This window comes from Brachybacterium sp., from assembly GCF_036379615.1.
Classification (GTDB): domain Bacteria; phylum Actinomycetota; class Actinomycetes; order Actinomycetales; family Dermabacteraceae; genus Brachybacterium.
Genome location: NZ_DASVGJ010000074.1, coordinates 56,556 through 108,515, shown reverse-complemented (window position 1 = coordinate 108,515; position 51,960 = coordinate 56,556). Strand labels below are relative to the sequence as shown.

The window sequence follows — 51,960 nt, the reverse complement described above, 5'->3', positions numbered from 1 at the left end:
GGAGGGACGGTCACCTGGTGCACGGGGTTCTGCGCCAACTGCATGCGGGCCATGCTCCTGCGGATCAATGACGCCGCATTCTCAGTGAAGTGGTGGCCGTTCTACGATCAGGAGACGGCATGAGCACCATCCCCTCCAGCCCAGCCGACCGCGAGGTCGATCCGCGTCAAGGAGACCTCCTGGAGCTGCTGGACCTGGTGCCAGAGCAACTGGAGCGATCTCGCCATGCAAGACGGGTAGAGCAGGGTTCGGGAGGCGCTGAGGCGTCCAGCCGGCCCCGCGCTGGAGCGAATCGGATCGCGCCGGAGGAGATGGACGGCCGGGGTCAGCTGAGACGATAGGGACCACAACACCGCGGAGGGAGACGGTCATGGACAGTGAAGTCGAGGGGTTCAGTCAGACGGGCCTGATCGTGTTCGGATCAACGCTCGGAGGTCTCGCCCTGCTCCTCCTCGTCGCGGCCTTCCTGACGCTGATCTTGGCCCGCCGATACCGGCTGTTGAAGACCCTCGGAGTCGCGGTGGGGGGCTCGATACTCGGCAACCCGCTCGTCATCATCGCTGCCGTCGTGGCGACGATGGTCTAGCAGCTATACAGCAGTGACCCCCGTCCTCGAGCTCCGAGGGCGGGGGTCACTTCATGGGGCGTGGTGTGGTCATAAGGCGATGCGCCCTCGTGGTGCTGCCGGATCTAACCCGCTCTGTCCGCCGCGGCCGGAGCTGCGGCCGGGGGCCAGTGCCTTGATCTTGTCCGGCCGGAACCCGCTCCAGTGATCGTTACTCGTAACGACGACAGGAGCCTGCAAGTAGCCGAGAGCTTGGACGGCTGCTAGAGCTTTGGGATCCTCGGTGACGTCCACGGCCTCGTACTCCACGCGGCTGCTTTTCAACGCGCGCTTGGTGGCATCGCACTGGACGCACTGAGGCTTGGTGTACACGGTGACGTTCATAGGGTCCTCCTCGGTCGTGGTGGTGGTTGGTGTCGGCCGCGGGGCGGTGCGCGCTGTGCTGAGGGCATCGGAGATCACTCCGTGAACCCATCTGGCACGCGCGCGATACCTACGAACTGAGAACCGCTGAGGCGGGCGTCGCTGATCTTGGTCACGGCCGCGCTACGGCTCGCCTCGATCATCTTTCCGTCTCCGACATAGATCCCCACGTGGGACACCTCGGAGCCGAGTCGGCCCCATGCCTCGAAGATCAGATCGCCGGGCTGTGCCTCGCTGGGAGAGACCGCGTGGGAGCGCAGTGCAGCCCACTGGGCGCGGGCGGTCCTCGGGAGTCTGACTCCCGCGGCCGCGTATGAATAGGTCGTCAGGCCGGAGCAGTCCTGCCCGCCGCGGGTGGGGCCGTCCCAGCCTCCGCCGCCGAATACGTAGGTCTGCCCTAGCGTGGTCTGTGCCCGCTCCAGCACTGCGCCTATGTCGCCGGTCGCAGTGAAGCTGCTGCCGTCACCGCACACCGCGGAACCGGGCTCGCTCGGGTCGATCGACACGTCCACACCGGACAGCGCCGACATGATCTCCCTCGCCTCTGTTTCATGCTGGGCGTAGGCCTGAGGGTGGGCGCTGCGCTGGACGCGCTGCGCGGCCACGGTCGGGGCCAGTAACTCCCAACCATCCACATTCACTAGACCGGGAATGTGATACCCCTTCGGCCCTGCGCCGCCCTCGATCTCCTCGGTGAGAGTCTTTCCCTTGTAAAAGACTTTTGCGGCATAGGACGTATCACTGACTTCCTCCAGCGAGCCATACCAGCCCGGGAGCTGCCGCTGCTGGAATACTCCCGCGTCACCATTCGCATCCGGCGTAAAGGTGCTCGGGTGATCGCCTAGACGGGATTCCTGCATCGCGGTCATGAGCGCGACGAGCTGCCCGCTGGCGGGGATTCCTTCGGCCTCCCCCACCTTCATGATGACCGCGGCCTGCTCCATCGCCTGCGGGGTGAAGCTGCCGACCCCTGCGGGCAACTCCCCCTCGATGCTGACCGACAGCGAACTACCGGCGCAGATCGCCTCGTTGCTGCCGCCGCTGCCCGCGAACATGCCGATTCCTACGACACCGGCCCCGGCGACCAGGGCCACCGGCGCCGCGCAACCAAGGACCAGCGTCGCGGCGATCGCCTTCTTCTTCATCCTCAGGCCACCTCCTCTGGGGGCTCCAGGTACGAGACCTTCCAGTCGTCGGCCGGATCGGCGCGGACCATCACCAACTGGAAGTCACCGATCGTGGTCGGAACGGTGATCTCCGCATCGGTCGCACTGACCAAGCCGTACTCCGCGCTGCCCTCGGGAGCACCGGCCGGAACACGGCGCGGATCGGTGTACTGCCACACCTCCTGCGCCGCGGGCGTGAGGTGCTTCGAGAACTCCGACCACCACTGCTCGGGGTCATCGGTCGAGAAGTACGCCTCGACAGCCGCATGAGCGGCCGTCCCAGCCTCCTCGGCGTCGCCCTCCTCCGCCTCGGATGGTCCCTCATCGCCGGGCACCCCGGGGGCCTCCTCGCTCGGAGCCACGTCCCACTCCGTAGCAGACTCCTCCGGCTCCTCAGGTTCGCTCGTCGCGCTCACCGGGGCCTCGCTGGTAGTCGGCTGCGGCTCCTCGGGCGGGCCGCTGCATCCCACCATCAAGAGCGCTGCGGCTGCCATGGGAACTACTCGCATTGATCGCATGCCCCAGACAAGCGCGAGGATCACGACACCACCTGCTGGGACCACCACGGACTACTGATCTACTGACTTACTGCATTACGGCGATACGGAACCACTGCAAACATCCTGATTCTCGCAACGGGACCACTGCCCCGCGGTCGCTGGTTCGGGACAAGGGCCGGCTGCTGCTTGGCGTCCTCGGGTACGGCTGTGAGCGCACAACCGATCTTCGAAGGCAAAGGGCGCGAAGCGGCCTGCGGCAGCTCCTAGCCAACTCTTCAACCTAGGTTCGGAACGTCGGGCTGCCGAGGCACCATGACGCCATGACAGATGAATGGCTCCAGCGCGGGCCGAATGGATGGAGCGAGCCCATGCCGCCGCGGTGCGAGTGCGGCTCAGATAGACACATGATTGGGTGGGCCTCGTGCCTCTGCGGCGGCGGGCCGTCGTCTGGAGGGCACAGGACCTGGGAGTGCCGGGAGTGTGGTCGCCGGACCGCCGTGGGCTGCATAGACCCAAGTCGTCAAGTCCGGCCGCGATAGCCCTCTACTGATCTACTGATCTACTGATCTACTGAGGTGCAACATTGCGAACCGGCGTGAGGTGGCCCTGCTTAGCTCAGCACGGGCTGGATCTCTTGCTGCTGCCGGTAGGTGTCATGGCCGGGTGTTTCTCCCCGACAGATTCGAGCAACCGTGCTGGCAGACAGTCCGGTTGCGGAGGCGATCGCGCGATACGCGCGCCCCTGGCCGCGCAGCATTAGGACAGTCTCGTACTGCTCTGGTGTGACTGCGACGGGTCGGCCCGGCCGGTGGCCTCGGCCGCGGGCGGCTTCGAGTCCGGCCATGGTGCGCTCCCTGATACGGTCACGCTCTCGCTGTGCCAGGGCTCCCAGCAGCGTCACCGAGAACATGCCGTCAGCGGTGGAGGTGTCCACGCGCTCGTGCAGCGACTCCACGGTGATGCCACGGCTGGTCAGCTCGTCCAGGGCGAGGATGAGTCTGCTTGTGCGCCGGGAGAGGCGGTCGAGGTCGGTCACCACCAGAGTGTCGCCCTCGGTGAGTACATCCGATGTGAGCCGATCGAGCACGGGCCGGTGAGGGGCGGCTCCCGACGCCGTCTCCTGGTGGAGGTTCTCGGGAAGTACGCCGTGGGCCGCTAGTGCGTCCAGCTGTCGGCCGAGGTTCTGCTCATCAGTGGAGACCCGGGCGTAACCGTAGAGCGTCATCGGCGCTGGCTCCGCTCACGCGGTCCAGCGCACGACGCCGTTGGCGGCATGGGCACGCATGAGAGCCGCAGACGCAGTGTTCAGAGCGACGGCTGCGGCCTCCAGCTCGGCGGCTGCGGTCGTGGTGCCGGTGCCGTCGCCCCGCGGGTCTTCCGCCGTGAAGTGCTCGGGCTCCTGTGTAGCCGCGTGCCACCTGCTGAGCTGACGGCACACCTGCTCCAGATGGTCCACGGTCGCTCCCAGCTCTCCTAGCAGCACGTACGAATCGCTCGGGGTGGGCACATCGCGGGTGGAGTGAGCCAGGGTGCGGGCGCTCTGCGCGGCCTCCCTGGCGATCTCGGTCTGTCGATGGTCCTCGTTCACGGCCATGGTGCCGCCTCCTGTGTCATAATTGCCGGTCCTGACGGATATCTGACGCAGATTATTATGGTGCGCGGATATGACACGTAACGACCTGCGCGAACGGCTGCTGGCGCTCGGCCCCCCCGGGGTGACCCCTCAACGACCGTTAGAGGTCCACTCCGTCCCTTAGGGCTAGGGGGCCACGCCGCTTAGCCGAGGCCTAGCTCCGCTCGACTTTGCCGATCTGTGAGCGCATCGACCCGGACAGGATTCATGTCCGCCCCTTCAAACGATTGTCAGTGAAGCAAAGTACGGTGGGACACATGTGGTTCCAAGAGGTCGAGGTGCCTGATGAACTCATCAGTGCCGCTCACGACGGGCAACTGGTGATCTTCGTAGGCGCTGGTGCTTCGCGTGACGCGCCCGCCTCATTACCCGACTTCAAGCAGCTGGTCACGGAGATCGGCACCCGGGTGGACGTGGCCCCAACCGAACGTCAGCTGGAACAGCCGGACGTATTCCTCGGCGAACTGGCTGACATGAATATCAAAGTTCACTCACTGGTTGCCGAGGCCATTGCCCCACCAGGGAGCGCACCTAACCGACTTCACCACGCCATCATGTCGCTGGCCGCCGCCCATCCACCGCTACGCGTCGTCACCACCAACTACGATCAGCACCTCGAAGCCGCAGCGCAAACCAAGGGTCTGGAGGTGGAGGTTTTTCGTGCGCCAGCTCTGCCACTTGGCGATGACTTCACTGGCGTCATCCACCTGCACGGCGTCCTTGGGCAGGATCCTCGGAATTTAATCGTCACCGACGCCGACTTCGGCCACGCCTATCTACGCGAAGCCTGGGCCGCTCGCTTCCTTGAGCGAATGTTCTCCGTTTCCACGGTCCTTTTCATCGGTTACAGCCACGGTGATGTCGTCATGCAGTACTTGGCCCGTTCTCTCGGACGCGAGGGACGGCGCTATGTCATGACAGGCGACGCGGACAACGGCAACTGGGCCCGGCTGGGACTCACCGCTATCAGCTACCCTGTGGTTCAAAAGTCGCACGCCTCACTCGCCGCAGCGCTCGAACGTTGGGCAGAACTTACTGCCTGGGGCCGACTCGACCACCGCCGCCGCATCGTCGCCCTGGTCGAGCAGGGCCCGCCCAGCATCCCGGAAGAGGTGTCTTATCTCGAACAGGCGCTCGCTCATCCAGATCATGTTCGCTTCTTCACCGAATCGGCCACTTCCATTGACTGGCTGGAGTGGGCGACGACCCGTCCCGAGTTCAACTTACTCTTCACTGAGCCGCACTCTGACGACTCGGCTACTGAGATCCTGGCCAGGACTTTAACCAGGTGGTTTATTGACAAATTCGCTTGCGTCGAAGAACACGCGCCTTTCGCGCTTAGGCTCGCGCGCGACCGCCCATGGGCTCTCGAGATGTGGGAAACACTCATGCGCCGTCTCTTCACTCAGAAGAATCCAATCGCGGATTGGCAAGTGCCTTGGTTCGTGATCGCACTCCAGCGGGCGCCCTTAGGTCGACATCCTCTCCTCGACATGATGCTGACGGAGCCTAAGTGTGAAGAGCAGCCAACTCTCGCGTTTATGCTCTTGGAGCACCGCACGACTCCGATCCCCCGCTCCGGAATCACCTTCGACTCGACCGAGGTTGCGCCTCGGTTTGAGGTCACCCTCACAGGTGAGGAGTACTGGCTCACCGAGGCATGGACGGAGGTGTATCGGCCGATGTTGACCGACCACGCACCTGACCTGTTTGACCTCGCGGTACGTCAGATCCGCGCGGCCTATCGTCTTGCGCAGCTCCTGCAGCCGGGATTCGACGCGTTCGGGTTTGGGCGCTCCGCTATCGAACCGCACCCCCAAGACGAGTTCCGCGACCCTCACGACATGCTGATCGATGCAGCTCGCGATAGCCTCGAGCACCTACTGCGAGCCCAGCCTGAGAACGCGGCCCGTCAAATCGACCTCTTAATTTCCGCTTCTGAGACCGTGCTCCGACGACTCGCGGTGCACGCCTGCCGACTTCGGGCCGATATTAACGGAGACGACAAAGTCAGATGGGTCATCAAACAGAGGCTCATATACGACCTCGAACTCCAACACGAGGTGTACCTACTACTCCGAGACGCTCTGCCCTCGACCGAGCCCGACACTCGCGAAAGGTTGCTCGTAACCGCTGACCAGGGCCCCGCTCCTGTCGCGGGAGTCATCGGCTCTCCCTACGTGCGCTACAACCTTCTCGTATGGCTGCACCGCGCGTTACCTGCCGACCCCCACATCACCGCTAAGTTCAATGCGGTCCAAGAGGCCCACCCCGATTACCAGCCTCGCAAGCACCCCGACCTGAACATGTACATGACCTCCGGGTTCATTGAAGACGCCGAGCCGTTCTCTCCTGACGAACTTCACGCCACCATTTCGGATGATCCCACCGCAGCACTAGGGCGGCTCCGAGAATTCGCCACGAACGATGGCTTCCGACTGATCGGCCCCACATGGACCGGTGCACTCGCGGCACTGCAGCGTTGCGTGACGCGGTATCCGCTCGACGGCATCTGCCTCGCCGGGCACCTTCGCGAGGATGACGAGGACCTCCGAGGAGCCCTAATCAGTGGCTGGAGTGCAGCGGAGCTGGTCACAGACACCGACCACGGCCTAGCCGACCAGGTAATTTCCCGTATCGGAGCCTGGGACATCGGCGCCGTTAGGAACCAGGCGGCCTCCCTGCTTTCCAGTGGTGGACAGGCCGACCACCCGACCCGATGGCAGGACCTCGAGAGCGCCCGCGACCTTGCTAGCAGGCTGTGGCCTCAAGACGAGGTGGCCGGGAACGTTGTCAGCGAAACCGACCCGTATTCTGAGGCCATCAACCACCCGGCGGGCGACCTCGCGAACTTCTGGACCAAGGTCACTGCCTCAGAGTGGAGTCGCCAAGGAGCCATGTGGGCCGGACTGCCGCCGCGAATCGGCACCGAGCTCGACCGAATGATCGACCATTCCGGGCGAAACGGGCTCCTCGCACGCTGCGTTCTCATCACGAATCTTCGCTTTTTCTACCGCGCGGATCCTGAATGGGCAAGATCGCGACTCCTGCCGCTCCTGTCATGGACGTCCAATGGCAATGAACAGGTCGCGGCGATGTGGCGCGTGTTCCTCAGCCACGCTCAGTACGACGATGCCCTTCTCCGCGCCGGCCTTCTCGACTCCTTCCTTGCGACCCTCGAGCATGGACGGGACGTCAACGATGAACGCACCATGAAAGCACTGGGACGTCAATTGGCAACGATCGCTATGCGATCTGACGAGCCGCCTAACGCCTGGCTGTCGCAATTGGTCATTAAGGCAAGCCCGACAGTCCGAATCGCCTGGACACAGTCCGTGGGCCGTTTTCTACGGGACGCCACGTCGGGTGAAGCTCACACACAGTGGGAGCGATGGATAGAGCGCTACTGGCGCGAACGCGTCGCATCGACCCCGCGCCCTTTTGCGCGCGAGGAAGCCTCGGCCATCGCGGGCTGGGTCCTTGGTCTACCTACGGTCCGGGACGAAACCGTCGCCTTGGTCGAGAGCGCGCCGGCGGGCCTTGAACGCGACGACCGCATCCTCCATGCAATGACTGAACTGGATCTTCGTCCGGAAGCGGCGCTGTGGACGCGATACCTCACGCACTTGCTTCAGGAAACGCCGGCCGACGAACCATGGGAGTTTTGCCACTACCTGTCCGAGATTGTTCCCGCCTTGCGCGAGGCTCTCTCAGAGGAGGCAGTCTTGCCATTGGTTGAACAGGCGCTGCGCTTTGGATGCTCCGTCGGCCCCGACTGGTAAAAGACTCCACCCCTCCTCTTTTGGGTATACCCCAAGGCGCAGATCTGTTCGAGAACCGCTGTTCTGGACCCTGTGTGACGGGGGAGCTAACGATCGCGTAGCTGTCACGCAGGGTGGTGCTCAAGGTGGCAGATGGGTCCGGTTGAGGTGTCACCAACTTGTGCAGCGGTCCCTCGAGTCGGGACGCGGGAGGGGTGCTCATCTGTTCACTCCACTGCCCTACGAGACCATGGGTGTGCCGCAAACGGTCCTTTGCGGCACAGCGGCGTGAGTGCCGCGGGCGCACTATCGCCGCAGGCCTGGATGCGCCATATTCCTGCGCCATCACCAACCGGGTTGTTCGCCGCGCGTGACACCTCTTTGTGCGTCAGTGTCAGTCCCGGCAGTGCGTCAGCTTAGGTGAGTAGCAGTTACGGCTGAGAGTAGGGCGATGGCAGCCCCCGTAATTACGCAAGTCCAGCCCACAAGCGTGGACGCGAGTTCGAAGCCTGCGGCACGCGATCGCCAAGTATCGAGATCTGACTGGGCGGGGGGCGGGGGGGCAGAGGGGGGCTCTAGCTTGGTCGTCAGGCTTTCAACAGCGTCCGCGAGAGCCAGGTGCTGCCGACGCGCCTCGCTGTCCGCAACGTAGCCGAAGTAAGCGGCTAGGCACTGCGCGAGAGCGCCGAGCAGCAAGAATCCGCAGGCCGTGACGAGAAGTTCTTGAGAGAGCTGAATCATGAATGAAGGTTACTTGGAGTGGGTGGCGACCGTAGGGGATATGGCAGGTACGCCGGAGGACTTCCAGGACGTCATCGACGGCATGGTCGCCGGCAATGACACCACCGAGGGTGGCTGGATCGCCTAGATGGCGCTCGAGGACGCGGAGAGGTCGATCCATCGCCTGCGCCAGGGTGAAGGCATGAAAATCCTTATCGACGTCTCGGCGAGCTGACACTCGCGAGGCAGCCGTCGGAGGACCAAGGGAGCATGCATGAGTGCGCCAGAGGATTGCTGTCGCTTTGGGGTATACCCAAACGCGACACCGGCCATCGAACGATCACCCCTGTATCACAAGGTTCAATCCTGTGGATGCGATCGCTAACTGGCGGTGGTCCGAGACAGCTTGCTGGCGTCATTGAGGTAGTCAATGCTCCGGCGCGGCCGCACACTGGCTCACATGAAGCCGATCAGGGTACGACTGATGAACGACTACTCCGCCTGGTGGCCACTCTGGACCTATGAGGATGGGGGTACAGACGAGAACGATTGGGAGCTCTCACCGCCTTTGAAGGGCCGACTGAAGGCGTGGGCGGCCTACTTCGATGCGCACTTCCACTGGGAGCACGGGTGGGACTCGCCCGCGGCGCGTGCGGAGCACCGAACCGAAGGGATCGAGCTGCACCGTCTTCTAGCGGCCGAGCTTGGCCCGACCTACGACGTAAAGCTCTTGCTCGACTAGTTGTTGCGGGGCAGGACGTTGATGACGATGCCGCGGCGCGCGCAAAGGATGTGCAGTGTTGAGGGAGCGTCGGTAGGGTGAGGAGCATGGCGTGCCCTGAATCAGACACTCAGGGGGCTTTCGGTCACACCGTCAGCCCCCCAGACCTCCTGAGTCCTTAACCCGCCGCCTGCGCCTGTGCGCTGAGCGGGCTCTTGGGCAGCTCCCTGGGCGCTGGCCGTGGTGACGAGACGTTTCCCCCTTTTCGTTCTCGTTCCTCGGAGCCCTCCATGCCCTTCGCCCTCTACCTGCTTGCCCTGGCTGTCTTTGCCATGGGCACATCTGAGTTCATGCTTGCTGGCCTCGTGCCAGACATCGCCGCCAGTGTCGGTGTCTCTGTCGGCACAGCTGGGTTACTCACCTCTGCCTTTGCGGTCGGGATGATTCTCGCTGCGCCCGCCATGGCAGCTCTCACCCGTCGGTGGCCCGCCCGGACCACCTTGCTCGGGTGCGTGGTCATCTTCGCTGCCTGTCACGTCGTCGCCGCCACTGCCGAGACCTTCTCCGTGCTGTTCGCAACTCGTGTGGTTGCTGCGGTTGCTAACGCCGGGTTCCTGGCCGTTGCACTCAGCACCGCGACCCGCCTCGTGGCCCCCAGCCGGAAGGGCCGCGCTCTTGCCATCCTCCTCTCGGGCACCACGATCGCCATGGTGGCCGGTGTTCCCGCGGGGGCTCTACTTGGCACGGCGCTGGGATGGCGGGCCACGTTCTGGGCGGTAGCCTTCCTGTGCGTTCCTGCTGCAATCGGCATCCTCACCGGGATCCGTCCACAGCCGAGAGACACGCAGGACGAAGCCAACGATGGCCTGTCTCTCGCCTTCGAGTTGGCGCAGCTCCGCGTGCCCCGTCTTTTCACGGCGATGCTGCTCGCTGCGCTGGTCAATGGCGGGACTTTCGCCGCGTTTACGTTCCTCGCGCCGGTCGTGACCGGGACAGCGGGTCTGGGCCAGGTGTGGGTACCGGTGGCTCTGGTGTTGTTCGGCATCGGGTCCTTCATGGGAGTCAGCATTGCCGGGCGACTGTCTGACCAGCACCCGCGAACGCTCCTCGTTGTGGCCGCGCCGCTCCTGCTAGTGGGGTGGCTGTTGCTCGCGGTGCTTGCTGGGCACTCAGTGCCGCTGCTCGTCCTGGTGTTCCTGCTGGGCATGCTGGCATTCGCTGTGGGAAGCACCATGATCGCTCGAGTGCTCTACGCAGCATCGGAAGCGCCCACCATGGGTGGTTCCTACGCGACTGCCGCTCTCAACATCGGGGCCGCTGCTGGTCCGGCGCTCGGAGCGGTAGCGCTCGAGAGCTCGAGCAACCTTGGTCCCGTGTGGGCAGCGACCGCGATGACCGCTCTCGCACTCCTCGTGATGCTGCCCACGCTGCGCATCATCGCCCCGCGGGTACGGAATGTGGAGGCTGCCAAGTGACGCACGCTAATGCTCCGTTGAGCCTTGAAGGTCGACGCCGGCTCGTGAATCGGTGCCTGACCCGGCCGATCGCGCACGTAGCTGCCGAGATGGGCATCTCACGCGCGTGCGCTTCGAAGTGGGTCAACCGGTGGAGACGCCATGGCGAAGCCGGGCTCCAAGACCGTGCTTCGACGCCCCACCACAGCAGTACCGCGACAGCCGCCTGTGTCATCCAACAGATCGAGGTCTGGCGGCGAGAGCACAAGTGGTCCGCCCAGCGCATTGCCTACGAGCTCGCCGAGCTGGACGTCAGGATCAACCGGCGTACCGTCAGCCGACACCTGAGCCGGCTCGGCCTTGGTCGACGCCGGTTCATCGACCCTGGCGGCGACACCAATCGCAAGCCAGGGAAGATCACCGCCCGCTGGCCCGGCCATATGGTGCACCTCGACGTGAAGAAGGTCGGCCGAATCCCTGACGGTGGCGGCTGGCGCATTCATGGGCGCAACAGCGACCAGGCTAGGACTGCGGGTCGCGCGAAGTCAGCTGGGGCGAAGCGGGGGTACACCTACCTGCACTCCGCCGTCGACGGATTCTCCCGACTCTCGTACACCGAGCCGCTGACCGACGAGAAGGGACCCACGGCGGCAGCGTTCCTCGCCCGAGCTAAGGCCTGGTTCGCCGCTCACGGGATCTCGCACATCCACCGCGTCATCACCGATAACGGTGCGTGCTACCGCTCGGCCGACTTCGCTCGAATCGTCGGCAACCGCACGCGACACCAGAAGACCAGGCCCTACACGCCCCGACACAACGGGAAGGTGGAGCGCTACCAGCGAATCCTGGCCGAGGAACTGCTATACGCCCGAGAGTTCGAGAGCGAAGAAGCCCGCGACACCGCGATCGGAATCTGGAATATCCACTACAACTACCACCGCCCCCATAGTGGAGCGGGCGGACATCCCCCAGCATCTCGGCTCCGTGCTGGCGTCACCAACGTCTGGCCCTCATACAACTAGTGATCCTCGCGGGGGACTGGTGAGGTCGAACGGCTGCAGTGAGCGCGTGCCCGATAGGGGATCCTCCACCGTGCATCACCCGGGCTCTCTATTCGACACATGTTTGTACAGGACTGTCATGTACGTAAGACCTGTACGGTGAAATGCACGGTGACGGTGCCTTAAGTGCAACACTGGGGTGATGCATGTCGGCTACGCGCGCGTGTCCACCCTTGAGCAGGACCTCACCGCCCAGCGGGAGGCGCTCGAGCGACTGGGGGTCGCGTCCAAGCACATCTATCTCGACCACGGGTTGACTGGAACGAACCGGGGCCGGCCGGGACTGCAGCAGGCCCTGGCCGCTACCCCGGGAGGGCGACACCCTGGTGGTCACCAAGCTCGACCGCCTCGCCCGCTCGCTGCCCGATGCCCCGGGACATCGCCGACGAGCTCACCACCAAGGCGGTGGCGCTCAGCATCGGCGGCAGCGTCTACGACCCCCACGACGCGGTGGGCCGGCTGCTATTCAACGTGCTCGGAATGGTGGCAGAGTTCGAGGCCGACCTCATCAGGATGCGGACCCGCGAGGGCATGGCCATCGCCAGATCCAAGGGCAAGCTCAAGGGCAAGCAGCCCAAACTCTCACCCTCCCAGCGCCGGCACCTGCTCACACTCCACGCGGCCGGCGAGCTCACCCAGGCCGAGCTCGCCGAGCTGTTCAAGGTCTCCCGCACCACCATTTACCGCGAGCTGCGCCGCGCCACAACCGTTTCCTGATCGCCCGTGCATCACTTCAGACTGATCGCAGGGACCCACCATGGAGCCATCACATTCACATGTCTCGGCTCGAGCCTTCCCGTGTGTCGTAATGCCGCGAGTCAGGCTACTTCCGGCCCAGATCATTGTGACGCGGCGTTATAACACGAACTGACCTGCGGCGGTCGTCTCCAGCGGCCGGCCCCCTGCTACGTGCCACAACCGACCGTTTGTGGTGCAGCGCGTATCGCGGCTCTTTTGCCACCGCTCGACACCTGACCCGAGAGGACGCGACGCAGATAGGGTCGCCTCTATGGTTACCTTCCCTCCCCATTTGCACGCTGGCGATCAGGTGCGGGTCGTCGCACCGGCACAGTCCCGAGCAATGGTGATGGAGTACGACCACTCACGGATCATTGAAGAACGCTTCGCAGAGATGGGGCTTCGCCTGAGCTACGGGCAGCACGTCGATGAGCGCGATGCCTTCGACTCCTCGGCCATCGACTCCCGCGTGGCCGACCTTCATAGTGCTTTCTCTGACGCGGACGTCCGAGCCATCCTGACCGTCATTGGTGGCTTCAACAGCAATGAGCTGCTCCCACACCTCGACTTCGACCTCATCGCCGCGAACCCCAAGATTCTCTGCGGCTACTCCGACATCACCGCGCTCCAGTGCGCGATCCTGGCTCGGACCGGCCTGGTGACTTACAGCGGTCCTCACTGGTCAAGCTTCGGCATGCGAGATCACTTCGCGCAGACTCAGCAGTGGTTCCGGCAAGCCTTACTCGAGAGTCCCCCGTTCGAGCTAGAGCCCTCCGAGGCATGGACTGATGACCTCTGGTTCGTCAATCAGGACGACCGGCAGCCCGAGGCGAACCACGGTTGGCAGCAGCTCCAAGAGGGCGCAGCCGTGGGTCGAGTCATCGGCACGAACCTCTGCACGCTCAACCTGTTGCAGGGCACGCCATATATGCCGTCCCTGGATGGCGCGCTCCTGGTCCTCGAGGAGGCCGCAGCCATCGATGCCAAGGAGTTCGCTCGCAACCTCACCTCGCTGTTGCAAATGCCCGATGCTGCTAGCGTCCAAGGACTCGTCATCGGCCGGTTCCAACGTCAATCAGCGATGACTCGCGACCTGCTTGCGGAGATAGTCGCCCGGCAGCCAGCTCTGGACGGAAAGCCTGTGGTAGCAGGTGCCGACATAGGGCACACCATGCCGCTCGCCACTCTCCCGATCGGCGGACAGGCTGAACTCACCGTTGGAACCGAGGTGCACTTCAGAATCCTCTAGCCCAACAGCCGGCCCCAATCGACCGTTTGTGGCGCGGCGTCGACTGCTACGGTTCGCGGCATGGACGTGACGCTGCGCCGCGCGCTGCCCTCGGATGAAACGGCCATGACGAGGGCCGTGTACGCGGCGTGGCGGTGGCACCAACCATGGGACGAGGCTGCCTACCAAGAGCACCGTCTTACAGCCGGCGCGGACTCCTACGTCGACGGCTTCGGGACCCGCGCTGGAGACACGGGCGTGGTAGCAACGAAAACAGCGGGCGTCTGCGGCGCGGCCTGGTTCCGATACTTCATCGGCGAGTCCGCTCGCGCCGGGTACGTGGCGGACACCGTCCCGGAGCTCGTTCTTGCCGTGGATGAGCGTGCTCGCGGACAGGGGCTCGGCAGCCGTCTCCTGGATCAGCTCCTCGACATCGCAACCGAGCAATCTATCCCTCAGATCAGCCTCCACGTGGATGCGGCCAACGTTCGCGCCGCCACCCTGTACGAGGCCAGAGGGTTCATCCCCATTCGCGAGACTCCGCGGGGGCGCGTGATGCTGTGGGGTCGCACCCGCGAAGAGCGAACCGCGCCAACCTGAACCGACCGTTTATGGTTCGCGCATGGGGGCGAGATTCGGCAAGCTGGCACGCGATGACGCCGCTAGCCCTAGAGAGGTCAACCCTGTGGATGAGCTTCACTGTCGCGGAGGTGCACTGGTCTGCATCGCCGCTCCGCCCGGCACGGGAAAGTCCACGGTTCTCCCCCATCTAATCGCGCGCGCTCGAGGCCAGGCCGTGGTGGCCGACATTGACGAGGTGCTTGAAGACGGCTCGCTGCTGGGCGTCCGGATCGCCGACCCGTCAGCGGCACCGATCTGGCCTGCGTACGACCGGCTCTGGGAGCGCATCGCTGGATTCGTCAAGCGAGCTGGGTTCGACATGGTTCTGTTCACCCAGGTACCAGACGGCCTCCCCGCACCAGAGTTTGGGACGCTCATCGGCTGGGAAGTCGACGACGTGACTAGGGCTGATCGACTCCGGAATCGAGGAGAGTCCGAGACCACGATTGCTAGCGCGCGTTCGGACGCCATAGCCCTTCGTGGCCTGTTGCCATCAACGAGGTTCATCCGCACGAGAGCGGATGAACCGCCGGAGAACTGCGCCGATGCACTGTGGGCAACCGTGCGGACACACCTGCGGCAATCGTGACTCGCCGCCCCACTGACGACCGTTTATGATTCAGCTGTCGAAGAGATGGCAGTGGTCAGAGAGGGGGCGGCGTGCCGACCTATGCGAGTGCGGAGAGGTTCCGGGCATCCACTGCGGGTATGCCCGAGGAGTTCTGGGGCACTAAGTGTCCCGGATGCGGGTCGACCTCGATACTGACTGCGATGCAACGACTGGAGACCGCAGGCCTGCGCCGCATCCGCTGGGGACTGTGCTTCCAGTGCGATCAGGCCGTTGTGGAGCAGTGGTCACTAGCGCACGATGGTTGGGAGATCTTCCCGGCCGCGGCCGCTATCGAGGATGTGCCGGGTTTACCCGAAGGAGTTCAGCGGACCTGGGACGAAGCGCGGCGCTCTCTCGCGGCGTCCGCCCCGATGGCTGCTGCTCATATGTTTCGCAAGACCTTGATGGTCGTTGCAGTGGACAAGGGGCTTGCAGGCAAGGATGAGAAGAACTGGAGCCCGACATTTGCAGCGTGCGTGAAGTACTTGCAGGACAACGGCTTCGTTCCTCCGGCTTGGCAAACGCAGCTGGAGCACGTGCGCGCGATTGGAAACGAAGCGGCGCATGAGGTCAGGCCGGTCGAGGCGCGCTTGGTTGAGATGCAGGGCTTGTTCGTGCGAGACCTGCTTGCCACGGTCTATGAGTCGGCACAACGGGCGCAGGAATTCTCGAGAATGACCGGGGAGATAGAGGCGCGAGACGGCACTCCGTGAGGCCGCGGCGCGGGGTGCTCTGGGTGGCGATGGGCCCTCGGGGTGCGCGCGTAGGCTGGCGCGCCCACTCCGAGGGAAAAGGCGAGTTGGAAGTTCGCGGACGCGGCCAACGTACGCGCAGTCAGCCTGTACGAGTCCAGAGGGTTCACCTCCTTCAGAGCGACTTCGCGCGGGCACACCACGGGGGGTGTACATCGTCAAGGATGGGCAGGTGCGCGCCATGGACCGCCACGGGGTGCCCATCGAGTAGCTGAGGCGCCGCCCAGCGCGCTCTGAGCGAGCTTGAGGCCACATTGATAGGCTCCGAGGGTGGAGTCTCCGGCGTCAGGGAGTACCAAAACAATGCAGCAATCCCGGCTGCGAGTGCCACGCGATGGAGGGTGAAGCATTGAACATTATTGTCTCGGACTCAGTATCGGACGCTAGCCCCGACAGTTTCGTATTATCACATTCTGACTGGAATGACTGGTGGGAGTTCGAAACTCAGTACTTTGTTGAATACGTTCCATGGAATGGCGTTCCGATCGAACTGGGATCCATAAAGATCGGATGGGCAGGCGAGAATGACGGGAAAATTCCAGGCATCCCGGAAAGTTTCAACGGCCTTTCTGAAAGATTCTTTTCACTAGGACAGGACGAGTCCTACTATACAAGCGTAATGAACCTGCCGAACGCTGTCGGCATGGCGTTTCTACGTGCCATTAACGATGTTGTCGTACGCACAGATCTATATGCACGACACAAGGAAACGAAAGTCATGACCAAATCTCTCATGAGGTTCGTTTCCGAAGCATCGATAGTAGGGCAGTATCTTCGCATTGTTTCCGGAAAAAGCAAACTGGCAAAGTTCAACGCCCACTATGTTGAGCGAGTGACACAAACTCAGACGGAAGAGGTTTCGCTTCCTTTCCTAGTTTCTCCCAATGCCGTCCCACCGTCAAACATTCACGTCCTGATCGGGAGAAACGGCAGCGGAAAGACACGACTCTTAAGGCGCATGGCTCAAAGCCTCATTGAAGATGAACCATGGGCTGATCATGTCTTCGAGATCGAGGGAGGCACTTCGGCGAGATCTGCTTTCTCCGGCGTGGGCTTCGTGTCCTTTAGTGCATTCGATAGGTATACCCCGCTTCGAGCAACAAATCCCGGCTTCAACGTGTTCGAGGTCGGACTGAAGAAAAAGGTCAGGGTTCGCAGCCCTGAAGGCAAGATTAAATCGACGATTACGATCAAGAATTACAGAGATATCGAAAAGGATATGGGCCAAGCATTGAACGTATGCTTGTCCCGATCTGTGGATCGTTGGGAGCGGGCCGTCGAAACCCTCGAATCGGACCCCCAGTTTCGGGAACTCGACGTGACGCGTCTTCTCGACGATTTGACGAATGACGGACTGAGCGAGGAAGCGGGCCAACTATTCGGCCAGATGAGCTCTGGGCATCAGATCGTTCTGCTCACGATAACGCAGCTGGTTGCCCGACTCGAGGAGCGCACACTAGTCTTGATGGATGAGCCTGAGGGGCATCTACACCCGCCACTTCTAGCTTCACTGATTCGTGCAATGTCAACGGTTCTGGGCGAGGTTAACGCATTCGCTATTGTAGCTACGCATTCGCCAGTTCTTCTGCAAGAGGTGCCGTCTGCATGTGTGAACTACGTACGGCGAACGCAAGAGGGCCTCCGGGTATCGAAACCAACTATTGAGACGTTTGGTGAGAACGTAGGCGTGCTCACTCGCGAAGTATTCGGTCTTGAAGTCGCCGGATCAGGTTTCTATCGCCTCCTTTCTGAGCTACTGATGGAGGATGACTTTAGCGCCGAAGCCGTTCTGGAGAGATTTGGAAACTCGCTTGGCAGCGAAGCCCTGGCGATTGTTCTTGCGTCGATGCGGACTCCCCAAGCAGATTCTATGCCCACTTCGGGGAACTAGAATGCTCGCGCTTCCCACGCCTCCTTTTAGCGTATCCGATATCCTCAACAAAGTTCGCGATACGGGAACTCTTGACACGCGCGAGCGCATAACGTCCGCGACGGAAGGGCTGATTGGAGCAGAAGCGGAGTACCGAGAGCAAGCCAATAGAGGCTCTATCCATCTATTGCCTGCAAGCAATAGCGCCTCTCTTGGTGGGGCTACCGAGACGGATATTGTTTCTATGTACGAGAATAGACTCGTCAGGCCTCGCGGGAGGGCTCACTGCTTCTATGAGGAAATTCTTTATGTGGGCGACGGCACGTGCTCTTTATGTGGAGCATCCGGGGCCACGGAGGTAGACCACTATTTACCCAAGGAGCAACTTGGGTGGTTGGCGATCGTTCCGTTAAACATGATTCCTGCCTGCTCGGAATGCAATGGCTACAAGGGGACGCGTCTTCCCTCAAGCAGGAATGACTCGTTCATCCACCCCTATTTTGACGATTTTAGGACGACGCAATGGCTAGCCGCCGAAGTACGCGAGGACGATCCCTTGCCTCGATATTTTGTACAATCCTACAGCGGCGCAGGGGAGTCTGACATTCCGAGACTAAAGGCGCAGTTCGCCGCGCTGCGCCTCGGCTTTCTGTATGCGAGACTCGCGGGAGGAGCGCTCACAGAGTACCGCGGCAACCTAATCAGGAATCTTTCAGGTGGATCCCGGTTCAACGCGCGGCGACTTTGGCTCGAATTTGGGGCGAAGGGCCTGGAGCGCGACTACGGGATCAACCATTGGCGAGCAGTTGCGCTGCGTGCGTGGGCAGCAAGCGATTGGTTCATTGAAGAGGGTTACGCGACAGAAATGAACTCCAACTGGGTTTTACAGCTTGCTCGCCGAGGTAAAGTGTCCTAAAGCTGCGCTCTGGCGGGGCGCCCGACTTACGTCGCCCCCGGCGCGACTCATGCGAACATTAATGCGAACAATCGGAACCGCGTTTCTGCTCTAAACTGCGGGTGCGGTTTTTCCACCACCTACCCCTCGCTATTGCACCGAAGACTGTTCCGTTTTCGAGCCAGTTGTGCGTCTGCTCCGCGAATCAGTTCGAGATACGTGCCATCGCGACACGCCTAAGGTTTGCGATCGCGGCGAAGATCGAAGTATGAGCGTTGGATATACGCCTCAAGTTCTGAGTACTCGATGCGCCATTGTCCTCTTCCTCCTACGCGTATGGCACGTAGCTCCCCGGAGCGAACGAGTGAGTACGCCTGTGTACTGCTGATTGAGAGCACTTCCTTCACGTCGTTAAGGGTCATGAACCGACGATCGAGCACACTGGTCCGCTGAAACATCTGATGGACTCCTTCGGTGATGTTGGCCTATGCGACCAGGCTGATCCCGTCAACGACTGAACGCGCTTCGGTGGTGTCGAGGCCTACGTAGATCGCTGTGGTCTCCGGCTTCGAGTGGCCCATGAGCGTCTGGACCAGAAGAAGGTCCCGAGAGCTCCTGTACGCCTCCGTGGCGAATCGGTGGCGCAGAGTGTGAGCACTCCAGCTACCTGGGAGTGCCTCGTTGACGAGCTCACCGACTCGGACAGGCTGCAGGTGCGTGTCGGCGTACCGGCCCTTGGATGGAAAGAGCCAGGGGATCTCGGGCGAGACCTGGTCGAACTGGCGCGCCACGGCAGCTGCGGCAGCTGATGTGAGCGGGACCGTTCGTTCACGTCGACCTTTTCCATGCACGATGAGGGACGTGCCGGCCCGCTCGTCGATGACATCTGCGCGAGCGACAACCGCGATCTCCGCGCGTCTCAGGCCCGCTTCGGCGGCTAGGGTCATCATCGCTTGGACTCTGGTGTCGGAGGCGAACAGCGCCTTGCGGATGATCGGGTCCGGGCACGGCCGGGGAAGGGGCTTGGGCGACCGGGCCGGTGGGATCAGGGCGAGTGGGTCGGCGATGATCCGTCCGGTGCGGTGGAGCCAGGTCGTCCAGATGCGCAGGGAGGTGCGCGCACTTCGACGTGTCGCGGCCTTCCAACGCGGATTCGCTAGGTAGGCAACGAGCCATTCCAGGTCGAGCGGATCCGTCTCGGCAGGCACTCCGTTGAGGTAGCGCCGGACGTGATACTCGCGGAGTCGAACAGTCGTCTCGGACCGTTCTGAGGCGCGAAGCCAAGCTGTCCAGAGAGGCAGCTGTGCGATGACGTCCATGCTCCCCACGGTGCTCCACGGTCCAACCTCGTATCCAGGGGCGAGGCAGCATTGGGGATAACTGGGGTGTGTGGAGGGGAGGAGCTGCGGGGGCGGCGCTACGACGTCGGCTCCGCTGAGTAGCTCATCCAATAGTCACCCAACCATGGTGCGCCGACCTCGGGTTTCGCCGAAGTCGACCTCGATCACAGCGCCGGCTTCCCGTCCCTCGAGACTCTTAATCAGCGGGTCCGGGGTTCGAATCCCTGATGGCGCACCGACAGAAGCCCCACCGGTCACCCGGTGGGGCTTCTTCGTGTCCGCAGGGACCCCCGGCGACACGGGGACCAGCCGCGATCCTCTAGACTCGAACTCCCAGGAACAACTGTGTGCGAGGACCGTTCGCGTCGCTCGCCGGAGGAGGTCAGCGTGCGGATCGCGGTCACCGGTGCCACAGGAGTGCTCGGCCAGGAAGCCGTGGAGGCGCTGGTCGGTGCCGGGCACGAGGTCACCGGTATCACGCGACGTGATTCCGGGGTGCCGATCGTCGAGGGCCGCGGTGGCAGCGCCGTCGTCGCGGACGTGTTCGATCCCCGAGACCTCGCCCGCGCCTTCCGCGGCCATGAGATCGTCATCAACGCCCTCGCCCATGTGCCGGTGGGGATGTCGGGGCTGCGTCCGCTGGCCTGGCGCGAGGACGACCGGCTCCATCTCGAGGCCTCGGTCGCGATCGCGCAGGCTGCGGCGGACGCCGGTGCGCGCAAGCTGATCCAGGAATCCACGATCTTCCTCTACCCGGACAACGGGACCGAGTGGATCAGCGAGGACCTCCCCCTCAGCGTGCGCAATCAGGCGTTCCGCCCCCGCGTGCGGGAGATGCGGGCCGCCGTGGACTTCGCGACCTCGGGACGCAGCGCCGTGGTGCTGCGCCTGGGGCAGCTCTTCGGCCGTGACCAGCACACCACCCACGCGCTCAAGGCCACCCGCGACGGCGATCCGATCCTGCTGGGCAAGCCGGACCACTACGTCACCCTCCTGCACCACTCCGATGCCGGGCGCGCCTTCGTGGCCGCGCTGCGCGCGAGCAGCGGGTTCTACAACGTCGGCGGGGAGCCGATCACCAAGAAGCGCTGGGCGAAGGACCTGTCCACCGAGGCCGAGGCCCAGGCGCCCGCGAAGTTCTACCCGGAGATCACCCAGGCGATCGTCGGCACCCGGCTGGACGTGCAGCGCCGCTCCCTGCGGGTCTCCTCGGTGCGGTTCATGTCCGAGACCGGCTGGCGGCCGACGGTCGGACCGTCCACGCCGGGCTGGTCCCGACGCTGAGACGGAGCGAGCCGCGCACCCCCTCTCCGCCTCTCAGCGCGGCAGCCGCATCCCCAGGCTGGGCGCGGAGTCGACGAATCCCAGCGCACGGTAGAGGTTCTGCCCCGGAGGGTCCGCCATCAGCGTGATGTACGGATGCGGCGGCGCCGCCGCATCGATCCGGGCGATGAGGTCCTCCATCACCGCTCGCCCCAGACCGCGCCGCTGATGGGCGGGAGCCGTGGCGACGTCGGCGAGATGGAAGTACCAGGTGCCGTCCCCGAGAACGCGCCCCATCGCGGCCAGCGCGCCGCCCTCGGTGCGGAGGCATGTCCACGCCCAGCTCGCGGTGAGGGCGCCCACCGCCTGCTCCGGGGTGCGCGGACTGAGCCCGGACTCCCGCCGCAGTCGGAGGTACTCCTCGCTGGCAGGTGGCTCGTGGAGCATCCGGTACCCGGCCGGCAGGGGCGCGGAGGGACGAGGTGCGTGCGAAGACATGAGCCGATCCTGTCATCCTCGGAGTCCGCCGCGGCCGGGAGCCGCAGGTCCTCGGGTGCCGCGGGGGGTCTCGAGCCGCTGGACGCCTTGAGCCCGTGGGCCTCGGGTGCCGCGGGCTGTGACGGAGAGGAGATACTGCCAGCATGAGCACCGCGCCGACGCCCCCGCCCCGGACCGCCCGCTGCCCCTGCGGCAGTGGGGACACCTTCGGCGACTGCTGCGGACCGGTGCTGTCCCAGGAGCGCCGGGCCGGCACCGCGCAGGCGCTGATGCGCTCGCGCTATACAGCCTTCGCCACGGGTGATCTGGAGCATCTGCTGCGCTCCTGGCACCCGCGCACCCGGCCGGATCGTGCCGATCTCGCGGCGTCGCTCGACGAGAACGTGCGGTGGCTGCGTCTGGAGATCCACGAGGCCTCGACGGGCGGCCCCTTCGACGACGCCGGCACCGTGGAGTTCACCGCGATCTCCCGCGGCCCGCAGGGCCGGCAGGTGCAGCGCGAGCGCTCCCGTTTCCTGAGGGAGGCGGGAGCGTGGCTGTACGTGGACGGAGAGGTGGGCACGGGCGCGATCTGACCGGCACCGTGCCGCTCAGCACCGCCCGACCCGGCACCCTCCGACCCGGCACCTTCCGACCCGGCACCGGGCGGCCAGCTCGGAGCAACGGCCGCACCACGCAGGACGCCCCGGGCTCTCGAAGAGCCCGGGGCGTCAGCAGAGGTCGGGTCCGGACCGATCGGTCCGCGCGACAGGTCGGAGGGGTCAGCCGCCGAGGGAAGCGACCTTCTTCTCGGCCCGCTTCGCGGCCTCCTGGAGGACCGCGCCGAGCTCCGAGGCCTGCTTCTCAGCCTCCTTGGAGCGGGGCAGCGAGGACTTCTTCACGGACGTGGCGGCCCGCTTCGCGGAGCGCTCGGTGCTGCGCCGCGCGTCCTTCATGGCCGCGGCGACCTTCTCGCCGCGGGTGGGCTCGCGCCGGGAGAGGGCCACCGCCGCAGCGATGCCCGCTCCGATCACGACCACGCCGATGACGCCGCCTGCGATCGCCATGGGGAGCGTCGCAGGGGTCTTCCCGTCATCGGCTGCGGAAAAACCCTTCACCGAACCGACGAGCTCGTTCTTCCAGCGGGTCGCCGCGTTCTTCGGGTTCACGCGGTCGATGAGCTCATCGATGTCCGACGCGAGGTTGTCCTGTCGGCGATAGGCCTCATCGCGCATGTCGTCCAGGCTCTTCTTCTTGGCCACCATTGCCTCCGGGGGTCGTCAGGCTGTGCTGCTGCTGATCGTATCGTGGTCCGTCGCCGTGAGTGGCGTCACCGCTGGGTGCGGGAGAGGAAGTCGTCGGCTCCGCCGACCAGCTCGATGTGACCGGTCTCGACCTCGGCGCTCGCCATCTTCGCGATCTCGGCGGCGAACTCCTCGACGGAGTAGAGCTTCCCGGCGGCCTCGCGGCGCTCCTCGAGGGCGCCGGGACGTGCCCGGTTCAGCAGGGTCGCGGTGACGGTGCCCTCGATCATGTCGGCGGAGACCACCACGAAGGAGACACCGGCCTCGGACATCTCCGGCAGACGCTCGGTGAGCGCGGTCTCCCCCGCGCGCTTGGAACGGGCGACCTGCTCGTACTCGGGCATGGTCTCGACATCATCGATGAAGTGCGCCTGGTGACTGGTCACGAAGACCACCCGGCCACCCTCGGGGAGATGCTCGAGCCCGGCGGTCAGAGCCGCGGACTGGGCATCGCGGTTCAGCCGCATCGCGTAGTCCTCACCGAGATCCGTCTCCATCCCGCCGGAGGCGTTCAGGACCAGCAGGTCCAGGCCGCCGAAGGTGTCCACGGCCGTCTGCATCAGCGTGCGCAGGCCCTCGGCCTCGGTGAGATCCGCGCCGACGGCGACAGCCTTCCCGCCGGCGGCTTCGATCTCGGCGACCACCTTGTGGGCGCGCGGCGCCTTCTGTCGGTAGTTGATGACGACGTTCGCACCATCGGCGGCGAGCAGCTTCGCGGTGGCCGCACCGACTCCTCGGGACGAACCGGTGACGACGGCGGTCTTGCCTGCGAGGGCGCTCATGAAGGACTCCTGGGGGGTCGTGGAAGTGATGGTTCGATGTCGGGCGAGGGAGGTCGAGGACGCGCCGGCGGCGCCTCCGCGGGGATCCCGACCGATCGACCACCCGAGCCTACCGGAGCACAGCCGACGGGCCGTTAGGCTTGACGCGCGCGCGAGTGGCGGAATTGGCAGACGCGCTGGATTTAGGTTCCAGTGCCCCAGGGCGTGAGGGTTCGAGTCCCTTCTCGCGCACGCATCCCTCTGGTTGTGGCCTGCGGCGGCGCGGGCACCCAGACGTCCTGTGCCGGGTGAGGGAAGGGACGAGCATCGGGTCCCGCTGGGCACATATCAGGGGTTTCCCACGACGTGGGGCTACGGTCCGGAGGTGAACCCGAAAATGACCCATCGCGCATCGTTGCTCCTGCGGGAGCTTCGCGAGGACTTCCCGATCGACGCCGACCGCATCCACCGGGACCTGTGTCGCATGAGTCCGGACGATCCGTTCCTCGAGCGTCGCGTGCGTTCACGCCTGATGCTCGGCCGCGTCACCGCGAAGGTGCCCCACGATGGGCTCGTGCAGGAGATCCTGACGATGGTGGAGAAGGGCGATTTCGGTGCGACAGCTCCTCGACCCACCCCCGCTTTACCTGCACAGGCCGCGAGAGGGCTCTGGCGGCGGGCGATTCCGGCCAAGGAGTGATCCGGAGCGCTCCCGCCCATCTCTCCGTGCCATCCACGCCCACGGGCCACGGTCCCGTCGGCGGCACATGAGCCGTACCGACCTCCGCCGCCAGCTCGGCATCCCCGAACAGTCCGGCCCACGCGCCCGAGGTGCGGAAGCAGGTGACGCCGGCCGCCGGGCCTTCGCGCTGCTCCCACCCGGGTCCGCGGTGGAACGCGATGCTCCGTGCCAGGTCCGCGACGCCGAGGGTGACGATGCAGAAGTGCGGTGGGACGCCGGTGCCGTCCCTCCTGCCGCACCGTCTACGCTGGTGGTCGTCGCGTGAGCGGCCGCTCCGGCCCTCTTCACGCGCGCACCACAGCAGCCACGAGGTCCCAGACCACGTTCGGCCCGACGACGAGGAGCTCCACGATGACCCTGTTCGGCCTCGTCCGCCATGGACAGACGGACTACAACCTGCGCGACCTCTTCCAGGGGTCCTCGGACATCCCGCTGAACGAGACAGGGATAGCCCAGGCCCATGCCGCCTTCGACCAGCTGCCGGCGAGGGACTGGGACGTGGTGGTCTCCTCCCCGCTGCAGCGGGCGGAGCAGACGGCCCGGATCATCGGGGAGGATCACGGCATCCCCTTCGGCGGGACCGATCCGCGCCTGCAGGAGATCCACTGGGGCGACGCCGAGGGCCGTCCGGTCGCCGAGATGCAGCAGCGGTACCCGGGGCGCACCTTCCCCGGCATCGAGGACGCCCAGCAGGTCGCCGATCGCGGCTACGACGCCCTGGAGACGCTCGAGGAGCGCTACCGCGATCAGGCCGTGCTGGTGGTCGCCCACGGGACCCTGATCCGCTTCCTGCTGTCGGGGATCATGGAGCAGGGGCTGCCCTCGATCCCGAACGCCACCCTGTCCCTCATCGAGCTCGAAGGGACCACCTGGTCTGTCTCGATGATCGCCGGGCAGCCGGTGGACCACCAGGTCCGAGTCGTCTCCCGCGAGCAGAACCCCCGCTTCCACGTCCAGAAGGGCGATCTCACCCCGCTGAACCTGCGCGGCGCGCAGGGAACCACCGCCGATGCCGAGGAGGCCGCTCGATGACCAGCCGTACCGCCGTGGACTCCGAGGGCTCCTGGTTCGAGCCCGACCAGGTCGACGAGCTGCGCCGTCGACTGCCGATCCCCTACGTCGACATCGTGCCGGTGCGCACCGACGTCGACGGCTCCGTGGTGGAGGTCGGACTGCTGCTGCGCGCCTCCGGCGCCGGACGGATCGTGCGGGCCATCGTCTCCGGGCGGGTGCTGGTGCACGAGACCGTGCGCGAGGCGATCGCCCGTCACATCGAGAAGGACCTGGGTCCGATGGCGATGCCGCGCATCCCCGTCTCCCCCGTGCCCTTCACGGTCGCCGAGTACTTCCCCACCCCGGGCGTCTCCCCCTTCCACGATCCGCGGCAGCATGCGATCTCCCTCGCCTACGTGGTGCCGATCGACGGGGAGACCGCCCCGCAGGAGGACGCGCTGGAGCTGACCTGGTACGGGATCGACGAGCTGCTGGCGGAGTCCTCCCCGCTCGAGGAGATGGACGGGGGCCGCGACCTGCTGGTGCGTCGTGCCCTCGCCCACGTCGGCGCAGTCTGAGGCACGTCGACTGCGCTGACGACCCGTCCCGGCCGTGGGCTCTCAGCCCACGAACGGTGCCACGTGCGTCGCGAGCGCCCGGAACGCCTTCCCGCGATGCGAGATCGCGTCCTTCTCCGCCGGCGTGAGCTCCGCTGCGGAGCGGGTCTCCCCCTCGGGCAGGAACAGCGGGTCGTAGCCGAAGCCTCCCTCGCCATGGCGTTCCCGCAGGAGCGCACCGACCATCTCGCCGCGTTCGACGGTCTCGGTGCCGTCGGGCGCGACCAGCGCGGCGGCGCACACGAAGCGAGCGGTGCGGTGCGCGTCGGGGACGTCGCCGAGCTGGGCGAGCAGCAGGTCGTTGTTCGCCTCGTCGTCCCCGTGCCGACCGCTCCAACGCGCGGAGAAGATCCCCGGCGCCCCGCCGAGCACGTCGACGGCGAGGCCTGAGTCGTCGGCGACGGCGAGCAACCCGGTGGCGGCCGCGGCGGAGCGGGCCTTGAGCAGGGCGTTGCCCTCGAAGGTGACCGCATCCTCGACCACGTCGGGCAGGGCGATGCCGGCTGAGGAGATGATCTGCTCCGGCGCGAGGCCCGGCACCGCGGCGCCGAGTATGCGCTGCAGCTCGGCGAGCTTCTTGGCGTTGTGGGAGGCGAGGATCACTCGCGCTCCGGCGGGGACTGCGACCTGCCCGCCGCTCATCGCTGCTCGGCCAGGACGTCCCGCTGGAACTGCGCGAGCTGCGCGCAGCCGTCGGTGGCGAGATCCAGCAGCGACCCCAGCTCGGCACGGTCGAAGGGGGCGCCCTCTGCCGTGCCCTGCACCTCCACGAAGGAGCCGGAGCCGGTGACCACGACGTTCATGTCGGTCTCGGCGTTCACGTCCTCGCGGTACTCGAGATCCAGCAGCGGCCTTCCGTCCACGATGCCGACGCTGATGGCGCTGACGGAGTCGGTGAGGACCTGCTTCGCGGCGGAGAGCGAGGTGTGCTGCTTGCCCCAGGTGATCGCATCGGCCAGCGCCACATAGGCGCCGGTGATCGCCGCGGTGCGGGTGCCGCCGTCGGCCTGCAGCACATCGCAGTCCAGCTGGATCGTGTTCTCGCCCAGCGCATCCAGATCGATGATCGCGCGCAGCGAGCGGCCGATGAGGCGGGAGATCTCGTGGGTGCGGCCCCCGATCCTGCCCTTGACGCTCTCGCGCGCGGAGCGCGAGTTCGTCGCGCGGGGCAGCATCGCGTACTCGGCGGTGACCCAGCCGGAGCCGGAGCCCTGCTTCCAGCGCGGCACGCCGGAGGTGAACGAGGCGGCGCACAGGACGCGGGTGCGGCCGAACTCGATGAGAGCGCTGCCCTCGGCCTGATCGAGCCAGCCGCGGGTGATGCGCACCTCGCGCAGCTGGTCCGGGGTGCGTCCATCGACGCGGTCGTCGGTCGGGGTGGTGTTCTGGGTGCTCATGGAGCAGGTTCTCCTCGTGTCGCTCAGGCGTTCCGCTCGAGGATAGCCGTCGCGAGGAGCCGGTCGCGGACCGGCCTCGCGCTCAGGCGGACGCGGCGGCGCGGCTGGTGTCGTAGACCGCGAACGGCACGGCGAGCTCGAGCGGACCGGAGTAGACGCTGCGGGCCTCGGCGAGCGGGACCGCAGGATCCGTCCAGGCGGCGATGTGGGTGAGCACCACACGGCCGGCGTTCGCGGCCACCGCCGCCTGGCCTGCGCGCAGTCCTGTCAGATGCACGCCCGAGAAGCGGTCGTCGCGACCCTCGATGTACCCGGCCTCGCACAGGAACAGGTCAGCGCCCGCGGCCAGCTCGTCCAGGGCCTCGCAGGCATCGGTGTCCCCCGAGTACGCGAGCACGTCGTCGCCTGCGGAGATCCGGAAGCCGTAGGCCTCCACCGGATGCTCCACCCGGCGCACCTCGATGTCGAGGGGACCGATCGAGAACTGCTGGCGGTCGCTGAGCGGGTGATGCGCGAAGGGCACGCAGTCCACGCCGTCGGGGACGTCCCCGTCGCGCCCGAGCACCGCGGAGATCCGCTGCGGGAGCGGCTCCGGGGCGTGGATGGGCAGCTGGGGCAGATCATCCCGCTCGTGATAGGCCCAGAAGACCTCGAGACCGGTGAGATCCAGGTAGTGGTCGGGATGCAGGTGGGAGATGATCACCGCATCCAGCTCCGCGGGATCGATGACGCTCTGCAGAGGGCCGAAGGCGCCGGAGCCCAGGTCCATCAGCACCCGCCAGGTGCGCCCGTCGGAATCCACCTGCTCGATGAGGTAGCTCGAGGCCGCCCCACCGGGACCGGCGAAGCTGCCGCTGCAGCCGATGACGTGGACCCTCATGCCGACACCACCGGCAGGCTGCCCGTCATGTCGAAGGTCGGACCCAGGAAGCGGCGGGAGAGGCGGGCGAAGTTCGCGCTGCCCTCCCCCTCGGCGGTCTGGGCGAAGACGTGGCGGGGAGCGCGCTCCGTCTCGCGCAGCTGATCGCCGGCGCTCAGCTGCCGGAAGACGTCCAGGGCGGTCTCCTCCGCGGAGGAGACCAGGGTGACGTCCGGTCCCATCACGTAGCTGATCGGGCCGGCGAGCATCGGATAGTGGGTGCAGCCGAGCACCAGGGTGTCCACCCCGGCCTCTCGCACCGGCGCGAGGTACTCCTCCGCGACCTCCACCACGTCCTTGCCGCTGATCACTCCGTTCTCGACGAACTCGACGAACCGCGGGCAGGCCTGGGTCGTGAGCGTCAGGTCGGGCGCTGCGGCGAAGGCGTCCTCATACGCACGGGAGGTGACGGTGCCCTCCGTCGCGATCACGCCGACGCGACGGTTGCGGGTGGCGGCGACGGCGCGGCGCACTGCCGGCTGGATGACTTCGACCACGGGGACGTCGTAGCGCTCCCGAGCATCGCGCAGCACGGCGGCGGAGGCGGTGTTACAGGCGATCACCAGCATCTTCACGCCGTGGCCCACCAGATTGTCCATGATGTCCAGGGTCAGGGAACGCACCTCGGCGATCGCCCGCGGTCCGTAGGGACCGTGCGCGGTGTCGCCGATGTAGACCAGCTCCTCCTGAGGCAGCTGGTCGAGCACGGCGCGGGCGACGGTCAGTCCACCCACCCCGGAGTCGAAGATCCCGATCGGCGCGTTGTTCATCCGTGCAAGGCTAATCTCGACAGCCGTCCACCGCAGTGATGGCACGCTCACTGCGTGCGGTCTCACAGTTCTCGCAACGACGCCTCGCACGGCGGCACCGCCCGACGCGGATCCGCCGGCGCGGCGCGAGGGCCGCTAGTCGAGGGCGCGCAGCAGGCTCTCCTGCAGCCAGGACAGCAGCTCGTAGACCGCGATGACGATGTCGGAACCGACGTGCTCGTCATCACCCGAGGACTCGGCGCCCTCGACCCGCTCCCCGATCTGCTGGAGCATCCGCACGGTGTCGAAGTCGCCGTCCCGCTTCAGGCCCAGCCGATCCGCGAGCACGATCCGCACGTCGTTGAGGGCGCGCAGCATCGCCATCGACTCGGCGTCATCCAGCACCACTTCGCTGTGCCCGGACCCGGTGCGATCCAGGATCGTCATCACCAGGCGCAGGTCGGCGAGCTTCCCCTCGGCCAGATCCTGCTGGCCCAGACGGCGGTACTCGGCCGCCAGCGAAGGATCCTCCGAGGCGGCGGGGAACAGGCGCCGCACGGCGGAGTCCGAGGGCTCGCGCGCGTCCCGCCCGGCGAACTCGGCCTCGAGCCGGCGCAGCGGATCCTCGCTCTGCGCCGCGCGGCGCAGGGCATCGCCGTCGGCATCGATCCCCAGATCAGCACGGATCAGATCCGCGGTCTCCTGGGCGACCTGGGCGATGATCGCCTTCTCCTCGCCGTCGAGCCGGCAGGCCAGGGTGTCGTCCGCGCGGCGGCGGAAGGCGTGCGCCATCAGTCCTCTCCTGCTCGTTCGAGAGTGGCCTGCAGACCGAAGGAGTGCATGGCCTGCACATCGGTCTCCGCCCGCTCCCGGGAGCCTCGCGAGACGACCGCCCGGCCGTCCTCGTGCACCTGCATCATCAGCTGCTCGGCCACCACGCGGGAGTACCCGAAGTAGCGGCGGAAGACGAAGACGACGTAGCTCATGAGGTTCACGGGATCGTTCCAGACGACCGTGCACCAGGCGCCCTCCGCCTCCAGCGTCGCCTGCGCACTGCCGGAGGGGTCGCTGTGCGACTGGGTCCCCGGGTCCGCCCGAGGCAGCTCCACCGGCATGCACATCCTCCTGAGTCCTGCCGCGCACCCTGGGATCGGGTGACGGCGGGGACGAGTCTACGGGGCGCGCCCTCTCACCTGCCGCCTCGCCACGCACTACCGTGGACACCGTGACTTCTGCCCTGCTCACCGACCTCTACGAGCTGACGATGCTGGAGGCCGCCCGTGAGGCCGGCACCGCCTCGCGGCGCTGCGTCTTCGAGGTGTTCACGCGCTCCCTGCCCGAGGGCCGTCGCTACGGCGCGCTCGCAGGCACCGGCCGCGTGCTGGACGCGATCGCGGACTTCCGCTTCGACGACGCCGACCTGCGCTACCTGCGCCGGGCCGGGGTGCTGAAGGAGGAGACCCTCGCGCACCTGGCGGAGTACCGCTTCACCGGGGACGTGCACGGCTACGAGGAGGGGGAGCTGTACTTCCCCGGCTCCCCCGTGCTGCGCATCGAGGGCACCTTCGAGAACGCGGTGCTGCTGGAGACCGTGGTGCTCTCGATCCTGAACCACGACAGCGGCGTCGCCTCGGCCGGCTCGCGGATGATCACCGCCGCCCGCGGCCGGCCCTGCATCGAGATGGGTGGCCGGCGCGTCAACGAGGGCGCCGCGATCGCCGCGGCCCGCGCGGCCCGGATCGTCGGCTTCGCCTCCACCTCGAACCTCGCCGCGGGCGCTCACTACCGGGTCCCGGTCGCCGGCACCGCCGCCCACGCCTTCACCCTGCTGTTCGACACCGAGGAGGAGGCCTTCCGCGCGCAGCTCGCCTCCCAGGGCGCGGGGACAACCGTGCTGGTGGACACCTACGACGTGGAGACCGCGGTGCGCACCGCCGTGGAGCTGGCCGGGCCCGAGCTGGGCGCCGTCCGTCTGGACTCCGGGGACCTCGAGGAACAGGCCTCGCAGGTGCGCGAGCTGCTGGACTCGCTGGGGGCGCACCGCACCCGGATCACCGCGACCGGCGACCTGGACGAGCACCGGGTCGAAGAGCTGAAGGATGCGCCTCTGGACGGGTACGGCATCGGCACCCGGCTGGTCACCGGCGGCGGCCATCCCGCCCCCGGCTTCGTCTACAAGCTGGTCGAGCGGGAGGGCGCCGACGGGAAGATGCACCCAGTCGGCAAGCGGTCGACCGACAAGGCCACCCTCGGCGCGGGCAAGGCCGCCTACCGGATGCTGGTGGGCGACCGGGCGCACGCCGAGCTGGTGCTGCCCGGCGAGGAGGAGGTCGCCGAGTTCGAGCGCGAGCTGATCACCGAGCTCACCTCCGGCGCGGCGCACCCGGACTGGAAGCGCACCTCGCTGCGTCCGCTGCAGCAGCCCATGATCCTCGGCGGCGAGCCGGTCGAGACGCCGCGGGCCCCGGCGCGGGTGGAGACGGCGCGGGCGCGCCATGCCGCCTCCGTCCAGGAGCTGGGGCTGAGCGCCGACGAGGGTCCCGACGGTCCGGTCGCCGTCCCGACCATCACCGACGGGGCCGAGGCGGCGCGACTGCTGGGCTGAGCAGGACCCGCCCGGCACGGGGCTCAGCGTCGGCTCGGCTCAGCGGCCACCAGGGCTCAGCGGCTACCAGCCCTCAGCGGCGGCCGACGAACCAGCCGCGGACGATCCCGATCCGCTCCTGGATCTGCTCGGCGCTGGCCTGGGCGACGGCCGGTCCGCCGCTGCGGCTGCGCAGGGTGTTGTGGACCGAGCCGTGCGGGGTGCCGGACTTCTTGGACCAGGCGGAGACCAGGGTGCTGAGCTCCTTGCGCAGCTCCATCAGCTGCCGGTGATCGACGACCCCGGGGGTGACGGGCTTGTCCGCGGTCCCGCTCTTCTGCCGTCGGGCCTGCTGCTGGGCCTGCTGCTGCTGGAGCACGGTGCGCATCTGGTCGGCGTCCAGCAGGCCCGGTATGCCCAGGAACTCCTGCTCGTCCTCGGAGCCGATCGTGCCGCCGGCCCCGTACTCGCCGCCGTCGAAGAGCACGCGGTCGAAGGAGGCCTCGGACTCGAGGGCCTCGAAGCTCATCTCCAGCTCGTCGGAGGTCTTCTCCGGGCGGTTGGCCTGCTCGATGAGGCTCTCGTCGAGTCCCGTCTCCTCGTCGCCCGTCTTCGGCCGGCGATCCAGCACGTGGTCGCGCTCGGCTTCCATCTCGGCGGCGTGGCCCATCAGGATCGGGACGGTGGGCAGGAAGACGCTCGCGGTCTCGCCACGGGTCCGTGAGCGCACGAAGCGGCCCACGGCCTGGGCGAAGAACATCGGGGTCGAGGTCGAGGTGGCGTAGACGCCCACGGCCAGGCGCGGCACGTCCACTCCCTCGGAGACCATGCGCACCGCGACCATCCAGCGGTCGTCGGACTCCGAGAAGGCCTCGATCCGCTTGCCGGCGCCGACATCATCCGAGAGGACCACGGTGGGCTCCTCGCCGCAGATGTCCTTCAGGGTCGCCGCGTAGGAACGGGCGGCCTTCTGATCGGTGGCGATGACCAGGCCGCCGGCGTCGGGAACGTGTCGGCGCACCTCGGTGAGCCGGCGGTCCGCCGCGGAGAGCACGGACTGGATCCACTCGCCCTTGGGGTCCAGCGCGGTGCGCCAGGCCTGCTGGGTGATGTCCTTGGTCTCGAGTGCGCCCAGCTGTGCGGAGACCTCGTCGCCGGTCTTGGTGCGCCAGTGCATGCGCCCGGAGTAGGTCATGAACAGCACCGGGCGCACCACGTGGTCGCGCAGCGCCTCCCCGTAGCCGTAGGTGTAGTCCGCCTTCGAGCGCAGGAAGCCCTCGCCGTCCTCCTCGTAGATGACGAAGGGGATCTGGGAGTCGTCCGAGCGGAAGGGGGTGCCGGTCAGGGCGAGGCGCCGGGTGGCCGGGTCGAAGGCATCGCGCACCCCGTCGCCCCAGGTCCGTGCGTCACCGGCGTGGTGGATCTCGTCGAGGATCACCAGGGTGCGATCCGCCTCGGTGCGGGCGCGGTGCAGCGCCGGGTGCATGCCGATCTGCGCGTAGGTGACCGCGACGCCCTGGTAGTGGGAGCCGTGGCTGCCCTGGGCGTTGGAGAAGTTCGGATCCAGGGAGATGCCGACGCGGGCGGCTGCATCGGCCCACTGGGTCTTCAGATGCTCTGTCGGGGCGACCACCGTGATGCGGCGGACGGTGCCCTCGGAGAGCAGCCCCGCCGCGATCTGCAGGGCGAAGGTGGTCTTGCCGGCGCCGGGGGTCGCCACGGCCAGGAAGTCCTTGGGAGCCCGGTCGCGGTACAGCTCGAGGGCCTCGGCCTGCCAGGCGCGGAGCTTGGAGACGGTGCCCCAGGCGGCGCGCTCGGGGTACGCGACGGGAAGCGATCGTGCGGCGGCCTCGGAGGGCTGGCGGGGATCGCTGGCGGAGAAGAGGGAGGGGGTCGTGTTCACAGCGAGAACCACCGTACCGCCGAGGGGTGACGACCCGCCGACAGGACCGATGTGAGGAAGTCGCCGCGCGTCGGACCGCTCACCGCCGCCCCTCCCACCGGCGGGCGCGGAGCGTAACGTGCCGCACCGTTCAGGCGCGCCGACGACGGCCGGACGGCAGGTCAGCGGCGCCGGACCCGCAGCCGAGAGTCAGCGACGCCCGCCGAAGAAGCCACGGAAACCGCCGCCCCTGCCGGAGCCGCCCTTGCCGGATCCGTTCGCGCCGTCCCCGCCGTCGTTGGGCTCCCGGAAGCCGTCGTAGATCTCCTTGCACTCCGGGCAGACGGGGTACTTCTCGGGGTCCCGGCCCGGGACCCACACCTTGCCGCACAGGGCGATCACCGGACTGCCGCCGAGCGCGGCCTGCGTGATCTTGTCCTTGCGCACGTAGTGGGCGAACCGGTCATGGTCGCCGTCGTCGGTCTTCTGGTCCTGCTCCTGCAGCTGTCGGTCCAGCACCGCGGTGCTGCCCGGACCGGCGCCGGGGTCGTCGCTGAAGGGGTCCATCCGGGACGGGTCGGACGTGGAGGACATGACTGCTCCCTGGATCGATGACGTGATCCTGCGAGTTTACCGGCACCGGCTCCTCCCTCGTCGGCACCGGCTCGTCCTCCGTCGGCCCTGCCTCCCGGCCCTCGTGCAGCGCCGCTGGAAGAATCCTGCCCATGGACGCTGTGGTCGACTTCCTCCGCCGCCTGCCGGACGAGATCCGTGCGGTGGGCGGTTCCCTCGTGTGGCGTGCGGGACTGCTGGGCCTCGCGGTGCTGCTCAACATCGGCTTCTACCTGCCCTCCCTGCCCGAGGGCATTCCGGGCGTCGGGGCGCCAGGTCTCGACAAGATCGTCCACCTGCTGGTCTTCGCCGTGACCGTGTTCGCCGCCGGCCAGCTGCTCGCCCCGCGAAAGCGTTTCCCGATGGGCTGGATCGTGAGCATCGCGATCGCGCACGCGCTGTTGATCGAGCTGGTGCAGCTGGTGGTGCTCCCCCAGCGCAGCGGCGACGGTCTCGACGTCCTGTTCGACGTGATCGGCATCGCGCTCGGCATCGGGCTGTGGATCGGCGAGCGGCTGCGGCGCGGCGCGCTCGCTCCCGGGCTGGACCCGGCGGCTGGGGCGGGGCCGGGAGCAGCGCCGGTCGTGGAGCGCCAGCGCTGAGAGATCCGCTCTCAGGCCATCGCCGGGCGAGGCATGGAGCCGGGATGGGCACGAGCCTGGTGAAGCATGGCCTGGCCGCACCTCTCCACGCAGGAGGACGGCGCGCACCTCATGGTGCGCGCCGTCCTCCTGGCGTGTGCAGGGTGTCGTTCCCAGGGCACGAGCCCTGACCGGCCTCTGCCCCTGATCAGCCGTTCAGCGTGATCTCGTCGGCATAGACGGCGGTGATCGCACCGGTGATGGTGTCCACCGTCCCGGCCTCCTCGCGCGCGACCTGCTCGACAGCGTTCGCGACCGCCTTGGTCACGCCCTCATGGAACACGCTGGGGACGATGTAGGTGGGGTTCAGCTCGTCCGCGGAGACGACGTCGGCCAGGGCCTTCGCGGCCGCCAGCAGCATCCGGTCGCTGACCCGGGTGGCGTGGGCATCCAGCAGCCCGCGGAACACGCCCGGGAAGGCGAGGACGTTGTTGATCTGGTTGGCGAAGTCGCTGCGTCCGGTGGCGACCACCTCGGCGTGCTTGACCGCCTCGGCAGGGTCGATCTCCGGGGTGGGGTTCGCCATCGCGAACACGATCGAACGCTCGGCCATCGTCGCGACGTCCTCGGCGGTGAGGATGTTGCCAGCGCTGACGCCGATGAACACGTCGGCCCCTGCGACCGCGTCATGGAGGGTGCCGGTGAGATCGCGGGGGTTGGTGACCTCGGCGATCCAGGGCAGTCGGCCCTCGAGGTGCTCGCGGCCCTCGTGGACGATCCCGTCGATGTCCGTGACGACCACATCGCGTGCACCGGCAGCCCGCAGCAGACGCAGGATCGCGGTGCCCGCCGCGCCCGCGCCGGAGAGCACGATGCGGGCCGTGGAGATCTCCTTCTCGACCACGCGCAGGGCGTTGCGCAGCGCCGCGACGACGACGATCGCGGTGCCGTGCTGGTCGTCGTGGAAGACGGGGATGTCGAGCTCGGCACGCAGGCGGTCCTCGATCTCGAAGCAGCGCGGCGCGGAGATGTCCTCGAGGTTGATGCCGGCGAAGACGGGGGCGATCGCCTTGACGTGCGCGACGATGTCGTCGACCGAATGGGCGTCCAGGCAGATCGGGAAGGCGTCGATGTTGGCGAAGCGCTTGAAGAGGGCGGCCTTGCCCTCCATCACCGGCATCGCGGCCAGCGGGCCCAGGTCCCCCAGCCCCAGGATCGCGGAGCCGTCCGAGACCACGGCGACCGTGTTGCGCTTGATGGTCAGGCGCCGGGCGTCCTCGGGGTTCTCGGCGATCGCCTTGACCACGCGGGCCACGCCCGGGGTGTAGATCATCGAGAGGTCGTCGCGGTGGCGGATCGGCAGCTTCGACTCGACGGTGAGCTTGCCGCCCAGGTGGGCCAGGAAGGTCCGGTCGGAGACCTTCCCGAGCTCGACCCCCTCGAGGCCGCGCAGCTCGTCGACGACCTCCATGGCGTGGTCATGGCCGGCGGTGAGCACGGTGATGTCCGCGCGCATGCGCTCGGGGCCGGAGGCGGAGACGTCGAGAGCGGTGACCGTGGCTTCCCGACTCTCGATGGACGCGGTGATGTCGCTGACCGCGGCAGAACGGGCGGCGAACTCCAGTCGGATCGTGATGGAGTAACTCACGGATGGCATCGGTGACATGCCCACAGCCTAACGACGTGAACGATCCGTCGGGGACAGGACGCGGCAGGTCCGAGTCGTCGATCCGGTGCTGGAGGACGTCCGGTGCTGGAGGACGTCCGGTGCTGGAGGGCGTCCGGTGCTGGAGGTCCACGGCATCCACGCCCTCGGGCGCGCGGAGCTCAGGCGGCGTACGGCTCGACATCGTCCGCGTAGCGCGCCCAGATCTCACGAGCGGCGCCGACCTGTTCGGCATAGCGCTCGGGATGCGCCGAGGCCTGCACGGCCTGAGCGGCGGCACCGGGCTCCCAGTTCTCCACGTCGGGGACGGCCTGCAGCAGGCCGGGCGCCTGCGAGTGCTCGCCGACGCCGAGGAAGGCGTCCACTGCGTGCTTCTTGTGCCGCACCTCGTCATAGGAGCCCCAGCCCATCGAGGGACGCTGCTGGAACAGGCCGCCGGAGTCCGCGTCCACGGCCGGCTCGTAGTTGTACAGCCAGGCCTCGACGATCGCGGTGCTCAGTGCGACGACGGCGACGGATTCGCCCAGCTCATGGCCCTTGACCACGGCGATGATGAACTTCGCGTTCTTCACCTGCCAGTCGTCCATCGCCTCGAGCACGAAGCCCTCGCGGGTCTCAGCACGGGTGAGGAACTTCTCGGTCCACTCGTCGGAGTCCGTCCTCTCGGCGCCGACCCCGGCGGCGGTGGCCGGGGCGACAGCGAGGGGCATCGCTGCGGCGGCGAGCCCGAGCGAGCCGGCGATCATCAGGCGACGACGGGAGAACGGGGAGAGCGGACGGGCTGAGGTGGTGGAAGCCATGCGGAGATCCTTCGGGTCCGGGGTGATGAGCAGTGCCCGGGGCAGCTCCGAGCCGTGCCAAGGTAACGAAGCGATCACGACGCAGGAAGGGCGCAGGTCACGTCGTTCCCCCGAACGGGCGAAGGTGTGGGAGCCTTCTTTTCCCCTCCATGACCTGACACGGAAGGGCGAGAGCCACCCGGGGTTCCCGTGTCGTCACCGGTCACCGCCGCCCAGGGGGTGCCACGTGCTCCTCCGCCGCAACCTCGGGCCACGTTCTCCGAGGGGCCGGGTAAAGACTCCGTGCCGACTGTGTGCCGTGACCGCGGGAACACCGATTCCGTGCCGTGGGCCACGGCCTCAGCGAAGGACCGGGGCCCGGCCTGCTCCGTGCACCGTCGCTCGCCTCAGCTCAGCGCGGCGATCGCCGAGCGGATCCGCTTGTCGGAGACCGTCTGCTTGGTGCCCAGGGTCTGGGCGAACAGGCTCACCCGGAACTCCTCGAGCAGCCAGTCGATCTCCCGCACGTCGGAGTCGGCCCGTCGGCGGGCGGAGAGCTTCGCCCGCTGCGCGTCCCAGTGCTGGGTGAGGTCCCTGATCTGCCAGGCCAGCTGCTCGTCCCGGCGAGGGTTGCCGGGCAGCTTGTCCAGTCGGAGCGCGTCGCCTTCGAGGTAGCGACGCAGATCCGGCAGATGTGTGACACCGGTGCGGGAGATGAACCCGTCCCCCAGCAGCGAGGCCGCGTGCTCGCGGATCTGGGTGAGGTGGGAGAGCACGGAGAGCGAGGGGGCCCGGGAGAGCTCCTTGTGGAGCTTCGCCGAGGTGGCCAGCGCTGCGGCGGCGTCCTTGACCGCCTGGGCGGCGAGGGCGTCGTGCCCGCTGCGGATCCGGGCCAGGAGCGCGTCGTACTCGTCCCGGGTGCGCGCCATGGCGTCGCCCGCCAGGTGGACGGTCGCGGCGCGGGAGGCATCGGCGAGCAGCGCCGCGGTGGAGGCGTAGTCCGATCCCGCGACCGCGAGCTTGGTGGGATTCGGCAGCGAGTTCAGCACCGCCCCCAGATCAGCGCCGAGGTCGCGGTCCAGCAGGGCGATGACGCCCTCGCGATGCGCGAGGGCCTGCTCGTCCGCCGTCGCGAGCACCGCCAGATCCACCTGGGCCCATCGGCCGTCCTCGCCGCGGCGCGCGACCAGGGCCGGGTACCCGGCGACCTTGAGCCCACCCACGGTGGACTCGTGCACCGCCGGGACGCCCTCCGGTGGGAAACCGGGAACATCGGTGCGGGCGAGGGAGTCGGCGCGAGTGGAGACCGAGGCGTCCACCCGCTTCTTCAACCGGCCCTTCAGCTGCTCGAGATCATCCCCCGTCCCGATCTCCCGCCCCTTGTCGTCGACCACCCGGAAGTGCATCCGCAGATGGGCCGGCAGCTTCGCGAGATCGAACTCCGGCCCGTACAGGGGGAGATCGTCGGGCACACCCGGCAGGGCGACCAGTTCGTCCGCGACCGCTTCGACGAACGCCTCCCCCGCCTCGGGATCGTCATCGTGAAGCGTCGCGGCGACAGTCCTGCCCCGCTCCGGGGCAGGCACCAGGTGGCGCCGGATCGGCTTGGGGAGGGTGCGGATCAGCTCCGTGATCAGCTCCTCGCGCATACCCGGGACCAGCCAGTCGAAGCCGCGAGCCTCGAGCCGGTTGAGCACCGCGAGCGGGACGGTGGCGGTGACGCCGTCGGAGCCCTTCGCCCCGACCGTGCCGAAGGAGTAGCTCAGCGGCAGAGTGATGTCTCCCTGCACCCAGGTGTCGGGGAACTCGGAGGCGATCGCCTCGGTGACGCCCTCCTCGGCCGCCAGCAGGTCCTGCTCGGTGAGGGTGAGCAGATCCGGGGTCTCATGGCGCTGGGTCTTCCACCAGGTGTCGAAGTGGCGACCGGAGACCACAGAGGCGGGGATCCGCTCGTCGTAGAAGCGGAACAGCTGCTCGTCGGAGATCAGCAGGTCCCGCCGACGGGTCTTCGCCTCGAGCTCCTCGAGCTCCTTGATCAGCGCCTGGTTGTCGCGGAAGAAGTGATGGCGGGTGCGCCAGTCCCCCTCGATCAGCGCGTTCTGGAGGAAGATCTCGCGCGCGGCCTCGGGATCGATCCGGCCGTAGCCGACCACGCGATCGGCCACCAGCGGCACTCCGTAGAGGGTGATCTTCTGGTGCGCCATCGCGGAGGCCTGCTTCGAGGACCAGTGCGGGGCGGAATGAGTGCGCTTGACGACGTGGGAGCCGGTCTCCTCCGCCCAGGCCGGGTCGATCCGGGCTGCGGTGCGGCCCCACAGCCGAGAGGTCTCCACCAGCTCGGCGACCATCACGTAGTCGGGGCGCTTCTTGGCCAGCGCCGAGCCGGGCCACAGCGCGAAACGGGCCCCGCGGGCACCGGCGTACTCGCGGGTGCGGTCATCCTGCAGGCCCACATGGCTGAGCAGTCCCGCCAGCAGGGCCTGGTGGATGGCCTGCGGCGAGGCGTCGTTGTCATTGCGCGAGAGATCCGCGTCCTTGGCCATGTCCCGCAGCTGGGAGTGGAGGTCCCACCACTCCCGGATTCGCAGGTAGTGGAGGTGCTCGGAGCGCACCTCGCGGCGGAAGGCGGAGTTCGACAGTGCCTTGCGACGGGCCTGGAGATGGTTCCAGAGGTTCAGATAGGCGAGGAAGTCGCTGGTCTCGTCCTCGAAGCGCTTGTGCTTCTCCTTGGCCTGCTGCTCCTGGCCCAGCGGCCGCTCGCGCGGATCCTGGATCGACATCGCGGCGACGATGATCAGCACCTCGCGCAGCGCGCCCAGACGATGCGCCTCGATGAGCATGCGTGCCATCCGCGGATCCAGCGGGAAGCGGGCCAGGGTGCGACCCACCCTCGTGAGGCGGCGGCCCCCCGGCTCCCCCGGTGAATCCTCGATCGCGCCGAGCTCGTCCAGCAGGCGCACACCGTCGGTGATCGCTCGGGAGGCGGGCGGCTCGACGAAGGGGAAGGACTCCACATCCCCCAGGCCCAGCGAGGTCATCAGCAGCACCACGGAGGCGAGCGAGGTGCGCAGGATCTCCGGCTCGGTGAACTCGGGCCGACCCTCGAAGTCCTCCTCGGAGAACAGACGGATCGCGATGCCCGGGGACGTACGGCCCGAGCGCCCCGAGCGCTGGTTCGCGCTGGCCTGCGAGATCGGTTCGATGGGCAGGCGCTGCACCTTGGTGCGCTGGGAGTAGCGGGAGATGCGGGCCAGGCCCGAGTCGATGACGTAGGTGATGCCGGGAACGGTCAGCGAGGTCTCGGCGACATTCGTCGAGAGGATGATGCGCCGATAAGTGCCGGCCTTCGGCGGGGAGAAGATCTTCTGCTGGTCCTGCGCGGAGAGCCGGCCGAACAGCGGCAGCACCTCGACGGGCAGCGCGGAGCGGCCGCGGGTGCCGCGGCTCAGATGGTCGGTGAGGGCGTCGGAGATCTCGCGGATCTCACGCTCGCCGGGGAGGAAGACGAGCAGGTCACCGGGGCCCTCGGCCGCGAGCTCGTCGACCGCGTCGGTGATCGCCTGGGTGAGGTCGCGCTCGATGGAGTGGATGTCCTCGAGCTCGTCGTCCTCGTCCACGTCGGGCTCGAGGACCAGCGGGCGGTACCTGATCTCGACGGGGTAGGTGCGCCCGGAGACCTCGATGATCGGAGCGGGCTCCCGCTCCCCCGAGGGGAGCGTGCGGCCGAAGTGCTCCGCGAAGCGCTCGGGGTCGATGGTCGCCGAGGTGATGATGACCTTCAGATCCGGGCGCTGGGGCAGGATCTGGCGCAGGTATCCCATGATCACGTCGATGTTCAGGGACCGCTCGTGGGCCTCGTCGATGATGATCGCGTCATAGCGCTTCAGCAGGCGGTCTCGGCCGATCTCGGCGAGCAGGATGCCGTCGGTCATGAGCTTCAGCCGGGTGCCGCGGCCCGTCTCGCGGGTGAAGCGGACCTGGAATCCGACCGTCCCCTCGCCGAGCTTCTCCCCCATCTCAGAGGCGATGCGCTGGGCGACCGAGCGTGCGGCGATCCGGCGCGGCTGGGTGTGGCCGATCAGCTTCCCGCGCTGCCCGTAGCCGAGCTCGAGCAGCATCTTGGGGATCTGAGTGGTCTTGCCGGAGCCGGTCGCGCCCGCGATCACCACCACCTGGTGCTCGCGGATCGCGGCCTGGATGTCCTCCCGCCGCTGGGAGACGGGCAGGTCACCCGGATAGGTGATGCGGGGGCCGCGGGTCCCGGGACGGTCGGTGTCAGCCGGATCGGAGTCAGCCGGATCGGTATCGGCCGGAGCCGTATCCACCGGGTCGGGGTGGCCGGGGGCGGGCGTCGAGGAGGGCGTGGTCATGGCGGCACCACTCTACGTGGAGGCCGCTGCCCGGGTCGCGCGGAATTCGCCACTGTGGAGGAGGGGTCGGGGCGACAGCGTGAGCTGGGCACTGTGCAGGCGGGCACGGTCACGCCGTCGATCCGCGGGCCCTGTCGGGGGCATCGGGTTCCTGACCCGGCTGGCGCACGTCCGCGGACTCCAGGCCTTCGACCTCGTCGCGCACCGACCGGGCGCAGAGTCTGCTCAGCTGTTCAGCAGGCGGTGCCCCGCGGCCCCCAGACCAGTGCCCACCGGGTACGTGAGGACCAGCGCGAGCGCCATCCTCGTGGCCCAGGCCCAGGCGCGCGCTTCCAGGGCGCTCCAGACCTCTTCGTCGTCGATCCCGGTCCAGGCTGCGGTCTCCCGGTAGGTGCGCAGCAGGGCCCCCGAGGGCTGGTGGAGGAGCATCCCGCCCAGATCGCTCGCCGGATCACCGCGGGTGGTGTCGCCCCAGTCGATCAGCGTGGCCGCTCCGCGCACCCCGACGGGTGGGAGCACGACGTTCCCCGGATGCGGATCGCCGTGCAGCAGCAGAGCACGGCCCTGCCAGGTCTCTGCGGCGATCCCCGTCCGCCAGCGTGCCGCGGCCCTCGCACGCAGCTCCGGGGGCAGGCCTGCTCTGTCCAGATCGGTGAGGAAGGCATCGGCTCGTGTGAGGAGCGGGACCCCGCGCACGGGGTTCAGCCCCACCTCCGGAGCGGGACCCGAATGGATCGTGGCGAGCATCCTGGCGAGGTCATGGGCGACCGCGACCCGTGCGGCGCCCTCCGATGCATCGGCCGAGTCCCCCTCGATCCACTCCACCAGCACCGCATCCTCGGCCACGGCGAGCACCGTCGGCAGCTGCATCGGCAGCTGAGTGCCCAGGCCGCGCAGACGGCGGAGCACCGTCACCTCTCGTCCCAGCAGCGCGTGGGAGACCTCGCGCCGGGCGACCCGGAGCACCAGCTCGCGCCCGTCCAGCGCACCGACCGGCCACAGCACGTTGTCCCAGCCCTCGGCCCGCGGGAGCTTCGCGAGCTTCCAGACGATGTGATCCAGCTCCACCCCCTCCTCCGGGCGGAGCCGAGCGCACAGCAGCTCGATGCGCCGCAGATCGACGGGGAGGTCGGCGGCGGGCAGGGTCGGGACGACATTCGACATGCCGGTCATCCGGCCACGGTACGGCGGCCGCGGTCGGAACAGCAATCAGGTTGCCCCGTCCGGAGCGGCAGAAGTCGGCCTCGCGGCGGCAATCCGAGGCAAGACCCCCTGGTGAGCCAGTTCACTGACTACGGTGAGCGGCGAGCTCCCGGCGCAGCGAGAAGCGAGCAACGAGCGCTGATCCGCGCGCACACGTCGGGCTCCCCGTCCAGCGCGCTCCAGGAGGACCCCGTGGCCAGGATCGGCATTCAGCTCATGATGCTCAAGGACCATGTCGCCGAGCAGGGCATCGGCCCGGTTCTGCAGCGTGTCCACGAGACCGGGTTCGAGGTCGTGGAGGTCTCGCAGATCCCCATGACCGAAGAGAACGTCGCCGGCATGGAGGCGGCGCGAGAGAGCCTCGGGATCGAGGTCGCGGCGATCTCCGCCAAGACCTCCGTCCCCGCCGGCAGCGACGAGCTGAGCCTCGAGCACGACGTCGACCTCCATATCGAGCATGCCCGCCGACTGGGGACCTCGATGCTCCGCATCGGGATGATGCCGATGTCCGCACTGCGCTCGAGGGAGGCCTTCGACGACTTCGCGGCAGAGGCCGACGCCCATGCGCAGCGCCTGGCCGCAGAGGGCCTCAGCCTCAGCTACCACAACCACCACGTCGAGTTCGCGAAGATCGAGGGCGAGACTCTGCTGGATCGACTGCGTCGGAAGGCGCCCCACCTGCGTTTCGAGATCGACTGCCACTGGGTCCAGCGCGGTGGATTCGACCCCGAGCGCACTCTGAAGGCGTTCGACGGAGTGCTGGACCTGGTCCACCTCAAGGACTTCCGGATCGCGATGCCGCCGGCGGAGGTCCTCGAGTCCATGGAGTCCGGGGATCGGGATGTCTTCGCCCAGTTCTGGCAGGCAGACATCGTGCAGTTCGCAGAGGTCGGTCAGGGCACCCTCGACTGGAGGCCCGTCATCGAGCAGGCCATCGCCTCCGGAGCGGAGCACCTCCTCATCGAGCAGGACCGCACCTACGGCCGGGACATCTGGGAGTCACTGGACATGAGCCGCGAGCACCTCGTCTCCCTCGGCTACGAAGCACTCATCACCACAGGAGGACCCCGATGGCCCAGCAGATCCCACTGACCAGCAGGCTCAAGAAGATCATCGAGATCGACGGACTGCAGTTCCGCGACCTCGACGGCGACGGCGAGCTCACCCCCTACGAGGACTGGCGCCTGACCCCGGCCGAGCGCGCTGCGGACCTCGTCTCACGCATGTCCCCGGACGAGAAGCTCGGCCTGATGGTCATCAGCTCCCGCCCGATGGGCATCTCGCAGCGGAACAAGGACTTCACCAGCCATGACGGTGTGCTGGACGAGCAGCACCTGCCCATCAAGATCGATCCGCACACCAGCGCCGGCATTCCCTTCGAGGGCACCACCGAGATGATCCAGGGCCTGCACATGCGGCACTTCATCATGCGCGAGGAGCCCACCGGATCCCGCATCGCCACCTGGATCAACACCATGAACGAGGTCGCCGAGGAGACCCGCTGGGGCATCCCCGTGATCGTCGCCGCGAACTCGAAGAACGAGGCGGGCGCTTTCAGGATGGGCAGCACCCCCGAGGACCAGCCCTTCACCGCATGGCCCGGCACTCTGGGGCTGGCCGCGACCGGGTCGATCGAGACCATCAAGGCCTTCGCCGCGCATTCCCGCCGGGAATGGTTCAGCTCCGGGCTGCGCAAGGGCTACATGTACATGGCCGACGTCTTCACCGATCCGCGCTGGTTCCGCGGCCAGGGCACCTTCGGCGAAGACCCGCAGTTCGTCGCCCAGGCGATGGACGCCGTGGTGCGCGGGTTCCAGGGCGAGGACGGGCTCGACACCGACGGCGTCGCCCTGACCGTCAAGCACTTCCCCGGCGGCGGTGCCCGCGAGAACGGCACCGATCCGCACTATGCCGAGGGCCGCTTCAACATCTACCCCACGGCCGGGTCGCTCGAGGAGTACCACCTCCCGCCGTTCCAGGCCGCCATCGATGCCGGCACCGCGTCGATCATGCCGTACTACGCCATCCCCTCGGACGAGAAGTCCTCCACGCCCCAGGGCCGGCTGACGGACTTCGAGCAGCTCGGCTTCGCCTTCAACCGCGAGACCCTGGCTCTGCTGCGCACCATGGGCCACCGCGGCTACATCAACTCCGACTCGGGCGTGCTCTCGAAGATGGCCTGGGGCGTCGAGCAGCTCACCCCCGCCGAGCGCGTCGGCGCGGCCGTCATGGCGGGCACCGACATGTTCGCCGACACCAACGACGTCGCCTCCGTGCGGGAGGCCTACATCACGGGCCTGTTCACCGCGGACCGCCTGGACGAGGCCGCCTCCCTGCTGCTCGAGGAGCTGTTCACGCTCGGCCTGTTCGAGAACCCGTACGCCGATCCCGAGGAAGCGGAGCGCACGGTGCAGAACGCCGAGGCCCGCGCCGCCGCCGAGGAGGCGCACCGCAGGTCCGTGGTGCTGGCCAAGAACCACGACGGGGTGCTGCCGCTGACCGCAGAATCGCTGGCCGGCAAGCGGGTGTACGTGGAGCTGTTCGCGACCCGTCTGACGGTCACGGAGCTCGACGCGCTGCGCCGCCGCCTCACCGAGGCCCATCCCGGGATCTCCTTCACCACCGACTACCACGACGCCGACGTGGCGATCCTGCTGCTGCGCCCGTTCATCGGCTCGTACTTCGAGTTCGTGGGCATCGGGGATCTCAGCATCGACGATCACTCGCACGTGGACATCGCCAAGGTGCGTGACATCCGGGCCCATGTGGACACGCTCGTGGTGGGCCTGAACACCCTGTTCCCCTGGCTGCTGGACGGCATCGAGCCGCTTGCGGACGCACTGCTGATGGGCTTCGAGACCGACTACGGGATCATGGTCGAGGCGATCCTCGGCGAGTTCTCCCCCACCGGACAGCTGCCGATCACCTTCCCGATCGACGCGGCCGCGATCGCCGTGGACGAGGAGGGCCGCTGCGCCTCCCCGAACGACGTCCCCGGGTATGCCAAGGAGGAGCACATGGGCGGCCGCCCCTACGTCTACGTCGACGCCGACGGGAACCGCTACCGGCTGGGCCACGGCCTGACCTACGAGGACTGAGCACGGCTGGACCCCGAGCACGCGAAAGGCCCCCTCGCCCGCACATCAGTGCAGGTGAGGGGGCCTTTCGTGGTGAGTGCAATGGTGGAGCCGGCGGGAATCGAACCCGCGTCCGGTAGTGCGGAGCGAGGGCTTCTCCGGGCGCAGTCCGCAATGGCGTTTTCTCAGTCCCGACGCTCGTGCGAACGCGTCGTCGACGGACTCAGTCACTCTGAGGTGTTCATCCTTCCCCGATGACGAGGGTCGGCAGCAGTGGCTCCTTAGATGATGGAACGATCCGGGTCAGGAGCACCCCCGGGGTTCCAGACTGCTAACGCTGATCAGGCAGCGAGAGCGAAGTCAGTGCGCTTGGGTTCGGCACTTATTGGTTTCCAGAGGACATTAACGAGATGACTCTGGGTTCTCGGCCCGCTTCCCCTCGCTGGACAACTACCGTCGAAACCGATCGGCCCCTGGCGTGGATATGCAGAACAAACTCTCGACAGCCCTGTCGGGCCGCCGTCTTGCACTCACTCTTCACTTGTCAAACATCCACCGACGCCGGGCTGCTGCGAGGCGAGCTCGAACGTCGTAGGACGAGTCTACCGCGCCTCAGGGACGATCTGAAGCCGTTATTCCTCAGCTCACGGCGAAGCGGCGAGCTCTGGACCTGGACACCGCAACGGACGAAGATGGCCCGGTGAGCAGTTTCGAGGCAGCAGGCACCCCGATCACCGTCGACGACGAGACGCTGCGGGAGCAGGTCTCGGACCCCGTGGCCCTGGCGTCCTGGTGCGCGCAGCATCCCCAGGACCCACGTGCCGTCTCCTACCTGAGGATGCTCGGCCGGCTCGATGAGGCGGCGATCGCCGGGCGTCGAGCGCTCGCCGACGAGGGACTCTCTCCGGTGATGCGGGCGGTGCGTCGCGCACGCTACGCCCACGTGCTGCAGTGGCAAGGGGCCTTCGTGGCTGCCGAGGAGCAGCTCGACCTCGCCGCCGAGGAGACAGGACTGGAGGACCCCACCTCCCCGTCGTCGATGTCGGTGCTGGCCGCCGTGTTCCAGCACCGGGCCAAGTGCCGCTTCGAGCATGCGCAGGCGGAGCACCGTGATGGATTCCCCGAGGCGGCGAGACGCCTCTGGGAGGCGGCGCTGGAGGATGCCCGGCGCGCACTGTTCATGCGCGAGCGGCTCGGGGTGGACGGCGAGGGCGCGATCGCCTCCAGTCGGCAGACGGTCACCCGCCTGAGCCGTCAGGATCTCGCGGCCTGAGACGCGGTCGCCGTCAGGCGAGCTCGCGCTGACGCATGGCGCGCTGCGCCTCGCGCAGGTCCTGCTTCTCCCGGAGGGTCTGGCGCTTGTCCCATTCCTTCTTGCCGCGCCCCAGCCCGATCAGCACCTTGGCGTGGGAGCCCAGGAAGTACATCTCCAGCGGCACGATCGTGAAGCCCTTCTCGCGGGACTTGCTCGCGAGCTTCTCGATCTCCACCTTGTGCATCAGCAGCTTCCGCTTGCGACGGGCGGCATGATTGGTCCAGGTGCCCTTCACGTACGGGGCGATATGGGCGTTGTCCATCCACACCTCGCCCCCGTCGACGTAGCAGTACCCGTCGATCAGGGAGGCGCCGCGGTCCCGGAGGGATTTCACCTCGGTCCCGGTCAGCACGATCCCGGCTTCCCAGGTGTCGTCGATGTAGTAGTCGTGACGGGCGCGCTTGTTCGAGGCGATGAGCTTCTTCGTGGGCCCGTCGCCCGTGGCCGCGGCCTTCTTCGCGCCACCGTTCTTGGCCGACATCGCGTCCCTCCTGTCGATCATCGCGTCCAGAGCATGACCCGGACGCACCTGACGACCGGACGCTCCAGCTTACGCGCTGGTCACCATCGGCCGCGAGCTGTTTTCGCCGCAGGCGTCACCGGGGCCGATGCGCTCAGATGTACTTGGCCGGGTTGACGGCGTTGCCGTCCTCATGGATCTCGAAGTGCAGATGGCAGCCGGTCGAGGAGCCGGTGGTGCCCACATAGCCCACGGTGGTGCCCGCCGAGACCTGCGCTCCCACGGGCTGCGCATAGCCCTGCAGGTGGTGGTACGAGCTGGTGACCAGGCGACCGTTGTGGATGCCGTGGCTGAGGATGATCTTGTTCCCGGCGCCGCTGTTGTACTCCCGTGCGATGACGCGCCCGGAATGGGTCGCACCCACGGGGACCCCGCAGGCGACGGGGAAATCGACCCCGGCATGGAGCTTGCGAGTGCCGTAGATCGGGTGGACGCGCCAGCCGAAGTTCGAGTTCAGCCGAGCGTTGACGGGATAGACCCAGCCTCCGCCCTGATCCGCCGAGCCGCTCGAGGAGCCGCTCGAGCCGCCGCTGTTCTGCGAGTTCTGCTGACGCTCCCGTTCCTGCCGTGCGCGCTCCTCGCGCTCGCGCTCCTGGCGGGCGAGCTCCTCGATCTCGGTGTCGAGAGTCGAGCTGCGGGTCTCCAGCGTCGAGACATCACCCTCGTACTGCGACTTCTTGGTCTCGAGCAGCTCGCTCTGCGTCTTCTGCGTGGCGTAGAGATCATCGAGGTCCTGCTTCGCCACGGCGGCCTCGTCCTCGGCCTCCTCGGTGCGCTCGACGGCCTCCTCCGCATCGATCTTGAGCTGCTTGATCTCCTCCCGCACCGCGGTCAGCCGCTCTGCGGAGTTCTCGGTGACGGCCTGATCGGTGCGCAGCCCGTCCAGGCGCGTGCCCTGCGAGGCCATGGTCAGGCGGTAGTTCATCGAGCGGTCGACGGCATCCTGGGGGCTCTGGTTGCCGATGTAGACGGTCGAGGGATTCGGCATCCCGCCGCCCTTGTACGCGGTCAGCGCCACGGTGGCGAGCTCTTCGTTGCTGCGGCCCACCTCCTCCTGGCCCTCCTCGACCTGGCCGGAGAGCTCCCGCTCCTCCTCCTCGGCCGCGCCGAGGCGCTCGCCGATGCGGCGGTCCTCCTCACGGGCCTCCTCGAGCGCGGCCCGCGCCTCCTCGAGGTCCTCCTGCGCCTGCGGGATGAGCAGTTCTGTCTCGGCCAGTGCGATGTAGGTGTCCGCGAGATCGGAGTTGACGTCGCTGAGCTCGATGCGGAGGTCCTCGAGCTCCTCATCGACCTCGGCCCGCTCGGCGATCTTGTCATCCTTGGACCCGTCCGCCAGGGCCGGGGAGACCGGGGAGGCCAGCAGGGGCAGTGCCACCACTGCCGCGGCGAGCAGGCTCAGCGGTCGGCGCAGGATGCTCTGGGACATGCTCACACCTTCAGGTAACGGTTCAGGGAGACCACCGATGAGGCGATCGAGAGGAATGCCCCCAGCACGATCAGGAGCGGGGCGGCCCACAGCAGGTCAGCGGTGCCGACGGTGATCAGCTGCTGCCCGAGGGTGGGTGCGAGCCAGCCCTGGACGATGTAGTGCAATCCCACCCACAGCATCCCGGAGGCGATGACGCCGCCGATGAGCGCCGCGACCGCCCCCTCGAGCAGGAACGGCAGGCGGATGAAGAGGTTCGAGGCTCCGACCAGGCGCATGATCGCGATCTCCCGGCGACGGCCCGCGACCGACATCCGGATCGTGGTCGCGACCAGCAGCAGCGCGGCGATCAGCATCAGCACCGCGAGCCCGAGGGCGAACATGGTGGACTGGTTGAGCACATCGATGAACGGGGCGAAGGTGCTCAGGAGGTCGGTGACCTCGTCCACGCCGTCCCGCCCCTGGAAGAACTCGACCACGGCCGCGGAGTCGTCGGCGTTCTCGAGGGTGATGTGGAAGGAGACCGGCATGTCCTGCTCGGTGAAGTTCGAGACGAAGCTCTCGCCGGCGAACTGCTCCTGATAGATCGACAGCGCCTCCTCCTGGGACCGCTCGGAGTACGAGGCCACGTACGGGGAGAGCACATCCCCCTCGAGCGCCTCGCGCACCGAGTCGATCTGGGCGTCCGTCGCGGCACCGCCTGCGCAGGACGCGGCCGTCGAGTGCGGCGAGCACAGGAAGATCGTCACCTGCGACTGCTCGACCAGCGTCGACTTCATGTCCATGATCTGCTTCTGCATCAGCGCTCCGGCGCCGACGAAGGTCAGCGAGACCGCGGTGACGATGATGACGGAGATGACCATGGCGATGTTGCGCCACAGCCCGGTGAGGATCTCCCCGAGGATGTACCGCGCCCTCATCGCCGGTCCCCCTCGGTGGTGGTCCCGAACGGGTCCTCGGCGAAGCCGTCCTCGGCCGAGAGGTCCTCGTCCCGCGCTCGGCGTGCCTCGCGCTCGTCGATCAGGTCCTCCTCGATCACATCATCGGCGAGTCCATCGTCGGCCGTCAGGTCATCGGCCGGGTCCTGCGCAGGAGCGTCCTGCGCGGCGTCCACAGCGGGGTCGCTCTGGTCCTCCTCGGGCGGGGACTGCGGTGACGGCGCCCCGTCCCAATCGCTGCGGAGCTCCTCGTCATCCAGCGGATGCTCGGCGCGGTGGGCGGAGTCGTCGGGCAGGTTCCCGGAGATCACGCTCACCGGAGCGGGGGTCTCGTACGTGCCGTGCGGCTGGTCGCGCACCACCTGGCCGCCGACCATCTCGACCACGCGACGCTGCATCCGGTCCACGGCAGTCCGGTCGTGGGTGGCCATCACGACGGTGGTGCCTCGCTCATTGATCTCTGCCAGCAGGTCGAGGATCCCCTCTGCGGTGGCGGGATCGAGGTTGCCGGTGGGCTCGTCGGCCAGCAGGATCGAGGGGCGGTTCACGTAGGCGCGGGCGATCGCGACGCGCTGCTGCTCACCGCCGGAGAGCTCGTGCGGCAGCCGCTTGCCCTTGTCCTCCAGGCCCACCATCTCGAGCATCTCGGGCACCAGGCGTCGCACCACCTTGCGCGGGGTGCCGATCACGGCCAGGGCGAACTCGATGTTCTGGTATGCGGTCTTCGAGGGCAGCAGGCGGAAGTCCTGGAAGACCATGCCGATGTCGCGGCGCAGCGAGGGGACCTTCCACGAGGGGATGCGGGAGAGGTCCTTGCCCGCCACGTAGACGGTGCCGCGGGTGGGGGCGACCTCCTTGAGCACCATGCGCATCAGGGTCGATTTGCCGGAGCCGGAGGCACCGACCAGGAACACGAACTCCCCGCGGGTGAACTCGATGTCGAGATTCTCCACCGCGGGGTGCTGGCCACGCATGTACGTCTTGGTGACGTCGTCGAAACGGATCACTGGTGCCTGTCACATCGGGGAAGTCGTCCTCGCCCAGGGTAGGCGCGCGGCGCCCGGATTCGACTCAGCTGTGGACAGCGTCGAGGTCAAAACCTGGTCAAGTGTGGGTGCCGCTGGTCACGTGATCGTGGTGACTCAGCTGTCGGACTTGCCCTGTTCGGCACGCCAGCGGATGCCCGCGTCGATGAATTCGTCGATCTCGCCGTCGAACACCGAGGAGGGGTTGCCCTCCTGGTGCTCGGTGCGCAGGTCCTTGACCATCTGGTACGGGTTCAGCACATAGGAGCGCATCTGATCGCCCCAGCTGGCCTTGACGTCGCCGGCGAGCTCCTTGCGCTCGGCGGCCTCCTCGGCCTTCTTCAGCAGCAGCAGTCGGGACTGCATCACCCGCAGAGCCGCCGCGCGGTTCTGGATCTGGGACTTCTCGTCCTGCATGGAGACCACGGTGCCGGTGGGCAGGTGGGTCATGCGTACGGCGGAGTCGGTGGTGTTCACGGACTGGCCGCCGGGGCCGGAGGAGCGGAACACGTCGACCTTGAGGTCGTTCTCGGGGATCTCGATCGCGTCGGTGGTCTCGATCAGCGGGATCACCTCGACAGCGGCGAAGGAGGTCTGGCGGCGACCCTGGTTGTCGAAGGGGCTGATGCGCACCAGGCGGTGCGTTCCGCCCTCGACGGAGAGGGTGCCGTAGGCGTAGGGCGCGGAGATCTGGAAGGTCAC

48 protein-coding genes, 1 tRNA gene, 1 other RNA gene and 1 pseudogene (1 of these 51 cut by a window edge) are annotated in these 51,960 nt (G+C 67.3%); 23 read left to right on the top strand and 28 right to left on the bottom strand.

Annotation, left to right across the window (positions count from 1 at the left end; all coding sequences use genetic code 11):
* Window positions 1-370: 370 nt before the first annotated feature.
* Entirely contained in the window at window positions 371-586 is a 216-nt protein-coding gene (locus VF289_RS18115) for a hypothetical protein (protein ID WP_330885626.1), read from the top strand.
* Between the two features lie 69 nt (window positions 587-655).
* On the opposite strand, the gene nrdH is transcribed toward VF289_RS18115, so the two are convergent.
* From nrdH to VF289_RS18090, 5 genes are all read right to left on the bottom strand, one after another.
* Window positions 656-949, bottom strand: coding sequence for a glutaredoxin-like protein NrdH (gene nrdH / locus VF289_RS18110; protein ID WP_330885624.1), 294 nt, complete (start codon window positions 947-949; stop codon window positions 656-658).
* Between the two features lie 74 nt (window positions 950-1,023).
* A complete protein-coding gene (locus VF289_RS18105; protein ID WP_330885623.1) occupies window positions 1,024-2,133 on the bottom strand; it encodes a C40 family peptidase in 1,110 nt (369 codons plus the stop codon).
* A gap of 2 nt (window positions 2,134-2,135) precedes the next feature.
* Window positions 2,136-2,516 carry a hypothetical protein gene (locus VF289_RS18100; RefSeq protein ID WP_330885621.1) on the bottom strand — a complete coding sequence of 127 codons (381 nt, stop codon included), beginning with the start codon at window positions 2,514-2,516 and terminating at the stop codon, window positions 2,136-2,138.
* A gap of 748 nt (window positions 2,517-3,264) precedes the next feature.
* The gene (locus VF289_RS18095) at window positions 3,265-3,879 is read right to left on the bottom strand and encodes a recombinase family protein (RefSeq protein ID WP_330885619.1); all 615 of its coding nucleotides are present in this window, start codon (window positions 3,877-3,879) and stop codon (window positions 3,265-3,267) included.
* A 15-nt stretch (window positions 3,880-3,894) separates the two neighbouring features.
* Window positions 3,895-4,248 (bottom strand): hypothetical protein, encoded by a 354-nt coding sequence (locus tag VF289_RS18090; protein ID WP_330885617.1) that lies wholly within the window; start codon window positions 4,246-4,248, stop codon window positions 3,895-3,897.
* Window positions 4,249-4,544: 296 nt separating this feature from the next.
* On the opposite strand from VF289_RS18090, the gene VF289_RS18085 reads away from it, so the two are divergent.
* The 11 genes and pseudogenes from VF289_RS18085 (at window position 4,545) to VF289_RS18035 (ending at window position 18,739) form a co-directional block, all read left to right on the top strand.
* Complete coding sequence (locus VF289_RS18085; RefSeq protein WP_330885615.1) at window positions 4,545-8,069, top strand: DUF4020 domain-containing protein; 3,525 nt, start codon at window positions 4,545-4,547, stop codon at window positions 8,067-8,069.
* Window positions 8,070-9,252: 1,183 nt separating this feature from the next.
* The gene (locus VF289_RS18080; RefSeq protein ID WP_330885613.1) at window positions 9,253-9,510 is read left to right on the top strand and encodes a hypothetical protein; all 258 of its coding nucleotides are present in this window, start codon (window positions 9,253-9,255) and stop codon (window positions 9,508-9,510) included.
* A gap of 269 nt (window positions 9,511-9,779) precedes the next feature.
* The gene (locus VF289_RS18075; protein WP_330885611.1) at window positions 9,780-10,964 is read left to right on the top strand and encodes a Cmx/CmrA family chloramphenicol efflux MFS transporter; all 1,185 of its coding nucleotides are present in this window, start codon (window positions 9,780-9,782) and stop codon (window positions 10,962-10,964) included.
* Complete coding sequence (locus VF289_RS18070) at window positions 10,961-11,965, top strand: IS481 family transposase (RefSeq protein WP_158496666.1); 1,005 nt, start codon at window positions 10,961-10,963, stop codon at window positions 11,963-11,965. The genes VF289_RS18075 and VF289_RS18070 overlap by 4 nt, the downstream gene beginning before the upstream one ends.
* 181 nt (window positions 11,966-12,146) lie before the next feature.
* Window positions 12,147-12,721, top strand: a pseudogene (locus tag VF289_RS18065) (recombinase family protein).
* 292 nt (window positions 12,722-13,013) lie between these two features.
* Window positions 13,014-13,991 carry a S66 peptidase family protein gene (locus VF289_RS18060; protein WP_330885607.1) on the top strand — a complete coding sequence of 326 codons (978 nt, stop codon included), beginning with the start codon at window positions 13,014-13,016 and terminating at the stop codon, window positions 13,989-13,991.
* Window positions 13,992-14,051: 60 nt separating this feature from the next.
* Window positions 14,052-14,570 carry an N-acetyltransferase gene (locus VF289_RS18055; protein WP_330885605.1) on the top strand — a complete coding sequence of 173 codons (519 nt, stop codon included), beginning with the start codon at window positions 14,052-14,054 and terminating at the stop codon, window positions 14,568-14,570.
* 22 nt (window positions 14,571-14,592) lie between these two features.
* Window positions 14,593-15,180 (top strand): hypothetical protein, encoded by a 588-nt coding sequence (locus VF289_RS18050; protein WP_330885603.1) that lies wholly within the window; start codon window positions 14,593-14,595, stop codon window positions 15,178-15,180.
* Between the two features lie 182 nt (window positions 15,181-15,362).
* Complete coding sequence (locus VF289_RS18045) at window positions 15,363-15,914, top strand: DUF4145 domain-containing protein (RefSeq protein ID WP_330885601.1); 552 nt, start codon at window positions 15,363-15,365, stop codon at window positions 15,912-15,914.
* Between the two features lie 388 nt (window positions 15,915-16,302).
* Window positions 16,303-17,844 (top strand): AAA family ATPase, encoded by a 1,542-nt coding sequence (locus tag VF289_RS18040; RefSeq protein WP_330885599.1) that lies wholly within the window; start codon window positions 16,303-16,305, stop codon window positions 17,842-17,844.
* Window positions 17,845-18,217: 373 nt separating this feature from the next.
* Window positions 18,218-18,739, top strand: coding sequence for a hypothetical protein (locus VF289_RS18035; protein WP_330885597.1), 522 nt, complete (start codon window positions 18,218-18,220; stop codon window positions 18,737-18,739).
* A gap of 215 nt (window positions 18,740-18,954) precedes the next feature.
* Here the strand turns inward: VF289_RS18035 and VF289_RS18030 are convergent, their stop codons facing one another.
* A complete protein-coding gene (locus tag VF289_RS18030; RefSeq protein ID WP_330885595.1) occupies window positions 18,955-19,176 on the bottom strand; it encodes a helix-turn-helix domain-containing protein in 222 nt (73 codons plus the stop codon).
* 27 nt (window positions 19,177-19,203) lie between these two features.
* A complete protein-coding gene (locus tag VF289_RS18025) occupies window positions 19,204-20,037 on the bottom strand; it encodes a tyrosine-type recombinase/integrase (RefSeq protein ID WP_330885593.1) in 834 nt (277 codons plus the stop codon).
* 408 nt (window positions 20,038-20,445) lie between these two features.
* Between VF289_RS18025 and VF289_RS18020 the strand changes: the two genes are divergently transcribed.
* A complete protein-coding gene (locus tag VF289_RS18020; protein ID WP_330885591.1) occupies window positions 20,446-21,342 on the top strand; it encodes an NAD(P)-dependent oxidoreductase in 897 nt (298 codons plus the stop codon).
* A 33-nt stretch (window positions 21,343-21,375) separates the two neighbouring features.
* Here VF289_RS18020 and VF289_RS18015 read toward each other — a convergent pair whose 3' ends face one another.
* Window positions 21,376-21,819: a GNAT family N-acetyltransferase gene (locus tag VF289_RS18015; RefSeq protein WP_330885589.1), complete on the bottom strand. Its 444-nt coding sequence runs from the start codon at window positions 21,817-21,819 to the stop codon at window positions 21,376-21,378.
* 143 nt (window positions 21,820-21,962) lie between these two features.
* Between VF289_RS18015 and VF289_RS18010 the strand changes: the two genes are divergently transcribed.
* Complete coding sequence (locus VF289_RS18010; RefSeq protein WP_330885587.1) at window positions 21,963-22,394, top strand: YchJ family protein; 432 nt, start codon at window positions 21,963-21,965, stop codon at window positions 22,392-22,394.
* 186 nt (window positions 22,395-22,580) lie between these two features.
* Here VF289_RS18010 and VF289_RS18005 read toward each other — a convergent pair whose 3' ends face one another.
* Both VF289_RS18005 and VF289_RS18000 read right to left on the bottom strand, forming a co-directional pair.
* Window positions 22,581-23,063, bottom strand: coding sequence for a hypothetical protein (locus VF289_RS18005; protein ID WP_330885585.1), 483 nt, complete (start codon window positions 23,061-23,063; stop codon window positions 22,581-22,583).
* Window positions 23,064-23,128: 65 nt separating this feature from the next.
* Window positions 23,129-23,884 (bottom strand): SDR family oxidoreductase, encoded by a 756-nt coding sequence (locus tag VF289_RS18000; protein ID WP_330885583.1) that lies wholly within the window; start codon window positions 23,882-23,884, stop codon window positions 23,129-23,131.
* A 149-nt stretch (window positions 23,885-24,033) separates the two neighbouring features.
* Here VF289_RS18000 and VF289_RS17995 point away from each other — a divergent pair.
* The 4 genes from VF289_RS17995 (at window position 24,034) to VF289_RS17980 (ending at window position 26,176) form a co-directional block, all read left to right on the top strand.
* A tRNA-Leu gene (locus VF289_RS17995) sits at window positions 24,034-24,115 on the top strand.
* Window positions 24,116-24,248: 133 nt separating this feature from the next.
* Window positions 24,249-24,563, top strand: coding sequence for a hypothetical protein (locus VF289_RS17990; RefSeq protein WP_330885581.1), 315 nt, complete (start codon window positions 24,249-24,251; stop codon window positions 24,561-24,563).
* 393 nt (window positions 24,564-24,956) lie between these two features.
* Window positions 24,957-25,637, top strand: a complete 681-nt coding sequence (locus tag VF289_RS17985) for a histidine phosphatase family protein (protein WP_330885579.1) — start codon at window positions 24,957-24,959, stop codon at window positions 25,635-25,637.
* A complete protein-coding gene (locus VF289_RS17980) occupies window positions 25,634-26,176 on the top strand; it encodes an NUDIX hydrolase family protein (protein ID WP_330885577.1) in 543 nt (180 codons plus the stop codon). Before VF289_RS17985 ends, VF289_RS17980 begins: the two co-directional genes overlap by 4 nt.
* Before the next feature lie 42 nt (window positions 26,177-26,218).
* On the opposite strand, the gene rdgB is transcribed toward VF289_RS17980, so the two are convergent.
* The 6 genes from rdgB to clpS all read right to left on the bottom strand — a co-directional run bounded on the left by rdgB (window position 26,219) and on the right by clpS (window position 30,395).
* Entirely contained in the window at window positions 26,219-26,857 is a 639-nt protein-coding gene (gene rdgB / locus VF289_RS17975; protein ID WP_330885575.1) for an RdgB/HAM1 family non-canonical purine NTP pyrophosphatase, read from the bottom strand.
* A complete protein-coding gene (rph, locus tag VF289_RS17970) occupies window positions 26,854-27,612 on the bottom strand; it encodes a ribonuclease PH (protein ID WP_330885573.1) in 759 nt (252 codons plus the stop codon). The genes rdgB and rph overlap by 4 nt, the downstream gene beginning before the upstream one ends.
* 82 nt (window positions 27,613-27,694) lie before the next feature.
* Window positions 27,695-28,492 carry an MBL fold metallo-hydrolase gene (locus VF289_RS17965; protein WP_330885571.1) on the bottom strand — a complete coding sequence of 266 codons (798 nt, stop codon included), beginning with the start codon at window positions 28,490-28,492 and terminating at the stop codon, window positions 27,695-27,697.
* On the bottom strand, window positions 28,489-29,301 hold the full coding sequence (gene murI, locus VF289_RS17960; protein WP_330885569.1) for a glutamate racemase: 813 nt from the start codon (window positions 29,299-29,301) through the stop codon (window positions 28,489-28,491). Before murI ends, VF289_RS17965 begins: the two co-directional genes overlap by 4 nt.
* Before the next feature lie 135 nt (window positions 29,302-29,436).
* Window positions 29,437-30,072: a DUF2017 domain-containing protein gene (locus VF289_RS17955; RefSeq protein ID WP_330885567.1), complete on the bottom strand. Its 636-nt coding sequence runs from the start codon at window positions 30,070-30,072 to the stop codon at window positions 29,437-29,439.
* A complete protein-coding gene (clpS, locus tag VF289_RS17950) occupies window positions 30,072-30,395 on the bottom strand; it encodes an ATP-dependent Clp protease adapter ClpS (protein ID WP_330885565.1) in 324 nt (107 codons plus the stop codon). Before clpS ends, VF289_RS17955 begins: the two co-directional genes overlap by 1 nt.
* A 101-nt stretch (window positions 30,396-30,496) precedes the next feature.
* On the opposite strand from clpS, the gene VF289_RS17945 reads away from it, so the two are divergent.
* On the top strand, window positions 30,497-31,885 hold the full coding sequence (locus VF289_RS17945) for a nicotinate phosphoribosyltransferase (protein ID WP_330885563.1): 1,389 nt from the start codon (window positions 30,497-30,499) through the stop codon (window positions 31,883-31,885).
* Between the two features lie 73 nt (window positions 31,886-31,958).
* Here VF289_RS17945 and VF289_RS17940 read toward each other — a convergent pair whose 3' ends face one another.
* Together VF289_RS17940 and VF289_RS17935 are read right to left on the bottom strand one after the other, a co-directional pair.
* Window positions 31,959-33,767 (bottom strand): DEAD/DEAH box helicase, encoded by a 1,809-nt coding sequence (locus tag VF289_RS17940; RefSeq protein WP_330885562.1) that lies wholly within the window; start codon window positions 33,765-33,767, stop codon window positions 31,959-31,961.
* Between the two features lie 189 nt (window positions 33,768-33,956).
* On the bottom strand, window positions 33,957-34,340 hold the full coding sequence (locus tag VF289_RS17935; RefSeq protein WP_330885560.1) for a DUF3039 domain-containing protein: 384 nt from the start codon (window positions 34,338-34,340) through the stop codon (window positions 33,957-33,959).
* Between the two features lie 131 nt (window positions 34,341-34,471).
* Between VF289_RS17935 and VF289_RS17930 the strand changes: the two genes are divergently transcribed.
* The gene (locus VF289_RS17930) at window positions 34,472-34,960 is read left to right on the top strand and encodes a VanZ family protein (RefSeq protein ID WP_330885558.1); all 489 of its coding nucleotides are present in this window, start codon (window positions 34,472-34,474) and stop codon (window positions 34,958-34,960) included.
* 187 nt (window positions 34,961-35,147) lie between these two features.
* Here the strand turns inward: VF289_RS17930 and VF289_RS17925 are convergent, their stop codons facing one another.
* The 4 genes from VF289_RS17925 to VF289_RS17910 all read right to left on the bottom strand — a co-directional run bounded on the left by VF289_RS17925 (window position 35,148) and on the right by VF289_RS17910 (window position 42,927).
* Window positions 35,148-36,605, bottom strand: coding sequence for an NAD-dependent malic enzyme (locus VF289_RS17925; protein WP_330885556.1), 1,458 nt, complete (start codon window positions 36,603-36,605; stop codon window positions 35,148-35,150).
* Between the two features lie 161 nt (window positions 36,606-36,766).
* Window positions 36,767-37,405 (bottom strand): hypothetical protein, encoded by a 639-nt coding sequence (locus tag VF289_RS17920; protein ID WP_330885554.1) that lies wholly within the window; start codon window positions 37,403-37,405, stop codon window positions 36,767-36,769.
* A gap of 386 nt (window positions 37,406-37,791) precedes the next feature.
* Window positions 37,792-41,754, bottom strand: coding sequence for an ATP-dependent RNA helicase HrpA (hrpA, locus tag VF289_RS17915; RefSeq protein WP_330885553.1), 3,963 nt, complete (start codon window positions 41,752-41,754; stop codon window positions 37,792-37,794).
* 225 nt (window positions 41,755-41,979) lie between these two features.
* The gene (locus VF289_RS17910) at window positions 41,980-42,927 is read right to left on the bottom strand and encodes a phosphotransferase (protein ID WP_330885552.1); all 948 of its coding nucleotides are present in this window, start codon (window positions 42,925-42,927) and stop codon (window positions 41,980-41,982) included.
* 222 nt (window positions 42,928-43,149) lie between these two features.
* Between VF289_RS17910 and VF289_RS17905 the strand changes: the two genes are divergently transcribed.
* Together VF289_RS17905 and VF289_RS17900 are read left to right on the top strand one after the other, a co-directional pair.
* Window positions 43,150-44,049 carry a sugar phosphate isomerase/epimerase gene (locus tag VF289_RS17905; protein ID WP_330885550.1) on the top strand — a complete coding sequence of 300 codons (900 nt, stop codon included), beginning with the start codon at window positions 43,150-43,152 and terminating at the stop codon, window positions 44,047-44,049.
* Window positions 44,028-46,055 carry a glycoside hydrolase family 3 protein gene (locus VF289_RS17900; protein WP_330885548.1) on the top strand — a complete coding sequence of 676 codons (2,028 nt, stop codon included), beginning with the start codon at window positions 44,028-44,030 and terminating at the stop codon, window positions 46,053-46,055. Before VF289_RS17905 ends, VF289_RS17900 begins: the two co-directional genes overlap by 22 nt.
* Window positions 46,056-46,137: 82 nt before the next feature.
* On the opposite strand, the gene ssrA is transcribed toward VF289_RS17900, so the two are convergent.
* Window positions 46,138-46,508: a transfer-messenger RNA gene (ssrA, locus tag VF289_RS17895) on the bottom strand.
* Window positions 46,509-46,734: 226 nt separating this feature from the next.
* Between ssrA and VF289_RS17890 the strand changes: the two genes are divergently transcribed.
* On the top strand, window positions 46,735-47,307 hold the full coding sequence (locus VF289_RS17890; protein WP_330885546.1) for a hypothetical protein: 573 nt from the start codon (window positions 46,735-46,737) through the stop codon (window positions 47,305-47,307).
* A gap of 13 nt (window positions 47,308-47,320) precedes the next feature.
* Here VF289_RS17890 and smpB read toward each other — a convergent pair whose 3' ends face one another.
* From smpB to prfB, 5 genes are all read right to left on the bottom strand, one after another.
* The gene (gene smpB / locus VF289_RS17885; protein ID WP_330885545.1) at window positions 47,321-47,830 is read right to left on the bottom strand and encodes an SsrA-binding protein SmpB; all 510 of its coding nucleotides are present in this window, start codon (window positions 47,828-47,830) and stop codon (window positions 47,321-47,323) included.
* Between the two features lie 133 nt (window positions 47,831-47,963).
* Window positions 47,964-49,295: a peptidoglycan DD-metalloendopeptidase family protein gene (locus VF289_RS17880; RefSeq protein ID WP_330885543.1), complete on the bottom strand. Its 1,332-nt coding sequence runs from the start codon at window positions 49,293-49,295 to the stop codon at window positions 47,964-47,966.
* Between the two features lie 2 nt (window positions 49,296-49,297).
* Window positions 49,298-50,215, bottom strand: coding sequence for a permease-like cell division protein FtsX (gene ftsX / locus VF289_RS17875; RefSeq protein WP_330885541.1), 918 nt, complete (start codon window positions 50,213-50,215; stop codon window positions 49,298-49,300).
* Window positions 50,212-51,240 carry a cell division ATP-binding protein FtsE gene (gene ftsE, locus VF289_RS17870; protein WP_330885539.1) on the bottom strand — a complete coding sequence of 343 codons (1,029 nt, stop codon included), beginning with the start codon at window positions 51,238-51,240 and terminating at the stop codon, window positions 50,212-50,214. The genes ftsX and ftsE overlap by 4 nt, the downstream gene beginning before the upstream one ends.
* 135 nt (window positions 51,241-51,375) lie before the next feature.
* A protein-coding gene (gene prfB / locus VF289_RS17865; RefSeq protein ID WP_330885537.1) for a peptide chain release factor 2 crosses the window boundary here: on the bottom strand, window positions 51,376-51,960 show its 3' portion. 531 nt of this gene lie beyond the right edge of the window; only the last 585 of its 1,116 coding nucleotides appear in the window; its start codon lies off the right edge, out of view; it ends in the stop codon at window positions 51,376-51,378.

Bases quoted from the DNA above. Each gene is read 5' to 3' on its own strand.
- VF289_RS17965 (WP_330885571.1), bottom strand. From the start codon at position 28,492: ATGAGGGTCCACGTCATCGGCTGCAGCGGCAGCTTCGCCGGTCCCGGT.
- VF289_RS18055 (WP_330885605.1), top strand. From the start codon at position 14,052: ATGGACGTGACGCTGCGCCGCGCGCTGCCCTCGGATGAAACGGCCATG.
- VF289_RS18045 (WP_330885601.1), top strand. From the start codon at position 15,363: ATGCAACGACTGGAGACCGCAGGCCTGCGCCGCATCCGCTGGGGACTG.
- VF289_RS17910 (WP_330885552.1), bottom strand. From the start codon at position 42,927: ATGACCGGCATGTCGAATGTCGTCCCGACCCTGCCCGCCGCCGACCTC.
- VF289_RS17900 (WP_330885548.1), top strand. From the start codon at position 44,028: ATGGCCCAGCAGATCCCACTGACCAGCAGGCTCAAGAAGATCATCGAG.
- VF289_RS18010 (WP_330885587.1), top strand. From the start codon at position 21,963: ATGAGCACCGCGCCGACGCCCCCGCCCCGGACCGCCCGCTGCCCCTGC.
- murI (WP_330885569.1), bottom strand. From the start codon at position 29,301: ATGAACAACGCGCCGATCGGGATCTTCGACTCCGGGGTGGGTGGACTG.
- VF289_RS17880 (WP_330885543.1), bottom strand. From the start codon at position 49,295: ATGTCCCAGAGCATCCTGCGCCGACCGCTGAGCCTGCTCGCCGCGGCA.
- VF289_RS18050 (WP_330885603.1), top strand. From the start codon at position 14,593: ATGGGGGCGAGATTCGGCAAGCTGGCACGCGATGACGCCGCTAGCCCT.
- VF289_RS18030 (WP_330885595.1), bottom strand. From the start codon at position 19,176: ATGTTTCAGCGGACCAGTGTGCTCGATCGTCGGTTCATGACCCTTAAC.
- VF289_RS17935 (WP_330885560.1), bottom strand. From the start codon at position 34,340: ATGTCCTCCACGTCCGACCCGTCCCGGATGGACCCCTTCAGCGACGAC.
- VF289_RS18090 (WP_330885617.1), bottom strand. From the start codon at position 4,248: ATGGCCGTGAACGAGGACCATCGACAGACCGAGATCGCCAGGGAGGCC.
- rph (WP_330885573.1), bottom strand. From the start codon at position 27,612: ATGAGCACCCAGAACACCACCCCGACCGACGACCGCGTCGATGGACGC.
- VF289_RS18105 (WP_330885623.1), bottom strand. From the start codon at position 2,133: ATGAAGAAGAAGGCGATCGCCGCGACGCTGGTCCTTGGTTGCGCGGCG.
- VF289_RS18060 (WP_330885607.1), top strand. From the start codon at position 13,014: ATGGTTACCTTCCCTCCCCATTTGCACGCTGGCGATCAGGTGCGGGTC.
- VF289_RS17925 (WP_330885556.1), bottom strand. From the start codon at position 36,605: ATGTCACCGATGCCATCCGTGAGTTACTCCATCACGATCCGACTGGAG.
- clpS (WP_330885565.1), bottom strand. From the start codon at position 30,395: ATGCCGGTGGAGCTGCCTCGGGCGGACCCGGGGACCCAGTCGCACAGC.
- VF289_RS18080 (WP_330885613.1), top strand. From the start codon at position 9,253: ATGAACGACTACTCCGCCTGGTGGCCACTCTGGACCTATGAGGATGGG.
- VF289_RS18015 (WP_330885589.1), bottom strand. From the start codon at position 21,819: ATGTCTTCGCACGCACCTCGTCCCTCCGCGCCCCTGCCGGCCGGGTAC.
- VF289_RS18115 (WP_330885626.1), top strand. From the start codon at position 371: ATGGACAGTGAAGTCGAGGGGTTCAGTCAGACGGGCCTGATCGTGTTC.
- ftsX (WP_330885541.1), bottom strand. From the start codon at position 50,215: ATGAGGGCGCGGTACATCCTCGGGGAGATCCTCACCGGGCTGTGGCGC.
- VF289_RS18005 (WP_330885585.1), bottom strand. From the start codon at position 23,063: ATGGTGGCCAAGAAGAAGAGCCTGGACGACATGCGCGATGAGGCCTAT.
- VF289_RS17930 (WP_330885558.1), top strand. From the start codon at position 34,472: ATGGACGCTGTGGTCGACTTCCTCCGCCGCCTGCCGGACGAGATCCGT.
- VF289_RS17985 (WP_330885579.1), top strand. From the start codon at position 24,957: ATGACCCTGTTCGGCCTCGTCCGCCATGGACAGACGGACTACAACCTG.
- nrdH (WP_330885624.1), bottom strand. From the start codon at position 949: ATGAACGTCACCGTGTACACCAAGCCTCAGTGCGTCCAGTGCGATGCC.
- smpB (WP_330885545.1), bottom strand. From the start codon at position 47,830: ATGTCGGCCAAGAACGGTGGCGCGAAGAAGGCCGCGGCCACGGGCGAC.
- rdgB (WP_330885575.1), bottom strand. From the start codon at position 26,857: ATGAGCGGCGGGCAGGTCGCAGTCCCCGCCGGAGCGCGAGTGATCCTC.
- VF289_RS18025 (WP_330885593.1), bottom strand. From the start codon at position 20,037: ATGGACGTCATCGCACAGCTGCCTCTCTGGACAGCTTGGCTTCGCGCC.
- VF289_RS18095 (WP_330885619.1), bottom strand. From the start codon at position 3,879: ATGACGCTCTACGGTTACGCCCGGGTCTCCACTGATGAGCAGAACCTC.
- hrpA (WP_330885553.1), bottom strand. From the start codon at position 41,754: ATGACCACGCCCTCCTCGACGCCCGCCCCCGGCCACCCCGACCCGGTG.
- VF289_RS17920 (WP_330885554.1), bottom strand. From the start codon at position 37,405: ATGGCTTCCACCACCTCAGCCCGTCCGCTCTCCCCGTTCTCCCGTCGT.
- VF289_RS18085 (WP_330885615.1), top strand. From the start codon at position 4,545: ATGTGGTTCCAAGAGGTCGAGGTGCCTGATGAACTCATCAGTGCCGCT.
- VF289_RS18000 (WP_330885583.1), bottom strand. From the start codon at position 23,884: ATGAGCGCCCTCGCAGGCAAGACCGCCGTCGTCACCGGTTCGTCCCGA.
- VF289_RS17980 (WP_330885577.1), top strand. From the start codon at position 25,634: ATGACCAGCCGTACCGCCGTGGACTCCGAGGGCTCCTGGTTCGAGCCC.
- VF289_RS17955 (WP_330885567.1), bottom strand. From the start codon at position 30,072: ATGGCGCACGCCTTCCGCCGCCGCGCGGACGACACCCTGGCCTGCCGG.
- VF289_RS18075 (WP_330885611.1), top strand. From the start codon at position 9,780: ATGCCCTTCGCCCTCTACCTGCTTGCCCTGGCTGTCTTTGCCATGGGC.